46 protein-coding genes, 4 tRNA genes and 1 riboswitch (1 of these 51 only partly in view) are annotated in these 57,671 nt (G+C 40.5%); of the genes, 41 read left to right on the top strand and 9 right to left on the bottom strand.

Going from position 1 to position 57,671, the window contains the following annotated elements:
• From dnaN to pepT, 3 genes are all read left to right on the top strand, one after another.
• Positions 1-1,002, top strand: the 3' portion of a protein-coding gene (dnaN, locus tag C5N92_RS09625; RefSeq protein ID WP_111750636.1) for a DNA polymerase III subunit beta. 102 nt of this gene lie to the left of the window's left edge; the window shows 1,002 of its 1,104 coding nt (coding positions 103-1,104); its start codon lies beyond the left edge, outside the window; the stop codon is at positions 1,000-1,002.
• A 72-nt stretch (positions 1,003-1,074) separates the two neighbouring features.
• Positions 1,075-2,154 (top strand): DNA replication/repair protein RecF, encoded by a 1,080-nt coding sequence (recF, locus tag C5N92_RS09620; protein WP_111750635.1) that lies wholly within the window; start codon positions 1,075-1,077, stop codon positions 2,152-2,154.
• A gap of 34 nt (positions 2,155-2,188) precedes the next feature.
• Positions 2,189-3,433: a peptidase T gene (pepT, locus tag C5N92_RS09615; protein ID WP_111750634.1), complete on the top strand. Its 1,245-nt coding sequence runs from the start codon at positions 2,189-2,191 to the stop codon at positions 3,431-3,433.
• Positions 3,434-3,617: 184 nt separating this feature from the next.
• Here pepT and C5N92_RS09610 read toward each other — a convergent pair whose 3' ends face one another.
• On the bottom strand, positions 3,618-4,688 hold the full coding sequence (locus C5N92_RS09610; protein WP_111750633.1) for an MFS transporter: 1,071 nt from the start codon (positions 4,686-4,688) through the stop codon (positions 3,618-3,620).
• Positions 4,689-4,755: 67 nt separating this feature from the next.
• Between C5N92_RS09610 and C5N92_RS09605 the strand changes: the two genes are divergently transcribed.
• From C5N92_RS09605 to C5N92_RS09540, 14 genes are all read left to right on the top strand, one after another.
• A complete protein-coding gene (locus tag C5N92_RS09605) occupies positions 4,756-5,220 on the top strand; it encodes a nuclear transport factor 2 family protein (protein ID WP_111750632.1) in 465 nt (154 codons plus the stop codon).
• A 104-nt stretch (positions 5,221-5,324) separates the two neighbouring features.
• On the top strand, positions 5,325-8,780 hold the full coding sequence (mfd, locus tag C5N92_RS09600; protein WP_111750631.1) for a transcription-repair coupling factor: 3,456 nt from the start codon (positions 5,325-5,327) through the stop codon (positions 8,778-8,780).
• Positions 8,781-8,960: 180 nt separating this feature from the next.
• Positions 8,961-9,036 (top strand) — tRNA-Gly (locus C5N92_RS09595).
• A gap of 15 nt (positions 9,037-9,051) precedes the next feature.
• Positions 9,052-9,138 (top strand) — tRNA-Leu (locus C5N92_RS09590).
• A gap of 28 nt (positions 9,139-9,166) precedes the next feature.
• A tRNA-Gly gene (locus C5N92_RS09585) sits at positions 9,167-9,242 on the top strand.
• A 580-nt stretch (positions 9,243-9,822) separates the two neighbouring features.
• Entirely contained in the window at positions 9,823-10,275 is a 453-nt protein-coding gene (locus C5N92_RS09580) for a hypothetical protein (protein ID WP_133254062.1), read from the top strand.
• Between the two features lie 4 nt (positions 10,276-10,279).
• Positions 10,280-11,068, top strand: coding sequence for a hypothetical protein (locus C5N92_RS09575; RefSeq protein ID WP_111750629.1), 789 nt, complete (start codon positions 10,280-10,282; stop codon positions 11,066-11,068).
• A gap of 203 nt (positions 11,069-11,271) precedes the next feature.
• Positions 11,272-11,358: transfer RNA gene (locus tag C5N92_RS09570), tRNA-Leu, on the top strand.
• 219 nt (positions 11,359-11,577) lie between these two features.
• Positions 11,578-13,035 carry an ammonia-forming nitrite reductase cytochrome c552 subunit gene (gene nrfA, locus C5N92_RS09565; RefSeq protein ID WP_111750628.1) on the top strand — a complete coding sequence of 486 codons (1,458 nt, stop codon included), beginning with the start codon at positions 11,578-11,580 and terminating at the stop codon, positions 13,033-13,035.
• A gap of 20 nt (positions 13,036-13,055) precedes the next feature.
• Positions 13,056-13,691, top strand: coding sequence for a cytochrome c nitrite reductase pentaheme subunit (gene nrfB / locus C5N92_RS09560; RefSeq protein WP_111750627.1), 636 nt, complete (start codon positions 13,056-13,058; stop codon positions 13,689-13,691).
• Complete coding sequence (nrfC, locus tag C5N92_RS09555) at positions 13,688-14,368, top strand: cytochrome c nitrite reductase Fe-S protein (protein WP_111750626.1); 681 nt, start codon at positions 13,688-13,690, stop codon at positions 14,366-14,368. The genes nrfB and nrfC overlap by 4 nt, the downstream gene beginning before the upstream one ends.
• The gene (nrfD, locus tag C5N92_RS09550) at positions 14,365-15,318 is read left to right on the top strand and encodes a cytochrome c nitrite reductase subunit NrfD (protein WP_111750625.1); all 954 of its coding nucleotides are present in this window, start codon (positions 14,365-14,367) and stop codon (positions 15,316-15,318) included. Before nrfC ends, nrfD begins: the two co-directional genes overlap by 4 nt.
• A gap of 196 nt (positions 15,319-15,514) precedes the next feature.
• Positions 15,515-17,311, top strand: coding sequence for an LTA synthase family protein (locus C5N92_RS09545; protein WP_245898313.1), 1,797 nt, complete (start codon positions 15,515-15,517; stop codon positions 17,309-17,311).
• Positions 17,312-17,427: 116 nt separating this feature from the next.
• The gene (locus tag C5N92_RS09540; RefSeq protein ID WP_111750623.1) at positions 17,428-18,285 is read left to right on the top strand and encodes a phosphoribosylaminoimidazolesuccinocarboxamide synthase; all 858 of its coding nucleotides are present in this window, start codon (positions 17,428-17,430) and stop codon (positions 18,283-18,285) included.
• A gap of 54 nt (positions 18,286-18,339) precedes the next feature.
• Here C5N92_RS09540 and C5N92_RS09535 read toward each other — a convergent pair whose 3' ends face one another.
• Positions 18,340-19,029, bottom strand: a complete 690-nt coding sequence (locus tag C5N92_RS09535; RefSeq protein WP_111750622.1) for a pirin family protein — start codon at positions 19,027-19,029, stop codon at positions 18,340-18,342.
• Between the two features lie 205 nt (positions 19,030-19,234).
• On the opposite strand from C5N92_RS09535, the gene C5N92_RS09530 reads away from it, so the two are divergent.
• Positions 19,235-19,909 (top strand): 7-cyano-7-deazaguanine/7-aminomethyl-7-deazaguanine transporter, encoded by a 675-nt coding sequence (locus C5N92_RS09530; protein WP_111750621.1) that lies wholly within the window; start codon positions 19,235-19,237, stop codon positions 19,907-19,909.
• A 135-nt stretch (positions 19,910-20,044) separates the two neighbouring features.
• The gene (map, locus tag C5N92_RS09525; RefSeq protein WP_111750620.1) at positions 20,045-20,851 is read left to right on the top strand and encodes a type I methionyl aminopeptidase; all 807 of its coding nucleotides are present in this window, start codon (positions 20,045-20,047) and stop codon (positions 20,849-20,851) included.
• A 94-nt stretch (positions 20,852-20,945) separates the two neighbouring features.
• Here the strand turns inward: map and C5N92_RS09520 are convergent, their stop codons facing one another.
• On the bottom strand, positions 20,946-22,328 hold the full coding sequence (locus tag C5N92_RS09520) for a Do family serine endopeptidase (protein ID WP_111750619.1): 1,383 nt from the start codon (positions 22,326-22,328) through the stop codon (positions 20,946-20,948).
• Between the two features lie 311 nt (positions 22,329-22,639).
• On the opposite strand from C5N92_RS09520, the gene C5N92_RS09515 reads away from it, so the two are divergent.
• The 5 genes from C5N92_RS09515 to C5N92_RS09490 all read left to right on the top strand — a co-directional run bounded on the left by C5N92_RS09515 (position 22,640) and on the right by C5N92_RS09490 (position 29,391).
• Positions 22,640-23,983: a cytochrome ubiquinol oxidase subunit I gene (locus C5N92_RS09515; protein ID WP_111750618.1), complete on the top strand. Its 1,344-nt coding sequence runs from the start codon at positions 22,640-22,642 to the stop codon at positions 23,981-23,983.
• 1 nt (position 23,984) lies between these two features.
• Positions 23,985-24,989 carry a cytochrome d ubiquinol oxidase subunit II gene (gene cydB / locus C5N92_RS09510; RefSeq protein ID WP_111750617.1) on the top strand — a complete coding sequence of 335 codons (1,005 nt, stop codon included), beginning with the start codon at positions 23,985-23,987 and terminating at the stop codon, positions 24,987-24,989.
• Positions 24,990-25,355: 366 nt separating this feature from the next.
• Positions 25,356-26,753, top strand: coding sequence for an aminotransferase-like domain-containing protein (locus tag C5N92_RS09500; protein WP_111750616.1), 1,398 nt, complete (start codon positions 25,356-25,358; stop codon positions 26,751-26,753).
• 185 nt (positions 26,754-26,938) lie between these two features.
• A complete protein-coding gene (locus C5N92_RS09495) occupies positions 26,939-28,531 on the top strand; it encodes a carbon starvation CstA family protein (RefSeq protein WP_111750615.1) in 1,593 nt (530 codons plus the stop codon).
• 53 nt (positions 28,532-28,584) lie between these two features.
• Positions 28,585-29,391: a TatD family hydrolase gene (locus C5N92_RS09490; protein ID WP_111750614.1), complete on the top strand. Its 807-nt coding sequence runs from the start codon at positions 28,585-28,587 to the stop codon at positions 29,389-29,391.
• Positions 29,392-29,503: 112 nt separating this feature from the next.
• Here the strand turns inward: C5N92_RS09490 and C5N92_RS09485 are convergent, their stop codons facing one another.
• Complete coding sequence (locus tag C5N92_RS09485) at positions 29,504-30,181, bottom strand: phosphoribosyltransferase family protein (RefSeq protein ID WP_111750613.1); 678 nt, start codon at positions 30,179-30,181, stop codon at positions 29,504-29,506.
• A 194-nt stretch (positions 30,182-30,375) separates the two neighbouring features.
• On the opposite strand from C5N92_RS09485, the gene C5N92_RS09480 reads away from it, so the two are divergent.
• The 5 genes from C5N92_RS09480 (at position 30,376) to C5N92_RS09460 (ending at position 35,391) form a co-directional block, all read left to right on the top strand.
• Positions 30,376-31,185: a Cof-type HAD-IIB family hydrolase gene (locus tag C5N92_RS09480; RefSeq protein WP_111750612.1), complete on the top strand. Its 810-nt coding sequence runs from the start codon at positions 30,376-30,378 to the stop codon at positions 31,183-31,185.
• 144 nt (positions 31,186-31,329) lie between these two features.
• Positions 31,330-31,623 (top strand): LexA regulated protein, encoded by a 294-nt coding sequence (gene ybfE / locus C5N92_RS09475; RefSeq protein WP_111750611.1) that lies wholly within the window; start codon positions 31,330-31,332, stop codon positions 31,621-31,623.
• A gap of 9 nt (positions 31,624-31,632) precedes the next feature.
• A complete protein-coding gene (gene fldA / locus C5N92_RS09470) occupies positions 31,633-32,157 on the top strand; it encodes a flavodoxin FldA (RefSeq protein WP_111750610.1) in 525 nt (174 codons plus the stop codon).
• Between the two features lie 19 nt (positions 32,158-32,176).
• Complete coding sequence (fur, locus tag C5N92_RS09465; protein WP_111750609.1) at positions 32,177-32,623, top strand: ferric iron uptake transcriptional regulator; 447 nt, start codon at positions 32,177-32,179, stop codon at positions 32,621-32,623.
• Between the two features lie 98 nt (positions 32,624-32,721).
• The gene (locus C5N92_RS09460; RefSeq protein WP_111750608.1) at positions 32,722-35,391 is read left to right on the top strand and encodes a PqiB family protein; all 2,670 of its coding nucleotides are present in this window, start codon (positions 32,722-32,724) and stop codon (positions 35,389-35,391) included.
• Positions 35,392-35,475: 84 nt separating this feature from the next.
• On the opposite strand, the gene C5N92_RS09455 is transcribed toward C5N92_RS09460, so the two are convergent.
• Positions 35,476-36,522: a Gfo/Idh/MocA family oxidoreductase gene (locus C5N92_RS09455; RefSeq protein WP_111750607.1), complete on the bottom strand. Its 1,047-nt coding sequence runs from the start codon at positions 36,520-36,522 to the stop codon at positions 35,476-35,478.
• Positions 36,519-37,586 (bottom strand): PhoH family protein, encoded by a 1,068-nt coding sequence (locus C5N92_RS09450; RefSeq protein ID WP_111750706.1) that lies wholly within the window; start codon positions 37,584-37,586, stop codon positions 36,519-36,521. Before C5N92_RS09450 ends, C5N92_RS09455 begins: the two co-directional genes overlap by 4 nt.
• Before the next feature lie 101 nt (positions 37,587-37,687).
• Positions 37,688-37,793, top strand: a riboswitch (TPP riboswitch).
• Between the two features lie 49 nt (positions 37,794-37,842).
• Here C5N92_RS09450 and thiB point away from each other — a divergent pair.
• The gene (gene thiB, locus C5N92_RS09445) at positions 37,843-38,823 is read left to right on the top strand and encodes a thiamine ABC transporter substrate binding subunit (RefSeq protein ID WP_111750606.1); all 981 of its coding nucleotides are present in this window, start codon (positions 37,843-37,845) and stop codon (positions 38,821-38,823) included.
• 59 nt (positions 38,824-38,882) lie between these two features.
• On the opposite strand, the gene C5N92_RS09440 is transcribed toward thiB, so the two are convergent.
• Together C5N92_RS09440 and C5N92_RS09435 are read right to left on the bottom strand one after the other, a co-directional pair.
• Positions 38,883-39,731, bottom strand: coding sequence for a DMT family transporter (locus tag C5N92_RS09440; RefSeq protein WP_111750605.1), 849 nt, complete (start codon positions 39,729-39,731; stop codon positions 38,883-38,885).
• Positions 39,731-40,195 carry an FxsA family protein gene (locus C5N92_RS09435; protein WP_111750604.1) on the bottom strand — a complete coding sequence of 155 codons (465 nt, stop codon included), beginning with the start codon at positions 40,193-40,195 and terminating at the stop codon, positions 39,731-39,733. The genes C5N92_RS09440 and C5N92_RS09435 overlap by 1 nt, the downstream gene beginning before the upstream one ends.
• 360 nt (positions 40,196-40,555) lie before the next feature.
• Here C5N92_RS09435 and ilvG point away from each other — a divergent pair, with 360 nt between their 5' ends.
• Complete coding sequence (gene ilvG, locus C5N92_RS09430) at positions 40,556-42,214, top strand: acetolactate synthase 2 catalytic subunit (RefSeq protein WP_111750603.1); 1,659 nt, start codon at positions 40,556-40,558, stop codon at positions 42,212-42,214.
• A gap of 8 nt (positions 42,215-42,222) precedes the next feature.
• Positions 42,223-42,441 (top strand): acetolactate synthase 2 small subunit, encoded by a 219-nt coding sequence (ilvM, locus tag C5N92_RS09425; protein ID WP_111750602.1) that lies wholly within the window; start codon positions 42,223-42,225, stop codon positions 42,439-42,441.
• 76 nt (positions 42,442-42,517) lie between these two features.
• Here the strand turns inward: ilvM and recB are convergent, their stop codons facing one another.
• Positions 42,518-46,084 (bottom strand): exodeoxyribonuclease V subunit beta, encoded by a 3,567-nt coding sequence (recB, locus tag C5N92_RS09420; RefSeq protein ID WP_111750601.1) that lies wholly within the window; start codon positions 46,082-46,084, stop codon positions 42,518-42,520.
• 120 nt (positions 46,085-46,204) lie between these two features.
• Between recB and rep the strand changes: the two genes are divergently transcribed.
• From rep to treC, 9 genes are all read left to right on the top strand, one after another.
• The gene (rep, locus tag C5N92_RS09415; RefSeq protein ID WP_111750600.1) at positions 46,205-48,229 is read left to right on the top strand and encodes a DNA helicase Rep; all 2,025 of its coding nucleotides are present in this window, start codon (positions 46,205-46,207) and stop codon (positions 48,227-48,229) included.
• A 2-nt stretch (positions 48,230-48,231) separates the two neighbouring features.
• Positions 48,232-49,449, top strand: coding sequence for a hypothetical protein (locus tag C5N92_RS09410; RefSeq protein WP_111750599.1), 1,218 nt, complete (start codon positions 48,232-48,234; stop codon positions 49,447-49,449).
• Positions 49,450-49,510: 61 nt separating this feature from the next.
• Positions 49,511-51,346, top strand: a complete 1,836-nt coding sequence (ilvD, locus tag C5N92_RS09405; protein WP_111750598.1) for a dihydroxy-acid dehydratase — start codon at positions 49,511-49,513, stop codon at positions 51,344-51,346.
• A gap of 68 nt (positions 51,347-51,414) precedes the next feature.
• Positions 51,415-52,410 (top strand): RsiV family protein, encoded by a 996-nt coding sequence (locus C5N92_RS09400; protein ID WP_111750597.1) that lies wholly within the window; start codon positions 51,415-51,417, stop codon positions 52,408-52,410.
• Between the two features lie 14 nt (positions 52,411-52,424).
• Positions 52,425-53,252, top strand: coding sequence for a ZIP family metal transporter (locus tag C5N92_RS09395; RefSeq protein WP_111750705.1), 828 nt, complete (start codon positions 52,425-52,427; stop codon positions 53,250-53,252).
• 94 nt (positions 53,253-53,346) lie between these two features.
• Positions 53,347-53,676 (top strand): YbaB/EbfC family nucleoid-associated protein, encoded by a 330-nt coding sequence (locus C5N92_RS09390; RefSeq protein WP_005712069.1) that lies wholly within the window; start codon positions 53,347-53,349, stop codon positions 53,674-53,676.
• Between the two features lie 72 nt (positions 53,677-53,748).
• Entirely contained in the window at positions 53,749-54,354 is a 606-nt protein-coding gene (gene recR / locus C5N92_RS09385; protein WP_111750596.1) for a recombination mediator RecR, read from the top strand.
• Between the two features lie 146 nt (positions 54,355-54,500).
• Positions 54,501-55,925 carry a PTS trehalose transporter subunit IIBC gene (gene treB / locus C5N92_RS09380; RefSeq protein WP_111750595.1) on the top strand — a complete coding sequence of 475 codons (1,425 nt, stop codon included), beginning with the start codon at positions 54,501-54,503 and terminating at the stop codon, positions 55,923-55,925.
• Positions 55,926-55,999: 74 nt separating this feature from the next.
• Positions 56,000-57,625, top strand: coding sequence for an alpha,alpha-phosphotrehalase (treC, locus tag C5N92_RS09375; protein ID WP_111750594.1), 1,626 nt, complete (start codon positions 56,000-56,002; stop codon positions 57,623-57,625).
• Positions 57,626-57,671: the final 46 nt, after the last annotated feature.

Here is a 57,671-nt window from a genome sequence, read left to right as displayed (position 1 = left end):
TTAGACATCGAAGGAAACCGTTTATCTTTAACGGGAACTGATTTAGAAGTAGAACTCACTACTCAAGCTGAACTATTTGAAGCGGTCAGTTTTTCTGGCAAATTTACTATTCCTGCGAAAAAGTTTTTAGATATTTGCCGTAGCTTACCTGATGATAGTGTGATTTCGGTACAGTTTGACGAAGATCGTGTTTTTATCCGTGCAGATCGCAGTAAATTCAATCTTGCCACCTTGCCAGCGTCTGACTATCCAAGTTTAATGGACTGGAAGCCTGAAGTCGATTTCACCATTGAGCAAGCCACCCTTGCCCGTTTGATTGATGCAACACAGTTCTCAATGGCAAACCAAGATGCACGTTACTTCTTAAATGGTATGAAGTTTGAGACAGAAGGTAATTTATTACGAACAGTTGCGACAGATGGACATCGTCTTGCCGTTTGTACAATGGCGTTAAATCAAGAACTCTTAACCCATTCCGTCATTGTGCCACGCAAAGCGGTATTGGAATTAGCCCGCTTGGTAAGCCACAATAGCGAAAATGTGCGTTTAGAAATCGGTACAAGCAATTTGCGTGTGTCAATGAATGGCATTGTTTTCACATCAAAATTGATTGACGGACGTTTCCCTGATTACCGCCGTGTCTTGCCACGCAATGCAGATCGTATTTTAGAAGCCGATGCGGAAGTGTTAAAACGTGCTTTAGTGCGTGCGGCGATTTTATCTAACGAACGTTTCCGTGGCGTGCGTTTGGCTCTCAATCAAAATCTATTAAAAATCACCGCCAACAACCCAGAGCAAGAAGAAGCGGAAGAGATCATTGATGTCTCTTACCAAAGTGCTGAAATGGAAGTGGGCTTTAACGTGAGCTATCTGTTAGATGTGTTAAACACCTTGAAGTGCCAACGTGTGCGAATTAGCCTTGTGGACTCAAGCTCAAGCTGTTTGATTGAAGATTGTGATAATGCAACGGCAGAATATGTGATTATGCCGATGAGATTATAATTTTCAGATAGTCGGACACACTGCGTGTGTCCGCAAAAACCATAAAAAATTTAACCGCTTGTAAACGTTAAAATGCCCCTATCCCGTTTAATTATCAACAACTTCCGAAATCTCACTGCCGTGGATCTTGAATTAAGCCACGGCTTTAACTTTTTGGTGGGCGAAAACGGCAGCGGCAAAACGAGCCTACTTGAAGCGATTTTCTATCTCGGACACGGCAGATCTTTCAAAAGCCACATCAGCAACCGCATTATTCACTACGATCAAGATCAATTTACGCTCTTTGGCAAAGTTGAAGAAGCAAAACATCAATGGTCGGTCGGGCTACAAAAAAACCGCCAGGGCGATACCGCACTTAAAATCAACGGCGAAGACGGCAAAAAAATTTCCGATCTTGCTCACTTGTTGCCAATGCAAGTGATCACCCCAGAAGGCTTGACCCTACTCAACGGCGGACCAACTTACCGCCGAGCCTTTTTGGACTGGGGGCTGTTTCACCAATATCCCGAATTTTATCAACATTGGGCGAACCTAAAACGCCTGCTCAAACAACGTAATTCCGCCCTAAGCCAAGTGCGACACTACGGCGAACTTAAACCGTGGGATATTGAACTGGCGAAACTGGCTCAAATTGTCAGTCAACTGCGAGCCAACTACGCCGAAGCGTTACGCCCTGAAATTGAGCGGACTTGCCAATTTTTCCTGCCTGAATTAACCATTAGCGTTAGTTTTCATCAAGGTTGGGAAAAAGAGAGCGATTATGCGGAGATTTTGGCACAAGGCTTTGAGCGAGATCGTGCGGTGGGCTACACAATGGTTGGCCCGCAAAAAGCCGATTTCCGCTTTCGAGCCAACGGCTTACCTGTGGAAGATGTGCTGTCTCGTGGACAGCTCAAACTGCTGATGTGTGCCTTACGCCTTGCTCAAGGGGAATACTTAATCGCCCAAAAAAACCGACAATGTCTGTTTTTGATAGACGATTTCGCTTCCGAACTTGACCCCACCAAACGAGAACTTCTCGCCCACCGCCTACGCCAAAGCGGTTCACAAGTGTTCGTTACTGCGATTACAAAAGATCAGTTACAACAGATGCAATGGCAAGAACAGAGCGATGATCGGTTGTTTGTGGTAAAGAAAGGGGAAATCGCATAACGACCTTTAACCATTTTCTCATTAAGGAGTATCTATGATTCCATTCAAATCCGCCCTACTCGAACGCCTATTATGCTACGTTCAAATCCATACCGCGTCCGACCCTAAAAGCACTACCGTACCAAGTTCACCGCAACAGTGGGACTTACTTCATCTGTTAAAAAACGAAATGGAAACAATGGGTTTGACCGAGATTGAAGTCGATCCAAACGGCTATCTGTTTGCCACCTTACCAGCCAATACGGACAAAGCGGTTCCTGTATTGGGGTTATTGGCTCACGTTGATACTTCACCCGATTTCAACGGCGAGAACGTTAAACCTCAGGTAATTGAACATTATGCAGGGGGCGATATTCTGCTTAAAGGCAGTGAAGATTATCTTTCGCCGAAAGATTTTCCGAATTTAAACGGCTTGGTTGGACACACTCTCGTCACCACTGATGGTACAACCTTACTTGGTGCAGACGATAAATCAGGTATTGCGATTATTCTCTCAGCGGTGGAGTATTTGCTCGCTCACCCTGAAATCAAACACGGGAAGATCCGTATCGGCTTTACGACTGACGAAGAGATCGGACGTGGGGCGGATCATTTTGATGTAAAATCTTTTGGTGCTGATGTCGCTTATACCTTAGACGGAGGACCTTTAGGTGAATTACAGTATGAAAACTTCAATGCTGACGCAGCAACCGTGACTTTCTACGGACGTAGTGTTCACCCTGGCACAGCAAAAGGCAAAATGATTAACGCCTTAGAGCGAGCTTGTGAGTTCCAAAATAGTCTACCACCACACTTAACCCCAGCCACGAGCGAAGGACGGGAAGGCTTTATTATGTTGCACGGCATTGAAGGGGATTTAAGCGAATGCCACATTCACTATATCTTACGCAGTTTTGAGCGTGAAGAATTGGCAAAATTCGGCGGCTATCTCACCGCTTGTATGGCTCAAATGCAACAAAAATATGGCGAATATTGCGGAAAAGTCGAGATTGTCGAACAATATCGAAATATGTATGAAGTGGTGAAAGATTACCGCTATTTGATCGACATTGCCGAAAGCGTAATGAAAGCACAAGGCATTACACCAAATCTAGAGCCAATTCGTGGCGGTACTGACGGCTCACGCCTCTCTTATATGGGCTTACCAACGCCAAATCTTTTCACTGGGGGCGAAAATTTCCACGGACGCTTTGAGTTTATTTCAGTCGATGTAATGGAACAGGCGACGAATGTGGTGGTTGGAATTGCCAAAGCCTTTGGAGAACATGAATTTAATTGATCGAATGTTGACAAGCGGTCTGTTTTCCACGATTTTTTCGGTTTTATGTAGCAGTTGCACAAAACTCAAAAAAACTTGTAGGGGCGGGGATAACCCCCTACTCTGTATTTGTGCAACTACCACATAAAACAAGATTTTTTGCAAGAAAATCAGACAAACAGACCGCTTGTTATGGCTTTTCAGACTAGATCAAAAATACAAACGGCAACGCATTCATTATCACGGCAGTTGTTATCGCTAAAATCATTTTTGACATACCAAACATCAGCCCTTGATTTTCGCCTTTATCCAATTTCACCAACACATTTGCCAACGCTGTATTGGTAAATAAAATCACCACCGCAAAAATCGCTAAATAAGCAAATGCCGAAATTACAGAGAGCGATTGCAACGTATAGAACCACGGCAAGAGCAGCAACATAATCAAAATCGGGCTGATATAGACCAATTTTGCGATACCGAGATTGAGCTTGCGGGAAAAACGGGATTGCAACAACACCGCAATCAAGTTATTTACAAAGAAAACAATGGAAACTAACTCTTGTCGGTCGAGCAAATTGGTGAAAATATAAGGGAAAATCACATAAAACGCACTGCCCAAGCCTAACGGAATAAAGAGCAGTAAATGAACAAAAATAAAGCGTCTAGTTAAAACCGCTTTCACTTCGCTAAATTTAAAACGCCCGCCTTTTACCGCTTTACACTCATCTTTCGGCATTGTTTTTAGCATAAACAGCAACATTGCAATTTCAATAAAACAGCTCAGCCAAATTAACCATTCCGCTTTACGATAGAAAATAAAGGGTAATGAAAGCAATGGTGCAACCATTGACGCAAGGCTAGAGATTTTAAGAAATTTGCCTTGTGCTTTTGCTTTTGATGCATAATTATCGGCAGTATTGGTGAGCAGAAACGCTCTCGCATTCGTACCAAATAAGGTGCTACCAAAACCAAAGCAGAATGTTGCTAATAGTAGAAATACATATTGATTGGTCAGCAACAATAACAGATAAGCAAAGGTGTCCAACAAACAGCCGAGCAACATAATGTAAGAACGCCCAAAGCGGTCGCCCCACGACCCCGCAAATAACGAAAAAGCTTGGCTAGAAAAAACAAGTAACGAAAAGGCGGTCGCAATTTGACTTGCTTCAAAGCCCTTATAGTATTGCAAATAGATAAAAAACACACTTTGCATTGCAGTGTAAGCCAGCCCTGAAAAGAACTTACGCCACAAGATCATATTTTGTACATTCATCGCATAATCCGAGTATGACAAAGGGAAAATTTGCGTATAATATACCCAAAATATCGGAGAGATTGAAATGAAAAAAGTAAAATTTTGGCAGCCAATTTTGGCTATTTTTCTCGGGTTAAGTGCTTCTGTCGCAGGCAGTTATCCTGCAATTAAATCGATCAAAGCAGAACGTGAAATCACACAGACAGAGATTATTGAATTAACTCAACAATTACATGATGCCTTGTTACATCGGGATTTTCCCCAATTACAAGCATTATTGGCGGACGATTTTGAAGTTCACGTCGGGTCAGAACTTGTTCTTTCCAAACAGGAATGGATCAAAAACATTCAACGAAAAAATGTAAATTACGGTGAAATTGAAACGTTACGCAATTTTGATTTTCAGGGCAATCAATTTACCAATTTATCAAATGTCTCGGGCGAATTTTGCGGCGTAGAATCAGAATCTTTAGTTGAAGCCACTATTACCACAGTTGAACGTAAAGATAAACGACAAATTAAGCGGTTGATTATTAAAAAGCTGGCGTAGGGACTTGATACAAGCGGTCTGATTTCTTCCACTTTTTGCAACTCCCCGCTATTGCGAGTACAATCCCCTTATTTGCAAAATTTCAGATAAATCAAACCGCTTGTATGTCATTTGAACTTCAATTTCGGCTGCCGAAAACGGACAGCACTCATCAAGATCATCAAACTTTAGGCAATTTAATCGGGCATTCGGACACCCTTGCGATTGTGCAGGCAAGCCAGCAATTTCAAGGCTTGACGGTGGTGGTAACGCCCGATACTCGCACGGCGTTGCGGTTGGAGAAAAGTTTGCCGACCTTTACTCATTTGCCTGTGCAACTTTTTCCCGATTGGGAAACCTTGCCTTACGATAATTTTTCGCCACATCAAGATATTATTTCCGCACGGCTGTCGGCTCTGTTTCAGTTGCAACAAGGGCAGAAGCAAATTTTTCTGTTGCCAATCAATACCTTATTGCAAAAAGTCTGTCCGCCGAGCTATTTGGCGAACAATGTGTTGCTGATTAAAAAAGGCGACCGTTTTTCTATTGAGAAATTGCGGTTGCAGCTTGAAAATGCAGGCTATCGAGCGGTAGAGCAGGTGTTGGAATATGGCGAATATGCGGTGCGTGGGGCGTTGCTTGATCTCTATCCAATGGGGGCAAGTTCGCCGTACCGTTTGGATTTTTTTGATGATGAAATCGACACCATTCGCACCTTTGATGTGGATAATCAACGCACCATTGAGCAGATTGACGAAATCAATTTACTGCCAGCCCACGAGTTCCCGACAGATAGCAACGGGATCGAGTATTTTCGTGGCAAATTCCGTGAACAATTCGGAGAAATCCGCCGTGAGCCTGAGCATATTTATCAACAAGTGAGCAAAGGCGTACTGAACGCTGGGATTGAATACTGGCAGCCGCTCTTTTTCGAGCAAATGGCGAGCCTGTTTGATTATCTGCCTGAACAAACGCTGTTTATTACCTTTGCCGATATTCAACAAAAAGCCGAGCAATTTCAACAAGATATCGCAACACGCTACGAAAGTCGCCGTGTCGATCCAATGCGTCCGTTGCTGCCCCCTGAACAGCTTTGGTTCCCGATTGATTACATTAATCAACAGCTCAAACATTATCCACGTTTAACGCTAACGCAGGAAAAAATCCGTAGTTCCGCCGCTAAACAAAATGCCAACCTTGAGCCGTTGCCAGATCTGGCGATCCAATCGGGGCAGAAAGAGCCGTTTGCGGCGTTTTTGCAGTTCCAACAAAAATTTAAAGGGCAGTTGCTCTTTTCGGTGGAAACCGAAGGCAGACGGGAAACCTTGCTCGAGCTACTCGCACCGCTCAATATCAAGCCGAAGCAGGTGAAAACTTTAGACGAGATAAATTCGCAAATTTCGCTCTTAATCTCACCGCTTGATCAAGGGTTTATTCTTGATGCAAGCGGTCAAAAACTGGCGATTATTTGCGAAACGGATCTGTTGGGTGAAAAGGTACAACAAAGTCGCCGCCAAGAGCGAAACCGCAAAACTGTCAATCCTGATACGCTGATCCGAAACCTTGCCGAACTGAAAATCGGGCAGGCGGTGGTGCATTTGGAAAATGGAGTAGGGCGGTATGCCGGTTTAACCACCCTTGACGCTGGCGGCATTAAGGCGGAGTACCTTGTGTTGCAGTATGCCAATGATGCCAAACTTTATGTGCCAGTGGCTTCGTTACATTTGATTAGCCGTTATATCGGCGGTAGTGATGAAAATGCTCCGTTGCACAAGCTCGGCTCGGAAGCGTGGGCGAAAACCCGTCAAAAAGCAGCGGAGAAAATTCGTGATGTGGCGGCGGAATTGCTTGATGTATATGCTAAACGTGAGTCGCAAAAAGGCTTTGCGTTCGAGTATGATCGTGATGCGTTCGTGCAATTTAGCAACACATTCCCGTTTGAAGAAACGGAAGATCAGAAAACCGCAATCAATGCGGTCATCAGCGATATGTGCTTGCCAAAAGCAATGGATCGCCTTGTGTGTGGCGATGTGGGCTTCGGCAAAACCGAAGTGGCAATGCGAGCGACCTTTTTGGCGGTGATGAACCATAAACAAGTGGCGATCCTTGCCCCGACAACGCTGTTGGCTCAACAACATTTTGAGAATTTCAAAGATCGTTTTGCCAATTATCCGATCAACGTGGAAGTGCTTTCTCGTTTCAAAACCGCCAAAGAGCAGAAAGAGATTTTGGCAAAAGTGGCGGAAGGTAAGGTTGATATTTTGGTCGGTACGCATAAATTGTTGCAGGAAGATGTGCAGTTTCGGGATTTGGGCTTGTTGGTAATTGACGAAGAACACCGTTTCGGCGTGCGACAAAAAGAGCGGATCAAGCAGTTGCGAGCCAATATCGATATCTTGACCTTGACCGCAACGCCGATCCCGAGAACGCTGAATATGGCGTTGAACGGAATGCGAGATCTGTCGATTATCGCTAGTCCGCCAGCTCGCCGTTTGTCGATCAAAACCTTTGTGCGACAGAGCGATGACACGGTGATTAAAGAAGCGATTTTGCGTGAAATTCTGCGTGGCGGACAGGTTTATTATCTGCATAACGATGTGGCAACCATTGAAAATACCGCTCAAGAGCTGGCAAAACTCGTGCCTGAAGCACGGATTGTGATCGGACACGGGCAAATGCGTGAACGTGAGCTAGAGCGAGTGATGTCCGATTTTTATCATCAACGTTTTAACCTGTTGGTCTGCTCAACCATTATCGAAACAGGGATTGACGTACCAACGGCGAACACGATCATCATTGAACGAGCGGATAAATTCGGCTTGGCACAGCTTCACCAACTGCGTGGGCGTGTTGGGCGTTCCCATCATCAAGCCTACGCCTATATGCTGACCCCACCGCCAAAAACGCTCACCAAAGACGCACAGCAACGACTTGAAGCGATGAGTACTATCGACAATCTTGGGGCTGGTTTTGTGTTGGCGACCCACGATCTTGAAATTCGCGGGGCAGGCGAATTGCTAGGGAGCGAACAGAGCGGACAGATTGAGAGCTTGGGCTTTTCGCTTTATATGGAACTGCTTGAAAATGCGGTCAAAGCCTTGCAGGAAGGACGTGAGCCAACCCTTGATGAAATTACGCAGCAGCAAGTTGAGATTGAACTGCGTGTGCCTGCGTTACTGCCTGACGATTATCTGCCTGATGTGAATATGCGTTTGTCGTTCTACAAACGCATTGCCAGTGCCGAAAGTGATGAAGCACTTAAAGACTTGAAAATCGAGCTGATCGACCGTTTCGGTTTGTTGCCAGAAGCGACCAAAAACCTGTTCCAAATCACCCAGTTACGCCATTTGGCAAAAGGGTTACAGCTGAAAAAAGTCGATGCAGGTATTCACGGCGGTTATCTCGAGTTCAAACCAACGGCAACGCCTGATCCGATGAAGTTTTTAAAACTGATTCAAGCAGATAAAAACGTCTATAAATTTGACGGACCATTGAAGTTTAGATTTACCAAACCGATGGAACGGGCGGAAGAAAGGTTGAAGTTTGTGGCGGAGTTGATTGAAGGTTTGGTAAAAGAGTAGGATTGCAAGCGGGTAGATTTGTACGATTTTCTGCAAAAAGTGCATTCTGCCCGAAATTTTCTCAAGAATTTTCTAATTTTTAGCCGAATAAATAAATTTTTGAGATTTGTATTTGACAAAAGTTTAAAAATCTCTAAAATGCGCCACACAAATTCGCTACGACATCGTAGCGTTTTTATTGCGGGAATAGCTCAGTTGGTAGAGCACGACCTTGCCAAGGTCGGGGTCGCGAGTTCGAGCCTCGTTTCCCGCTCCATTTTTTATGCGTTGTGCCCGAGTGGCGGAATCGGTAGACGCAAGGGATTTAAAATCCCTCGCCTTTCGGGGCGTGCCAGTTCAAGTCTGGCCTCGGGCACCATTTATAAAAAATTAGTTACCAAATCAATGCGGGAATAGCTCAGTTGGTAGAGCACGACCTTGCCAAGGTCGGGGTCGCGAGTTCGAGTCTCGTTTCCCGCTCCATTTTTTATACTCTTCTCTATTTCTGTCAAAACTAGTTTAGTATTTAATTCTATTTATTCCTAGTTTATTTTTCTTGTTTACTTAGGGCTTATAATTTCATTAAGCTTTTCTGAGCTTTGTGCAACTACTACATAATATCGAAATTTTCTATTTAGGATAATATAGCCTATAACTACACTAATATGAAATGAGTAAGTAGCTATCTCAACTAGATGCTAAACTAACATCGCTTGCTACGGGTGAACAGAATAGACAGGAGTTTGTTTTAGCTAAACTATTAGAAATTCATTTTTTTTAGCTTTTTTCCTAAGTTTGGAAAGACAAAGGATTGGTTAGACCTTGAAGAAAAACAGTATAAAAATGAATACTGTTATGCTGAAATTTTTAATGTATATAGATAAAAAACTCACCACCCTGCTTGACAATCCCCCCCCTTTATAATTTTGACAATTTTATTGATGCTTTTTTAATGTGATTTATAAATAGGTATGTGTCTATCTATTTATTGAATGGCATTTTTAAGAGCGGTATTTGGTGCTTTTATCATTGTGTAAATGTACCAAATTTGATCATGGAGAATATGATGCCAGAAATAAAGTTTATTAAAAGTAAAGAATATCTAGTTTTAAAAGATATGAAATTTGAAGCTAAGAAGTTGAAGAATAGTAGCTCTTCCATCTATTTTTATGTAGGGAGAGCGTATTCAAGACCTGAGTATGCCATATCAATATGTGGTAATGATGATATAGGAGCTTTTTCGTCTGTATGGATTACCTTTTCTGAAATAAAAGAATTTCTAAAGCATTTGATAGGAACACAGTTTGGTACAGATGAATTTAATGAGCTATACCAATCAGGGAATAACAATAATGCGGGTTTTATTGCTGCTGTATTGTTAAGTGAAAAATTTGGCGTTATCCGTAAAGAACCTAATGAGTTTAAGTATACAGTAGTTGAAGACTACATGAATAAATTGAAGTCATTTGAACAGGAATTGCAGACTTATTTTACTACATATGATGAGAAGGAGTAATGAAATGAAAAAATTAGGACTTGCGTTATTACTAGGGAGTTTGTCATTCTCCGCTTTTGCTAATAATAGCAATGTGATTGATGGTTCCTCAGATCCTATCGTGTTAGTAGGGGAAAGTGCGGCTAAACCTATCTATATCAACGATGAGTATAATAACTTAGAGTTTGATGAGATTATTCGTGGGTATTCAACTTATTTAGAAAATGATCGTGAGTTGAATGAAGAAGTGATTAACAGTTGGATTAGTAACGACTTACTTAAGCCTCTAGCGAATAAATTTGAAGAAAAACGGAATCCTACCTACTATTTGGACAATGCTAAAGTATTAGAGCCTATACTGAATAAGTTCATGACGTCTAATTTTCTTATTGCGAATCAAGAACTTAATATGTCAGTTAAGTTCACAGATTATGATATGGATAAAGAGCTTTTATTGTTAAAGCCTTGGTCAATAGCAAAACCTTGGCATTCTGAAGTTAAAAATTGTAATCAGATAGCTCTTGTTCCTGGTAAAGACATTGATGATGACATTTCTGCATATATCCAATTAGATATTGACGAATGCCCTTATGTAAAAATGTCTCTTAGTGTGGCTGAAAAATTATGGGGTAGTAATCCAAATGGAAAATACCCTTTTAGGTTAGTAGTATATGGGCAAGGGAATGGAACAGAAGATGATTGTTCTTTCCATAAATGCATGAAGCTTATTCCTAAGCAAGCTAAGTTTATATTACATAATGATGGCGTAGAAATTTGGGAAACGAAAGATGTTATTTTCAAAGTAAATGACTAGCATTCTAGGCCAGCTAATAAAATGTAGGGAGTCTTGTGTTAGCCTCCCTTTTTTTGACTGGTTTATATTCAAGATGTCTAAATTTTATTTACTTAATTCAAACCACTCAAAAAAGTTCTTGCAGAATTCTATCAGAACAAATATCATATTTCCTGTCATTCAGTGCTACTGAATGACAATGAACAATTCAATTTTATATTGATGCCCGAGTGGCGGAATCGGTAGACGCAAGGGATTTAAAATCCCTCGCCTTTCGGGGCGTGCCAGTTCAAGTCTGGCCTCGGGCACCATATGCAATCTAAGATAGCACCTAAAGGTGCTTTTTTTATATCTAAAATTTCTGTTTCTCCTAAATTTGATTTAGTTCAAAGTTTTGTAACTTTTTTTATGAATTTCCTAGTAAATCTATCAGGTTTTTAATATTCTCAATCCCAAATATTTTCACTATCTTATTGTTTTTAAATAAGAAATATTATCATTTGTAGTACTATCAATTGTGGGAGTCTCGTATGAAACGAGTAAGCAAAATGCTGAAAAATAGCCTTGTTGCGACAATGGCGATGTTGGGGTGTATCCATTCTGCTGTAGCAGGGGAAGCGAAAGAATTTGAACCTGCTAAACCTGAAGTGAAAATTGAGTCTGCAAACCATAAATTTGCAGAACTTTATCCGCTTCAGTATCAATCTTGGGCTGCGACAGGGGAGTCAAAAGAGATCACCAGTGCGTTGGAAGAAGATCCACGCTTAGTCATTCTTTGGACTGGATATGCTTTCTCTAAAGACTATAACAAGCCACGTGGTCACTTCTATGCGGTGACTGATGTGCGTAATATTTTACGTACAGGCGCACCTATGGAGCCAGATGCAGGTCCTCAACCAATGGCGTGTTGGGCGTGTAAAAGTCCTGATGTACCGCGTATGATCGCTGAAAAAGGCGAAGTTGGCTATTTTGACGCAAAATGGGCGAAATATGGCTCAGAAATCGTCAATCCTATCGGTTGTGCAGACTGTCACGATACCACTTCTCAAGAATTTAAAGACGGTAAGGCGGCATTAAATATCGCTCGTCCACACGTTTTGCGTGCGTTAGATGTCATCGGTTGGAAATTTGACGGCTTAGATAAACACGGCAAACGTGCGGCGGTTTGTTCAAACTGTCACGTTGAATACTACTTTGCGGGTAAAGAGAAAGCGGTAACTTTCCCGTGGGATAAAGGCGTTGATGTGGATAGCATTGAGAAATACTTTGATGAAATCAAATTCACCGACTGGGTTCACGGTTTGTCAAAAGCACCAATGCTCAAAGCACAACACCCTGACTTTGAGACTTGGGCGTTAGGTACTCACGGTAAAAATGGCGTGACTTGTATCGACTGCCATATGCCGAAAGTGGAAACCAAAGACGGCAAAGTTTATACCGATCACAAAATCGGCAATCCGTTTGATAACTTTGAACACACTTGTAAAACCTGTCACGAACAGAGCAAAGAGAGTTTACAAGCTCGTGTGAAAGAGCATAAAAAACAAATTAAAGACGTAATGGGGCGTTTAGAAGATCAACTTGTGAAAGCACACTTTGAAGCGAAAAAAGCGTGGGAAGTCGGTGCAACTGAAGAAGAAATGAAAGATGCATTACAAGCAATTCGTCACGCTCAATGGCGTTGGGACTACTCTGCAGCGGGTCACGGCGGTCATATGCACGCACCTGATGTGATTCTTCACGTTCTTGGCACGGGCTTAGATCGTGCGGCAGATGCACGTACTAAACTTGCGGTTATCTTAACCAAACACGGTGTACAAACTCCAATTGAGTTCCCTGATATTTCAACAAAAGAGAAAGCACAAAAAGTCGTCGGCATTGACTTTGACAAAGAAAAAGCAGCGAAAGAAGAATTCTTACGTACTGTAGTACCACAATGGGAAAAAGAAGCGAAAGAGAAAGGCTTATTACCTGCGGATGCAAAATAATTTGCTAAGTTGAGGCGACTATGAAACATATTTTCTCAAAAGTTGGGCGAATGATCGCTCTACAAGCGGTCACTTTAGTGAGTTTTTTTGCAATTTCTTCAAATGCGTTGGCAGAAATGCCAGCGCAGCCACAGCCGATTTGGACAAATCCATTGGATAATGTGGATGGAGCGACCATTGCGAAAGACTCTCGCCGTGATCCAAATACTTACTGTGTGAACTGTCACGGTCACCTTTCCCGTTTTAAACATGAAGGTAAACACTTCCAGAAAGATACCGTTAGCCCAAACAATGGCAAACCGCTCAACTGTGTTAGTTGTCACGGCAACATTTCTGAAAACCACCGTAAAGGCGTGAAAGATGTGATGCGTTTCAATGCTCACGGTAAAGCAAGAAATCCAGCCTTAGAGCGTTCTGTTGATGAGCAAAATCAAGTCTGTTTTGCTTGTCATAGCCCTGAGAAGCTGCGTGAAAAATTCTGGGCGCACGACACCCATGCAAATAAAATTGCTTGTGTGAACTGCCACAAACTTCACCCAGAAATAGAGCCGATGAAAGCGACCGAATCTAAACAACGTGTCAAACTCTGTGTGGATTGCCATACGGAAGTACACAAAGGTACCTTCAAAAAAGCAGAAGCTAAGGAGCAAAAATGAGTTGTTCCCGTCGAGATTTTATCTCAGGGGCGGGGGCAGTAATCGCTGTGGCAGGTACAACAGGGCTTGCCACAAGCTCGCTCTCTCTTGCAACTGAGAAAGAAAGTAAAACCATTCGCTATGCGATGCTACACGATGAACAAGCCTGTATCGGCTGTACAGCCTGTATGGACGCTTGCCGTGAAACGAATAAGGTTCCCGAAGGCGTTTCTCGTTTGGAGATCATCCGTAGCCAACCGTATGGCGAATTTCCTAACGTCAAATATGAGTTTTTCCGTCAATCGTGCCAGCATTGTAGCAACGCCCCTTGTGTGAGTGTTTGCCCAACAGGTGCATCGTTTATCGACAAAGCGACTGGTATTGTAGATGTGAATCCTAATTTATGTGTAGGATGTTCTTACTGTATTGCCGTTTGTCCATATCGTGTACGTTATATTGAGCCAGTCAAGAAAACGGCTGATAAATGTAACTTCTGTCGTGATACCAATTTAGCACAAGGCAAGCAGCCTGCTTGCGTAGAAAGTTGCCCGACGAAAGCATTAACCTTTGGCGATCTCAATGATCCAAATAGCGATATTTCTCGTTTACTCAAAGAGAAACCGACTTATCGAACTAAAGTGGAATTAGGCACAGATCCACAGCTTTATCATATTAAAAGAGAAGGGGTGACATCATGAATGAATATGTACCATTCCAAACCCCGAATTTAGTATGGGATTCAACCATTGCGATCTATCTCTTTTTATTAGGGATCTCCGCAGGTTCAACTTTACTTGCCGTATTGTATAAACGCCAAGCCAAATTAGCCGATCCAAGCCAAAGTTGGATGATTCGTACAATGGCGATTTTATCACCTGTTGCCACTATCATTGGCTTGACCTTGCTGATCTTCCACTTGGCTCGTCCGTGGACATTCTGGTATTTGATGTTCAATTATCAGTTTGACTCAGTAATGTCTATGGGGGTAATGCTGTTCCAAGTATTTATGGCGGTATTGGTTGTTTGGTTGGCGATTATCTTTAAAAACTGGTTAAGCGGTTTTGGCTTTATCCCAAAATTTGTGTTTGGCTTAATTGATATTGCTGCAAAATTTACTTCGTTAATTGAAATCTTCTTAATCTTCCTATCTCTTGCGTTAGGGGCTTATACAGGTTTCTTATTATCGGAGTTAATTAGCTACCCAATGCTCAACAACCCTGTGCTACCTGTATTGTTCTTAGCTTCAGGGACATCGTCAGGTATTGCCGCATTACTGGTTGCGATTTTAATCGTTGGTAAAGTTGCCGTAGAGAGCCACGAAGTGCATTTTTTACACAAGTTTGAAAAGCCAGTGGCGATCATTGAAATGTTACTCTTAGCAGGCTTCTTTGCTTACCTTTATTCCAAAGGCGGACAAAGTGCTGTCGCAGCAGATAATGCCTTAACCTTATCAGGCTACTGGGGCAAAATGTTCTGGTTTGGCGTTGTTGCTATTGGTTTGGTGATCCCAATGATTTTGAATCTTGTATCACCAGCGAAGCTTAAACACCAAAAAGGCTTTATTCTATTCCTTGCAACCTTAGGGTTAATCGGCGTACTCTGTTTACGTTACTTTGTACTCTATGCAGGACAGATGACAATCGCTTAATATGCCTTATGACAAGCGGTACGATCTTGCAAATTTTTTGCAAAATCGTACCGCTTGCTTTTTTTACTTGTTGATCAGTTTTATAATACCCCGAATTTAGTTGCGGGATTATGTTATGACATTTATTGCTTTACCTTTAAAGATTATCTTTTTTTCTCTCTTTTCTTTCTTTTTATGTCGTTTTGCACTTTATTTTATGTACCCGAGCTACTTTTTACCACTTAGTGCAAGTGAAGTAGTACAAGGCTTCGTTAAAGGTGTGCAATTTGACAGCGCGACAACCATGCTATTTTTATCTCCAGTATTGGTTCTATTAAGCTTACCGTTAAGTTGGATTCAGAAATCAACCGTAAGAATAATGCTATCTTGTGTTGCTGGGTTTATATTACTAGGGATGCTGATTTACTGTTTGAGTGATTTGGCTTATTTTGGTGAAGTACAGCGTCATATTGGTTCTGAAGTATTAAACATTTCTGCAGATAAAGCTGCTTTAGTTGAAATTGCATTTAGCTCCCGTTTAGAACATACCATTTATGCATTCGTCTTTTTGACGATGTTAGCTCTTCTTTGGTATGTGATCATTATTCGCCCATTAAAGAAATCAATAAATTTATCTTCATCTTGGGTGATTAAAATCTTTGCATGGCTAGGATTAGCACTTTTATACTTCATTTTATTCAGAGGGTTCATTTTAACGAGCCGTCCAATTAATTTGAGTGATGCATTTTCTGGTAGCAAGTTACAACAAGCTAATCTATCGTTAAATCCTGTCTATATGAGCTATAGAGAGATTAAAAATCGTCTAAACCAAAAACCTTTGAATTATGTATCTTCGCAAGAGTTGCAATCTTTTGCAAAAAATAATCCGCTTGTTTTTCAATGGCACCATCCACTTAATCAACCAACGAAGAAAAATCTTGTACTCATTTTGTTAGAAAGTTGGAGCTATAAATATATTGATGGGTTAAGTGGTAGCCAACATAAAGTAACTCCATTTATGGATAGCCTTATTTCAAAATCTCAGGTTTGGGATAATTATTATGCCGCAGGGCAACGCAGTATTATCGGTATTCAGGCGATTTTATCTTCATTACCAGCATTACCAAATCAACCTACTTTAGGTTTTGGTTTAGAGCTGAAACAGATGAGCAAAATTGCTGATATTGCAAACCAGTATGACTATCGCACAATTATGATGCAATCATCTGCAAGACGCTCTTTTCATATGGACAGCATTGCCAATGCATTAGGATTTCAGGAATATTACGGAAAAGAAGATGTTCCCCTACTTAGAGAATATCCCCAAGAGCAGCCAAGATTTGGGTGGGATTACGATGCGTTGCAGTTTTTTAGTCAGGTAATTAACAAAAAGAACCAACAACCATTTTTTGCATTTATGTTTACAGGAACAACGCATGAACCTTTTCCTAATATTGGAAAAGAATTTGAGTTATATCCACATGATGCTAAAAATGAGTATGGTTTCTTAAATACATTAAAATATAGCGATTGGGCTTTAGAACAATTTATGAAGGAAGCAGAAAAACAAGAATGGTATAAAAATACGATTTTTATTTTTACCGCAGATCATACATTGAATGCAGAAAGTGATGAGTCATTGCCTGAAAAATTCCATATTCCTTTAGTCATTTATACACCAGATGGTTCTCTAACGCCAAAAAGAGAACAACGATTAGCATCGCAATATGACCTATTTCCTTCTATTATGGATTTATTAGGTTTTAACCAACCTATCTACACTTATGGGAAGTCACTGTTTTCTGAAGAACATAATGAGCAAATTATGTTAAATCAAGGTGATGTAATGGGCATGGTTACATCCCGAAATTGGTTGGGTTTCACGGAACAAGGTATTCAAATAAAAGCAAAAGCATTAACAGCAGAAGATAACCAATCTTATGAGAATTTGAAGCTCAAAATGCAGTTTGCTGATCAGCTATTGAGAGAAAATCGTTGGGATAAATCTCATTAATTGTAGAAGAGTATAATGTACGGTTATCAACGATAAATTATTTTAATGATAAATAGCAAACGTTTGCGTAAGTTGCTATAATTTGCTCGTTTTAATTACTCTACAGGAATACCGCCATGCAAATCAGCCTAAAAAAAATCTATTCAGGTAAAGTTCGTGATCTTTATGAAATTGATGACAAACGTATGTTAATGGTTGCAACTGATCGCTTGTCTGCTTTCGATGTGATTTTGGATGATCCGATTCCACGCAAAGGTGAAATTTTGACTCAAATTTCAAATTTCTGGTTCAATAAATTGGCTGATATTATGCCGAATCATTTTACAGGTGATTCTGTGTTTGATGTATTGCCAAAAGAAGAAGCTGAAGCAATTCAGTATAGAGCCGTTGTGTGTAAGCGTTTAACGCCAGTTAAAATTGAGTCTATTGTGCGGGGATATTTAACGGGAAGTGGTTTAAAAGATTATCAAAAAACAGGCACGATTTGTGGGTTAACATTGCCAGAAGGTTTAATTGAAGCAAGTAAGTTACCTGAGCCAATTTTTACGCCGTCGAGTAAGGCTGAAGTAGGTGATCATGATATTAATATCAGCTACGCCGAGTGCGAGCGTCAAATAGGTGCTGAACTTGCAGCAAAAGTACGTGATGTTGCAATTAGGTTATACAAAGAAGCTGCAGATTATGCTTTAACTAAAGGGATTATTATCTGCGACACGAAATTTGAATTCGGTTTAGATGAAAATGGCGTATTGACTTTAATGGATGAAGTGTTAACCCCTGATTCTAGCCGTTTTTGGTCAGTAGAAACCTATCAAGAAGGTACAAATCCGCCGTCGTTTGATAAACAATTTATTCGTGATTGGTTAGAAAATAGCGGTTGGAATAAACAAGCACCAGCCCCTCGTGTTCCTGTTGATATAATTGAAAAGACGGTAGCAAAATATCAAGAAGCGTTAGATTTATTAACGAAGTAATAGACAAGCGGTAAGATCTTTGCAAAATTTTGCAAGGATCTTACCGCTATATTGTTAGACTAAATCAAAAAGCAAAAATTCTACATCACTTTGTGTGGTCACGTTTAGTAAATCTTCATGCTGAATACCTAGAGCATCGCTTGTATTTAAGTTTACGCCATTTACCGTTAAACTGCCTTTAACAACTTGTAGCCAATAGCGTCGTTCAGGATTTAGCACAAGACTTTCTGATTTCTTTTCGCTATATTGATAGCGCCAAAGTTTCATGTCTTGATAGACTTTGAATGAACCTTCATCAGCAGTTGGCGATAAAATTAAGGTTTTCCCTTCTTTATCTTCGAATTTCCCTTGAGCATAACGAGGTTGGATATTTTTTTCATTCGGAATAATCCAAATTTGGTACAGATGTAATGTTTCATCAATACTTGGATTGATTTCAGAATGATAAATACCAGAACCTGCAGACATAATTTGAAATTCGCCCGCTTTCACTTCTGTTTGGTTTCCCATACTGTCTTTGTGTGCAACACGTCCATTTAATACATAAGTTAATATTTCCATATCTTTATGTGGATGCATGCCAAATCCATTATTCGCAGCAATGAAATCTTCATTAATGACTCGTAGGTGTGAAAAATGGATATATTTTGGATCGTAATAATTAGCAAAAGAGAAGGTATGGTAGCTTTCTAACCAATCGAAAGATCCGTCGCCTCGCTCATTTGCTTTGCGTAGTTGTAACATCATTTTCTCCTTGTTTATTCTTTCTAGACAGTTTACGTGAATGGTGTATAAGATAAAGTGACTAATTGTAGATAAATTATTTACTTAAAAGAGATAATGTTAAATTTACTTGACCTTTATATATTGTTCAGTATCATTTCGCCCCCTATTATCATTTTGGGTTCCCTCACCCCAACTAACCAAACTTTAAATAAAAAGGAATCGTATGAACGTTATTGACTATTTTTCTGACGCTCAGAAGCGTCGCTCATTGCTATTACTTTCCCTGTTCCATATTTTTATTATTACGATCAGTAATTATTTGGTACAAATTGCTTTTGAAATTCCAATTCCATTTACTGAAAGTAACATTCCAACAACATGGGGAACTTTTACCTTTCCATTTATCTTTTTAGCTACAGATTTAACGGTGAGAGTTTTTGGCGCAAACCTTGCTCGTAAAATTATTTTAGCTGTGATGCTTCCTGCATTAATTGTCAGCTATGTTATTTCTGTTATTTTCTTTGAAGGACAATTTCAAGGATTTGCAACGCTGAGCGAATTTAATAGCTTTGTTTTTCGTATTGCATTAGCAAGTTTTGCAGGCTATGTGGTTGGACAGCTGATGGATATTTTCGTCTTTAACCGTTTACGTCAGGGTAAAACTTGGTGGCTTGCACCAGCATGTTCAACCATTTTTGGTAGTCTCATTGATACTTTTGTCTTTTTTGCTGTAGCGTTCTATCGTAGTAGCGATGAATATATGGCAGAACACTGGTTTACTATTGGTACGGTTGACTATGCTTTTAAACTCTTTGTGAGTTTGCTACTTTTCCTTCCACTTTATGGATTATTACTTAATTTCTTGATTAAAAAGTTTAATTTATCTGTCGTTAAGTAATCATTTACAAGCGGTAGTATCTTGCGGATATTTTAACAAATATTACATACCAACTAACCGCTTGTGTAATAGCGATGAATTATCGATATAAAGAGAGTATAATCTTTTTGATATTAACTTTGATGAGATGTAAAAATGAAAAATATTCCTATCCGAACTGAAGCTGAAATTGAAAAGTTACGTGTTGCTTGTAAGCTTGCTTCTGATATTTTAGTCATGATTGAGCCTTACGTAAAAGAAGGTGTTACTACAGGGGAGCTAGATCGTATTTGTCATGAATATATTGAGAAAGAGCAACAGGCAATCCCCGCTTGTTTAGGATATCATGGATACCCAAATGCAACCTGTATCTCTTTAAATGAAGTAGTTTGTCACGGTATCCCTCACCCTGATAAAAAACTTAAAAAAGGTGATATCTTGAATATTGATGTGACAGTCATTAAAGATGGCTATTTTGGTGATAACTCAAAAATGTATGTTGTGGGTGAACCAAGTATCAAAGATAAACGCTTGTTAGAAGTGACATTAGAATCTCTTTATATTGCTTTACGTACAGTCAAACCTGGCATTCGCTTAAATCAAATTGGTAAAGTTATTCAGCAATATGCTGAAAAAGAAGGGTTTTCTGTTGTTCGTGAATATTGCGGACATGGTATTGGCGATCAATTCCACAGTGATCCACAGGTATTACATTACTATGCCGATGATGAAGGTGTAATTTTACAAGAAGGCATGGTATTTACTATTGAGCCAATGATTAATGCGGGTAAGAAAGAGATTCGCTTAATGGGAGATGGCTGGACCGTGAAAACGAAAGACCGTAGTCATTCTGCACAATATGAACACCAAATTGTGATCACCAAAGATGGCTGTGAAGTGATGACAATCCGTGATGAAGAAATTGCATCAGGTCGAATTCAACGTTTTATGAAAAACGTGTAATAGCAGAGAGTTCTACATATAAATCAAAAGGGTTGGCAGTAATTATTAATGCCAACCCTTTTATCTATTTCTAGAATTACTACATAATATCGAATTACTGAATAATCACGTAGAAGTTAGAACCGTCACGCAGAATGTTTAGGGCAATCGCTGATGGTTTTGAATCTAGAATTTTACGTAGCTCGCCTAAATTCTCGACGGCTTGACGGTTTACACCGACAATCACATCACCTTTTTTAAACCCTCTAGATTCTGCCATAGAACCTTTTTCTACCTTGGCAATTTCAACACCTTTGATGCCTTTTTCATCATAGTTAGCTAATTCAGCGCCATTTAAGGTTGGTAATAGACTTTTGGCACTTGTTTTACTTTGCTCATCTGATTGTAATGTGACTTTTACATTACTTTCTTTACCGTCACGTAAATAGGTTAGCTCAATTTCTTTACCTGCACCGGTAGTCGCTACTTTCGCTCTTAATTCAGAGAAACTACGAACTTTTTGTCCATTTAATACGGTAATTACATCGCCTGCTTTTAAGCCCGCTTTCGCTGCGGCAGATTCAGGCATTACTTCACTTACAAAAGCCCCTTGTTGTGCATTAACATCAAAGGCTTTAGCTAGGTCAGCATTTAATTCACCGCCTTTAATGCCAAGCAATCCACGTTTTACTTCACCAAATTCAATAATTTGTTGAACAAGGTTATTTGCCATATTGCTTGGAATCGCAAAGGCAATACCTGCATTACCACCACTTGGAGAAATAATCGCAGTATTAATACCGATCAACTCACCATTTAAATTAATTAACGGACCACCTGAGTTCCCGCGGTTTACAGCAGCATCAGTTTGGATATAGCTTTCATAGCCTTCATCCGTATTACCTGTTGAACGACCGAGTGCCGAAACAATCCCTGAAGTGACCGTTTGACCTAATCCAAATGGGTTACCAATTGCAACGGTGAAGTCACCAACACGTAATTTATCTGAATCAGCGATTTTAATTTCGGTTAAATCTTTTGGGTTTTCTACTTGAATAAGTGCAACATCAGACATTGGATCTGCACCAACTAATTTTGCTTTAAACTCACGCCCATCTTCAAGTTTTACGGTAATTTTATCTGCATTATCAATGACGTGGTTATTTGTAACAACATAACCTTTACTTGCGTTAATAATTACGCCTGAACCTTCTCCCTTAAACTGGCGTGGTGCACCACCATCTCTAAACATTTCAGGTCCGAAGAAAAATTCAAATTCTTCTGGCATATTTGGTCTTGTTTCTGATGCCTTTGTTTTTCCTTCAACTGCAATACTGACAACAGCAGGGCGCACTTTTTCTAACATAGGGGCAAGGCTTGGTACAGCTTGACCATCTACAACATTAGGTAAATTTGCTTGCGCTAACATTGGTGTTGCAAATACGCTTAATCCGAGAACTAAAGAAGTTAAAAGTGATTTTTTCATCATAATTTTCATTGATATTTCCTTTATTAATCATTTGTATTTATACGAGTTAGCTGTGTTGTAACTCGTGTAATTTAAGACAGAAAAACTTTTTTTCAGTTCCTAAAGGGAAGATTGAAAGTTCATAATTTAAACAAATCGAATTGTTATATATTGATTTGTAAAATTTTATCGATAACTGACCGCTTGTAATTATAACAGATTTTCTTATTTAGGTTTATTTATGACATCTGTTATAGTTTTTGTGCCAAAATGTGTATCTTATCCTTTTAAGTGAATTTTCATAGAATGCCCACCTATTTTTCTACAAAGGGTTGATTTCTATGGATCTCGGACTTACGGCGTTAATGTTAGCTCGTATTCAGTTTGCATTTACCGTCTCTTTTCATATTATTTTTCCAGCCACTTCCATTGGCTTGGCAAGTTTTTTGGCGTTTTTGGAGTGGCGTTGGCTTAGAACAAGCGATCCGATTTATAAGGATTTATACAAATTTTGGTTAAAAATCTTTGGGATTGCCTTTGGTATGGGCGTGGTGTCGGGCATTGTGATGAGCTACCAGTTTGGTACGAACTGGAGTGAATTTTCACGCATTGCAGGCAGTGTTACAGGGCCTTTGCTGACCTATGAAGTCTTAACCGCATTTTTCTTGGAAGCGGGTTTTTTAGGCATTATGTTGTTTGGTTGGGGACGTGTTAGCCCGAAAGCACATTTTGGGGCAACCTTGATGGTGGCGATTGGTACCTGTATTTCGATGTTTTGGATTTTATCGTCAAACAGCTGGATGCAAACGCCACAAGGGTTCCGTATTGAAAATGGCATTGTCGTACCTGAAGATTGGTGGGCAATTGTGTTTAACCCGTCTTTCCCTTATCGCTTTGCTCATATGGCAGTAGCGGCGTTTTTAGTGTCGGCGTTATTGGTGGTTGGCACAGCAGGCTGGCATTTGTTGCGTGGTCGCCGAGATCAACTGATTAAAAAATCCTTTTCTTATGGTTTGTGGATGGTGTTAGTCACTTCGGTTGCTCAAGTGTTTGTTGGGGATATGCACGGCTTAAATACCTTAAAACATCAGCCAGCTAAACTAGCGGCGATTGAAGGGCATTGGAACACAAACCACGATCACGCTATGCCATTGTTGCTTTTCGCTGTTCCGGATATGGAACAAGAAAAAAATCACTTTGAAATTGGCGTACCGAATTTAGGCAGTATCATTTTGACCCACAGTTTAGATGGTAAAGTCACGGGATTGAAAGAGTTCGCCCCTGAAGATCGCCCAAATGTGCCAATTGTGTTCTGGAGCTTTCGAGTGATGGTTGGCTTGGGTATGTTGATGGTGTTGATGTCTTTAACGGCACTTTATTTAAGAAAACGCAGCCGCCTTTATGAAACAAAATGGTTCCACCGCTTCACCTTTTTGATGACCCCGTCAGGCTACATTGCGTTATTAGCCGGTTGGGTAACCACTGAAGTCGGTCGCCAGCCGTGGTTGATTTACGGTTTAATGCGAACCAAAGATGGCTTATCGCATACGGTTTCTGCTGATCAGGTCGGTTTAACACTGATTATTTTTGTGATTACCTATACGATTATTTTCGGCTGTGGCATTTTCTATATGCTCAGAATGTTATGGAAAGGCCCTGAAATGATTTACTCAAAGGAGCAATAAGATGATAGATACCGCACTGATTTGGTTTTTAATTATTGGGCTGGGCTTGCTGATTTATGTGGTGTTAGACGGCTTTGATTTAGGCATTGGCATTCTCTTTCCATTTGTGAAAAAAGAGCAAGAACGCGATGTGATGATGAATACCGTTGCCCCTGTTTGGGACGGCAATGAAACGTGGATGGTTCTTGGCGGAGCAGGGCTTTATGCGGCATTTCCTGTGGTTTATGCCACCGTGTTATCGGCCCTCTATATTCCGATTAGCTTAATGGCGATCACGCTGATTTTTCGTGGCGTGACCTTTAAATTTCGCTCGAAATCGGTCAATAACAAAAAGTGGTGGGATTACTCTTTTATCTTCGGCTCAACGTGCTCAAGTTTTTTGCAAGGGGTGATTTTAGGGGCGATTATTCAAGGCATTGAAACCACAAACGGTATCTATTCAGGCGGAACCTTTGACTGGCTCACGCCGTTTACGCTCTTTACTGGCGTTGGTGTGGTGGTGATGTATGCCACACTCGGCTGTGCGTGGCTGATTTTTAAAACCGAAGGCGATTTACAGCAGACAATGTTCCGCATTATGCCAAAAGTTACGGCTCTCTTATTTGCGGTTTTTGTGGTCGTGTTGATTGTCTCGCCGATAATTGAACCTAATTTTGCACAACGTTGGTTTGAACAGCCGAATGTGATTTACTTTGCGATGATGTTGATTGCAACATTGGCAATTTTTTGGCTACTTCTGACCGCTTGTAAACAACGCCACGACAAAAAGCCGTTTATCTACACCTTTTTGTTACTGCTCTTGGCTTTTATCGGTTTTGTGTTAAGTCTCTTTCCTTACATTATTCCGCCAACGGTGGATATTTGGCAAGCTTCTGCACCACGTTCAAGTCAGATGTTTGCCTTGGTTGGTGCAGGGATTTTTATTCCGATTATTTTGGGCTATACGATTTTATCTTACTGGGTCTTTAGGGATAAAGTACGTATTGGCGATGAAGGCTATCATTGATGGAGAAAACGATGAAACTGAGCTCAACACAATGGTTTATTCTACTTTGGCTAACCGGTTTTGTAGGATTGGGCGTGATTGCCGGTTTGTTTAAAATGATGATGAAGTTGGCGTATTAGGAATATTAAAAATAGGGGGCATTTGATTGATTTGCCCCTTTTTGTTTATTTGTGATATGGTGAGCGACTACAATTACGATATTATGTAGTAGTTGCATAAAACTCAGAAAAGCTTGTAGGGGCGGGGTTTATCCCCGCCCGAAATAACCTCAATATTTAACGGGCGGGGATAAACCCCGCCCCTACGTAGTCTTTGTGCAACTGCTACATAATGCCGTACAATTAAATGAATACCCCTTGTCGTTAAATGTATAAATACAGCAAACTTACTCAACATCTTAAACAGCTTATTGAACGTGGCGAATTAAAGCCACACGACAAACTGCCGTCTTTGCGCGATCAAGTGGCGCGTTCGGGCTTAAGTTTAATGACAGTGCTGAATGCTTATCAAGAGCTGGAAGCCCAAGGGCTGATCTATTCCGTGCAGAAAAGCGGTTACTTTGTTGCTCCGTTTTACCAAAGCCGTACGCAACCTAAAATCCCCCGTGAAATCACGGTTACTCAGCAGATCGAAATCAATTCCCTTGTTTTTCAGTATTTAAAATCGATCCAATCCCCCGAGATCGTACCGCTTGGTTCGCCCTTTCCTAGCCACGAATATCTCAATCCGCCTAAATTGTTACAAATTCTCAGTCGTTTAAGCCGAGATCAACAGATGTTTGAACCACAAACCGCGCTCACGGCTAACTTGGCATTGCGAAAACTAATCGCTCAGCGTTACACCCTGCAAGGCATTCCAACATTGGCGGATGAAATTGTCATTACTTCAGGTTGTATGGACGCACTCAATTTAACCTTACAAGCCTTTACCCAACAAGGCGACTACATTTTGCTACAACAAACGGTGTTTTATGGGGCGTGGCAAATTGCGGAAAAACTCGGCTTGAATGTGGTAACCTTGCCCGATCACCCAAACGGCATTGATGTTGCCGCCTTTGAACAAGCCCTACAACGTTATCCAATCAAAGTCTGTTGGCTTATGCTCAATTGCCATAATCCGCTTGGGTTTACTGTTTCAACTGAAATCAAACAGCAAATCGGCGACTTGTTGGAACAGTATCAAGTTCACCTGATTGAAGACGATGTTTATCAAGAACTCTATTATCGGGGCGAAAAACCGCTACCGATGAAAGCCTTTGACCGCCAAAATTGGGTGTTACACTGTTCGTCTTTTTCCAAAATTTTAGGGGCAAATTTCCGTATAGGTTGGGTTCATGCAGGGCAATTTGCCGATAAAATTGAACATCTGCAACTGATGAGTACCATTTCAGCGAACACACTGCTTCAGCAAGCGTTGGTGGAATTTATTTCAAATCACCATTATGAAAAACACCTTCGCATGCTCAGACGACAGCTAGAAAAAAATAAAAAGCAATTTCTTAGCTATTTACAACAGCATTTACCAAAAGATTGCCAAATCGACTATCACCCAAGCGGTTATTTTCTTTGGATTTCGCTACCAGAGCGGTTAGATAGTATGCAAATTTACCGGGCATTGCTGGAAGAAAAAGTGAGTATTAGCCCGAGTGAACTCTTTACACTATCGTCTACCTATACTAAGGGATTGAGAGTGAATTGCTCTTTTTTATGGACAGAAGATCTCAAAAATGCATTGCAAAAATTGGTGAAAATTATACGAATATAGTGGTTATAAATAAGTGTCGTTTTGTGTAACTGCTACATAATATCGAATAAGTGTGTAAGTGAATTGTGACTATTGTCACATTTTCTATAAGTGCTTTAACAATCCGATTTACTTCATTTACATAAATAATTAGAATACATCGCCATTTGGCATGATTAGCAAATTATAGATTATAGGATTCCATTATGTTGTGGTTTTTATTCTGTGTCGCCGTCTTAGTTCTAGGGTACTTTGTTTACGGCAAGATCATTGAAAAGATCTTCGTTATTAACCCGAAAAAAGCAACGCCTGCTTATACCATGCAAGATGGTGTTGACTATGTGCCAATGTCGAAAAAGCGTATTTGGCTTATTCAGTTATTAAACATTGCGGGTACAGGTCCAATCTTTGGTCCGATCCTTGGTGCGTTATACGGACCAGTGGCAATGCTTTGGATTGTATTAGGTTGTATTTTCGCTGGTGCAGTACACGACTACTTCTGTGGTATGTTAAGTGTGCGTAATGGCGGTGCATCAATGCCTAACTTGGCGGGTAAATATTTAGGTCGTCCTGTTAAAGCATTTATCAACCTTTTAGCGGTTGTATTACTCCTTCTTGTTGGTGTGGTATTCGTTGCAAGTCCAGCTCAATTATTAAGTACAATTACTGTTGATGTATTTGGCTCTTCTGGCGGTACGTTGTCTTTAAACAATGCGGAAGAAATTGCACAAACTGCAACTGCAGCGGCAAGTAATATCACTGTATGGGGTATGGATAAACCAACAGTTATTGCGGTTTGGACAGCAATCATCTTTGGTTACTACATTCTTGCAACTTTACTTCCTGTTGACAAAATTATCGGTCGTATTTATCCGTTCTTCGGTGCACTACTTTTATTTATGTCAATCGGTATGGTATATGGTTTAGTGACAAGCCATTTCAGCGTGACTGATCCAGTCGATTTCTTCCGTACAGTAGATGGCATGAGCTTCGAGAAGTTCTTTGAAAACTTCCAAGTGAAAGGTGATGTACCAATTTGGCCTTTATTATTCTTAACAATCTCTTGTGGCGCATTATCAGGCTTCCACGCAACACAAACTCCGTTAATGGCTCGTTGTGCTGAAAATGAAAGCGAAGGTCGTTTTATTTTCTACGGTGCGATGATTGCTGAAGGTGTGATTGCGTTAATCTGGTGTATGGTTGGTTTAGCATTCTATGAAAACCCACAAGCGTTACAAGATGCGATTGCAGCAGGTTCACCATCTAAAGTTGTTTACGACTCATCACTCTACTTCTTAGGCTTTGTGGGTGGTATCTTTGCGGTATTAGGTGTGGTTGTATTACCAATCACTTCTGGTGATACAGCATTCCGTGCAGCACGTTTAATCATTGCTGAATTCTTTAAAATTGAGCAGAAAAGTTTTGCTAAACGTTTAATGATCTGTCTTCCATTGTTTGTCATTGGTTTTATTGTGTCAAAAATCGACTTCAGTATCTTATGGCGTTACTTCACTTGGGCAAACCAAACGACAGCAATGGTCATGTTATGGACAGCAGCTGCGTACTTATATCGCTATAATAAATTCCACTGGGTATGTACTATTCCAGCGGCATTTATCAGTACTGTTTCATTCACTTTCCTTGCATACAACAAAATCGGCTTCGGCTTAGATTATGAATTATCTGTATGGATTGGTTTAGGTCTAACAGCTGCATGTTTAGTGGCATTCTTCACCATGTTAAAACCATTAGGTAAAGAAGACCCAGATATTTATGTTGATGATACAACAAAAGCATAATCTAAATGAATGTTGTGAGGGGCGAGTTTTCGCCCCTTATTTTTAGGAATAAAATGCGTTTCTTTGATACCCATACCCATCTAGACTATCTTGCTCAAGATCTTAATCTTTCGGTTTCACAATTGGTTATTAATGCCAAAGCAGAAAAGGTAGAACGTATTCTTATTGTTGCGATTTCTGCAAACAATTTCGCAGATGTAACCGCTTGTAGTCAGGCTGAACCAAACCATATTGCCTATGGCTTAGGGCTTCATCCCCTTTATATTGCAGAGCACCAGCGAGAAGATTTGGATTTGCTAGAGAGTTGCCTTAATCGTCGAGATCCCCATTGTACCGCTATTGCCGAAATCGGTTTAGAACGTGCCGTTGAAGCGGTTTGTACCCCTGAATTGTGGCAGAAGCAGTGCGAGTTTCTCGAAGCTCAACTGGCATTTGCCAAGCGGTACGATTTACCGGTCAATTTACATTCTCGCAAAAGCCACGATCAACTTTTTGTCTTTCTCAAAAAAGCCAAACTCGCTCGAACAGGCGTGGTACACGGATTTGCAGGCAGTTATGAACAGGCTAAACGTTTTGTTGATCTCGGTTATAAAATCGGCGTAGGAGGTACAATCACTTATGCAAGGGCAAACAAAACTCGTGAAGCAATTCGCAAATTACCGCTAGAAAGTCTACTGCTTGAAACCGATGCCCCTGATATGCCTGTGTTTGGCTATCAAGGACAACCCAACCGCCCCGAGCGTTTAGCGGTCAGTTTTCAAGCTTTATGTGAATTACGGGCAGAAAGCCCTGAGCTAATCGCTGAAACGATTTGGGGGACGAGTGAGAGGTTGTTTTGGCTAAGGGAAACAAGAACGTAAAATCAATGTAGGGACACACTGCGTGTGTCCGCCTAATTTAACTTTGGCGTAAAGGGAATTTTCAGTGGACACACGCAGTGTGTCCCTACATCTTTTTTTATTGACTTGTCCCCTAAGCTCTCGCCAACGTCCAAACCTGAATCTCTTTCACCCCTTGCTTCAGCAATTCAGCACAAATAGCGTTAATCGTAGAACCTGTAGTGACCACATCATCAACAAGGGCAACTCGTTGGTAAGGTTGTTTAGGTTGATATACAAAAGCATTACGCAAATTTCGTCGCCGTTCTTGTTCAGTTAATTCTCGTTGTGGCGATGTGGCACGAATACGTTGTAAACTGTGGAGATCTAACGGTAAATTGAGCCATTTTGCTAAATATTGAGCCAAAAGACCCGCTTGATTGTATCCCCGTTGCCATTCTCGTTGCCAATATAACGGCACGGGAAAAATCACGTCTGGCAAGATCAGTTGATGCGTTCTCCTTGCTTGATAAATTGCCAGTAATAGCAGCCTTGCTAATGGCTGATCGAGCCAATACTGTTGCTGAAATTTAAAGCGGTGGATCCATTCCGTAAGCGGTGGTTTATAGTCTGCAATTTGCACAATATGATGCCATTTTGGTTCATCTTTCAAACAATTGCCACAGTAATTGTGATCGCTCAACAATAAACTACCACAACTACCACAGTAGCTGTGGCGGGCTAACAAGGCATTACAACGGCTACAAATACCGTGTGATGCTATTGCCAGTTTTCGTTGGCAGTGGATGCATCGAAAATCTCCTAGGTTCATTTTTCCCCCTTTATTTTCTTTGAACTCTATCAAGTTTTTCGAGAGAAAATAGAGGAATTTTTGTGACATAGATCGAAAAAAGAGTAGAATTTATTTATGATTGTTGATAATTCAGTTGTAGGGACACACTGAGTGTGTCCGTATATATTTTTTATTAATAAAAACAGGACATTGCAACAATAAAAGGAGATGTTATGCAAAAGCCCAATGCCCCAATCAAAATTGTCTTTTTTGATATTGATGAAACTTTATACTACAAAAAAGAGACCCGTATTCCCCTTTCCATTTCTGAACAAGTATTGCCACGTTTAAGAGCCAAAGGGATTATCCCAGCAATTGCCACAGGTAGAACTTATGGTGCTTTTCCGAAAGAATTAAAACCTCTGATGAATGAGCAAGGTTTTGATCTGTTTGTGACAACTAATGGGCAATACAATTTGTATCAAGATCAGGTCATCAGTGAATATCCGCTTTCGACTGAACGTATTGAACGAATGTTGGAAAAACTCAAAGCGCTGAGCATTGAATATGCTTTTGTGACTGCAGAGCAGATCGCTGTGTCTAAAAATACCGCCGAAGTGGAAGAGTCACTTCGCCCGATTAAAGACGATTATATTGTCGATCCGAATTTCTATTTGGACCACGCTGTGATTCAACTGTTGGCATTTTTCCCCCAAGAAAGAACCGATGAAGTGGTGCGCTCAGGGATTTTAGAAGATGATCTAAAAGAAGTCCGTTGGCATAAACATTCAGTCGATCTGCTTAATAAAAACAACTCAAAGGCGGTAGGGATTCAAGATGTGCTCAACCATTTTGGCTTTGGGATTGAAAATGCAATGGCGTTTGGAGACGGTTTAAATGATCTTGAAATGATTTCGACTGTTGGCTTTGGTGTCGCAATGGGAAATGCCGAAGAAGAGCTGAAAGCCGTTGCAGACTATGTGACTTTACCGATAGAGCAAGATGGGATTTTAGATGCGTTGGAGAAACTGGATATTATTTAGTTTGAGTGCTGATTTTTAGATATCTTTGTACAAATATGGTTATCCCGTTTTCAATAATGTTTGATTATGGTATAGTTACAACTTTAATAATTAGCGTCTCATTCTCATTCAGAATGATAATAATGTAGCCCAAGAATTGTAGTAATGGCAAAGCAAGATTCAGATTGTATAACGTTAGATCTGTTCGAAAATATGCCAAAAGTTGGGCGGCCACGCACAAATCCTCTAAGCCGAGAGCAACAGCTTCGTATAAATAAGCGAAATCAACTCAGACGAGATAAATTTTCTGGGTTAAGACGTGTCGAGTTAAAGCTACATTCGGATTTAGTGGAGGCATTGGAACAAGAAGCAGCGTTAAAAGGATTGCCCAGGGGGCAATTAATTGAACTCATTTTAAACGATTATCTTAATGGCAATGCTATTAAGTTGAACAAATAGGTATTTCAAATGGCAGTTGTTGGTTTATTTTACGGTAGTGACACCGGAAACACAGAAAATATTTCTAAAATGATTCAAAAACATCTAGGTGCAAACTTAGTGGATATTCGTGATATTGCAAAAAGCACGAAAGAAGATATTGAAGCATATGATTTTATCTTAATTGGTATTCCAACTTGGTATTACGGCGAGTCTCAAGCAGATTGGGATGATTTTATGCCAACCTTAAAAGAGATTGACTTTACTGGAAAAATTGTAGGTATTTTTGGCTGTGGAGATCAAGAAGACTACGCAGAATATTTCTGTGATGCAATGGGAACTGTACGTGATATCGTTGAACCGAATGGCGCAACAATCGTCGGTCACTGGTCCACAGAAGGCTATACTTTTGAAGCTTCTCAGGCATTAATTGATGACGAAACTTTTGTTGGTTTATGCATTGATGAAGATCGTCAACCTGAACTGACAGAAGAACGTGTAAATCGTTGGTGTAAACAAATTTTTGATGAAATGTATTTAGCCGAATTAGCTTAATATGTCGACTGGAGGATATATGCCTGAAGAAAATATAAAATTATTAAAGAAAGTGGGCTTGAAAGTCACGGAGCCACGCTTAACAATCCTTGAGTTAATGCAACAAACTCGTGATCAAATGCAACACTTTGCTGCGGAAGACATTTACAAGTTGCTCTTAGAGAAACAGTCTGAAATTGGCTTGGCTACGGTTTATCGTGTATTAAATCAATTCGAAGAAGTCGGTATTCTAACCCGTCATAATTTTGATGCGAATAAAGCAGTATATGAATTAAATATGAATCATCAACACGATCACATTATCTGTATGGATTGTGGAAAAGTGTTTGAATTTAAAGATTCAGAAATTGAGCGTCGTCAGCGTGAAATTAGCCAACAGCATGGTATTGAGCTAGCTAACCATAGTCTCTATTTATATGGCAAATGTAGCAATATTCAAAAATGCGATGAAAAAGAGAAAAAATAGTTTTATTTTTTCGATGTATTAATGATGACAAGCGGTGAGATCTTACAAAAATTTTGTGAGATCTCGCCGCTTGTAGCTATTTAAATAACTGAAAATTTATGAGTGAAAATATCCCGAATAGCGTTCCCGCAAAGGTTCGACAACCCCGAAAAATCTCTCCTTTTTGGCTATTGCCAATAGTCGCTTTTGTTATTGGTTGCTTATTGTTCTTTCAAATTTTAAAGGAACAAGGGGAAAGTATTACGATCCGTTTCCATGAAGGCGATGGGATTACTGCAGGGAAAACGATGATCCGCTATCAAGGCTTACAAATTGGGCAAGTAAAAAAAGTCTATTTTGTCGATAATTTAAGTGGTGTTCAAGTTGATGCAGAAATTAACCCAGAAGCAAAATCCGTCTTACGTGAAGGAACAAAATTTTGGCTAGTCAAACCAAGTGCTTCTTTAGCGGGGGTTTCTGGATTAGATGCCCTTGTTTCAGGTAACTACATTACATTACAACCGAGTGAAGATACTGAAGCAAAAAGCCGATATGAATTTACTGCGGAAGATGAACCCCCAACAGTAAGTGTTACTGACGGTGATCTATTAGTTAAGCTCATTTCATCCGATTTAGGCTCTATTACCGTTGGAGCCAGTGTCTATTTTCGTAAAGTACCTGTAGGTAATATTGCCGATTATCGATTTACTGCTGATCAGAAAAAAGTCGAAATTGATATTGTGATTGATAAAAAATATGCCAATTTAGTGAAAAAAGATAGTCACTTTTGGAATATCAGTGGCATTAACTTAAATGCTAATTTATCAGGCATTAACGTAAATGTAGATAGCCTTGCATCAATCGTTCAAGGTGCTGTCGCCTTTGACTCACCAGATGATTCGGATATTGCAGAGCAGGGGCGTAAATTCAACTTATATGATAGTTTGAAATCTGCTCAACGTGGTACAGAAGTAACTATTAGCTTACCAATGATGCCAAATTTAAAAGTGAATGAAACACCTGTTTATTATCAAAATATTCAAGTGGGGGTTTTATCTCGCTTAGATATGCAGTTAGAAGAAAAAAAATTGACTGAAGAAAACCAAAAAGCTTCATCTGACAAGATACAAGGAACACTTTTAATCGATCCTAATCACGCTGATTTATTAAAGTCAGGGTCTCAGATTTTAATTAAAGAACCTAAATTTAGTCTGAATAAAGAGCAAATCAGTAAAATTGGTGAGCTATTTAGAGGGGCTTACTTTGAGATAGAAAAAGGAGAAGGTGAGCCTAAATTTGATTTTGAAGTATTAAAAGAATCAGATTATCTTTTAAGTCGTCCAAATATACTTGCATTTCAATTAGTGGCGCCACAAGCGTATGGTGTTGAGCAAGGGCAAGGTATCTATTATAACGATATACAAATTGGTGAAATCTTAAAACGTCAACTCTCTTTAGACGGTGTTAATTTCCAAGCTATCATTTATCCGCCTTATCGACATTTGGTCGCAGGAAATAGTAAGTTTGTTGCAATTTCAAATATTGATATGTCCGTCGGTTTAGATGGCTTAAGAGTCCATGCGGGTTCGCCTTCCGATTGGATTAAAGGCGGCATTCGTATTTTACCTGCGAAAGCAGAAGGTGAAGTGAAAAAACAGTATCCCCTTTATAAAGATATTGATAGTGCAGAAGCAGGTATTACAAGTGTCGATAAAAAAACAACATTAACACTTTCAGCAGATGAGCTTACGAATATTGATAAAGGCTCTGTGGTGCTATATCGTCAGTTCCCTATTGGTGAAGTATTGAATATTCGTCCGCTTAAAAAGAGCTTTGATGTTGATCTCTTTATTGAGCCAAAATATCGTCATCTTGTCACAGAAAATAGTCGTTTTTGGATTGAGCCTGCCACAGAAGTAGATATTTCAGCTTCTGGCGTGAATGTCAAAATGGGTTCTTTAATGCGAACGTTAAAAGGTGCCATCAGTTTTGATAATCAAGGAGCAAAAGGAAATAAAACGCTTTATAGTAGCTACGATAAAGCCACTTCAGGCAATACTTATATTACCTTAATTGCGCAAGATGGTTCGAAACTTAGCAAAGGTATGCCAATCAAATATATGGGATTAACCATTGGTAAAGTAGAAGCATTACAGCTAGATAATGCAAAAAAACAGGTGAAAGCAACCGCTTACATAGAAGGTCAATACTACCCAATCATTGCAAAATCAGGCAGTAAGTTCAGTGCAATTTCACCTGAAATTGACACATCGGGTTTTAAAAATTTAGATGCGGTGATCCAAAACTATATCAATGTTGATGCAGGAACAGGGGAACGTAAAACACAGTTCCAATTAGGCGATACGGATACTATAAAAACCCAATATGGCAATGGCTTCCCTATTATTGTTGAAACGACGGATGCCAACGGAATTACCCCACAAGCGCCAGTGATGTATCGTGGTATGCAAGTAGGTGTTATTCAACGTCTAAGTTTAAGCGAATTAGGCGATCGAGTGCTTATTCACTTAAGTATTGCCAATAAATATAAACATCTTGTGCGTAAAAACAGTGAGTTCTGGGCATCATCAGGCTACACAATGGATATTAGTTTAGCCGGTGTGAGTATGAACTCAGGCACATTATCACAATTATTCAATGGCGGTATTAGTTTTTCTACTCCATCAGGGAAAATTGTAAAACCACAAGCCGAACCAAATCGAAGATTCTTATTACAGCGTAAATTACCTGAAGAAGCATTAGGCTGGGATCAGGGAGTAGCTGAATAATAAGATAGGGAAAAGTTCGTAAAGGATTAAAACTAATCTGTCAGTTTACATTTAGTATAATGCATACTGTCAGATTAGTTTAAATTATAGTATGTTCACTTTTTTTCCTGATACTGCACTTTCAAACGCTTTTTCAATAATATAAAGTACCTTTGCTGCTTGTTCGGCTGTCACAGCAAGAGATTCATTTTCAGTAATGGCAAGATAAAGATTGTCGTATAATGCTTGATAACTTGTATCAGCGTTGTTAAACGGCTGACGAACTACTTCGCCGTTCATTTCTGTATGTAAAATTCCCCAATCCTGTTCGCTTTCTAAATTGTAATTTTTTTGCGGAATCATACCGCTTGTTAGTAAGCTCTCTTGGCAATCGACATTCTGTTTTACATAAGAACCGAGTTTACCGTGTAGAACAAAATGTTTCCCTGCTTCACGGGCATATTTTGTTGCATATAAAGCCACTTTTAAGCCTGAATCGTAGTAAAGGTGAATCGTAAAGTTATCATCGCTCAATGCGCCTTTATGTTGATAACGAATATCGGCGAATACGGCATTTGGCATACCGAATAAATAAAGGCTAGCATCAATCAGATGAACGCCTAAATCATAAACCAAGCCTGTACCTTTTTCGCCAGTTTCTTTCCATGCCTTCGCATTTTTACCTTTGGCATAACGCTCAAAACGGATTTCACAATCTACCGCTTCGCCGATTAAGCCTTGAGCTAAAATTTGCTTGGCAGTAGCGGTGGCATGATCCCAACGGCGATTTTGGTAAACCGACAGAATGACATTGTGCTGTTTTGCCAACGCATCAAGTTCAAGTGCTTGCTCCGCAGTGATAACCAACGGTTTTTCCACCAGCACATGTTTACCCGCTAAAATGGCTTGCTTTGCTAGGCTATAATGCGTTTGATTTGGTGTGGTGATAATGATTAAATCAATTTCGTCGCTGAGTAAGCCATCAAATTCACGCACGATCTCTACATTTGGTAATACTGCTAACGCATTGCTGGTTGAGCGTTCATACACTTTCACAATGTTAAAACGAGTATCTTGCACTAAAAAGGGGACGTGAAAAACTTTACTGGAATAGCCAAAACCAGCAATGCCAACCTTTAAAATTTGATTCATAGTTGCTCCGCCTGTTCTAAAATTTTTTGTTGCTCTAAGGCTAATTTTTCCAATTTACGTTGTTCACGGCGAGCTTCATCTTCCGCTTCCCACACATCATAGGCTTGGACAATTTTAGCAACCACAGGGTGACGAACAATATCTTGGCTGTCAAAGAAATTAAAACTCAAATCTGGCACATCTTTCAGTACTTCCATAGCGTGTTTTAGCCCTGATTTTTGACTACGTGGCAAGTCGATTTGTGTTACATCACCTGTAATCACTGCTTTAGAATTAAAGCCGATACGGGTTAAGAACATTTTCATCTGCTCTGTGGTGGTGTTTTGGCTTTCATCTAAAATAATAAAAGCATCGTTGAGCGTACGCCCACGCATATAAGCAAGCGGTGCGATTTCAATGACATTTCGCTCCATCAGCTTTTGTGCTTTTTCAAAGCCAAGCATTTCAAATAAGGCATCGTAAAGCGGGCGTAAATAAGGCTCAATTTTTTGTCCTAAATCACCTGGTAAAAAGCCGAGTTTTTCCCCTGCTTCCACCGCAGGACGTGTAAGTAAAATTCGACGAATCTCTTGGCGTTCAAGGGATTCCACTGCGGCTGCAACTGCTAAGAAGGTTTTCCCTGTGCCTGCAGGTCCAATTCCAAAACTAATATCATGGGTTAAAATATTGCGTAAATAGGCTTGTTGGTGTTCGCCACGGGGTTTAATTACGCCACGTTTCGTTTTAATCGCAATCTCATGGCTTGAACTTGTCCACTGATTTTGTAACAACATTCGGCTCTCTTGAATCGCCAGATGAACATCTTCTAAATCCAGCTCTTTCACTTTGCCTTTGATTGGTGCAGTTTCATTGTAAAGTTGCTGAATCAGCTTGGCGGAATTTTTCAATAAAGTGGCTGAATAGTGATTTTCTTCGGCGGGTTGAAGGGTAAAGCTGAACGCTTGACGAGCGATGATTAAATTAAAGCTTTTTTCAATTAAGGCTAAATGTTCATCAAAAGGTCCACAAAGGGATTGTAAGCGTGCGTTATCTTGGGGTTCAAGGGTAAAAATGAGTTCGTTCAAGAGTTTTTCCTTTGCAAAATTTTGCGTAAAACTGACCGCTTGTTGATGGTCGGATTTCGCCATTTTAAGCGATTTTTTGTTTAAATTATAGTAAAATACCGCCGTTCTCATTGGGGTGCATTGCAAAGTCCATATTGCAAGGCTGAGAAATACCCATAGAACCTGATCTGACTAATATCAGCGTAGGGATTTGAGACAGACAATCGACATCGCCTGTTTTAGATCCTTCTATTTTCATCTTTAGAAGGAGTATTCAATGAAATTCAATCTTTTCCCCCTTTCCGCTTTAGCCCTTGCGACAACCGCTTTTGCCCAACAACCAACATTGACAGTTTATACCTATGATTCCTTTGCGTCTGAATGGGGGCCAGGTCAACAACTTGAACAACGTTTTGAGCAACAATGTCAATGTGATTTGAAGTTTATGCCCTTTGAAGACGGCGTGACGATGTTTAACCGTATTCGTTTGGAAGGTAATAAAACCAAAGCAGATGTAATGCTTGGAATCGACCATTTTTTAATGCCTGAAGCGGAAAAATCAGGGCTATTTGTTGAGCATCATTTGCAAAATTCTGCCAATAACTTACCGCTTGCATGGCAAAGTAAAACCTTTTTGCCTTATGACTTTGGTGAATATGCCTTTATCTACAATAAAGAGAAAGTGGTCAATCCGCCAAAAAGTTTAAAAGAATTGGTTGAACGCCAAGATCTGAAAGTAATTTATCAAGATCCACGCACCAGCACGGTCGGTCGTGGTTTACTGTATTGGGTAAATCAAGTGTATGGCGACCAAGCCGAATCCGCATGGCAAACCTTGGCAAAACATACGGTGACTGTTGGAAAAGGCTGGTCTGAAACTTACGGCGCTTTTTTAAAAGGGGAGTCGGATTTAGTTTTAAGCTATACCACATCTCCGTTATATCACCAATGGCATGAGCAGACAGACAAATATGTGGCAGCAGATTTTAGCGAAGGGCATTTAGTGCAAGTAGAAGTTGCGGCGATCACCAGAACAAGTAAACAAACGGAATTGGCTCGTCAGTTCTTAACCTTCTTACAGCAACCTGAAGCGCAGAAACTCATCTCTTATCACAACGTGATGAAGCCTGTGAACAATAGCAATGTCGATCCGCTTTTTAATCAGCTACCGACTTATCAAATTCTTGAGTTTTACCAACCTGAAACAGAAAAAGTGAGAGCTTGGTTAAACAGTTGGCAAAAAGCGGTAAGCCAATAAATACAAGCGGTCAGTTTGGGACAATATTTGCAAATATTTTGTCTCAGCTGACCGCTTGTTTATTTTTTCAAATTTGCCCACGCCACTGAGCCAATAATTAAAGCGCCGCCAATGACCATAGATAAGGTTGGTACATCTCCAAACCAAATCCACGCAACAATAATGGCATAAACAGGCTCAAGAGAAATAATCATCGCAGCGGTACGGGCGTTGATAACACTGAGGCTTGAGACATAAAGTGTATAGGCAAATGTGGTGCAAAATAAGCCAATAAAGCCAATCCAAACCCAGTCCATTGCACTAACAGAAGGCAATGATGTCGCTGAAAATGGCAGTAACACAAGGATAACGGCAACATATTGCCACCAGCTCGATTCAATGCCTGAAAGTTTTGTCGCGTTTCGTCGATTGAGAACCGCCAAAACAGCGTAGCTTGCTGCTGAAAATACGCCCCATAGCAAGCCTTGGGTTGCCTGATTACCAAAATGAAATTCGGGCGTAATCAGTATGAGCCCAACGGAAATCGCCATTAACAAAATATACTCTCTAAAGTGCAGTTTCTCTTTAAATGCGATCATTTCAAATAGTGCAACAAATGCGGGAAAGCTTGCAAAACCTAATGTGCCAACGGCAACCCCGCCAATTTTCACGCCTAAATAGAAGCTGACCCAATGCAATGCAAGTAAGCTACCTGAGATCAGTTGTGAGCATTTTTCTTTGAAAGAAAGTGCTGTTAAAGGCTGTTTTTTCCATAAGAAAAACAAGGAGATACATGCAAAAGCAATCATTGCTCTGCCAAGTACTAATACATCAGACGAACTTTCAATTAAAACACCAAAAACGCCTGATAATCCGAAAAAAATCGCCGTGCCATGAACTTTTAAGAGTGCAAGTTGATATGGGTTCATTATTTCAACCACTTATCTTCATCGTGCTTACGTTCAAACTCCGCATCGAAAGTTGTATTATCTTGAGAATAGCGGTTAGCTGAGCCAAAAGACATAAATTTCACACGACTTGAAAAATATTTCATAAACAGCGCTTGAAATAACTGGCGAGTGACAGGCAAAAGTAACAATAACGCTAAAATATCGCTTAAAAAACCGGGAACAATCAACAATACGCCCGCTATTGCAAAAAAGATTGACGAAGTGACCGCTTGTGCAGGAATTTTACCTTGAGCGATTTCACTGCGAATTTGCATAATCGCCATAATTCCACGCAATTTGACTAACCATAATCCTGCAACAGAAATCGCAATCATCAATAAAATTAAAGGTAAAACACCAATTGCAGAACCTACACTGACTAATAGTGAGATTTCAATATAGATGTAAAGAAAGATTCCAGCTAACAAAATAAGTAGAGGCATAATGGTTCCTTATGGTGATGAATGGCGATTAAATAGGGTTCATTCTTGTTTTTTTCAAGGTTGGGGATTATTGATGATGTAGAAAATATTTTTTCTCTCCACCACAAAAAAACATTTGTTTTATACAAAAAATATGCTATTTATATAGTAGTTTTACTTTTTAAATGAATCAAAATGAAATTACATTCTGTTGCTAGTCTCATTATTATTAACCTCGCGGTGATTATTATCACCGCGAGGGTTAGGTTAGCTCGCAGTTAGTCAATGTAATGCTTCCATAAACCCTCGCTAGTTTTAGTGGGGGTTTTTTATTATAAAAAAAATCGTAACTAAACGGCGACACAACATAAAAGGAAACGTATGAACGGTGCAAATTTAGTGGTTGAGTGTTTAAAAGCTCACGGCGTAACATCGCTATTTGGCTACCCTGGCGGAGCGATTATGCCTGTCTATGATGCAATCTATGATTCGGGCTTAGATCATTTACTTTGCCGTAACGAACAAGGGGCGGCAATGGCGGCAATCGGCTATGCTAGATCGACAGGCAAAACAGGAGTCTGTATTGCAACATCAGGGCCGGGGGCAACCAACCTTGTTACAGGTTTAGGCGATGCTTTAATGGACTCCATTCCTGTGGTGGCAATTACAGGGCAGGTGGCTTCGGCATTTATCGGAACTGACGCTTTCCAAGAGGCTGATGTGTTGGGCTTATCGTTGGCTTGTACTAAACATAGTTTTATTGTGCAAAATATCGATGAATTGCCTGAAATTATCGCAAAAGCCTTCCAAATTGCCCAAAGTGGTCGTCCAGGTCCAGTGCTGGTGGATATTCCAAAAGATGTGCAATTTGCCCCAACTTCACTTTCGCCAATCGTCTATGAAAAAGTTGCTCCAGAAGCTCAAAATCCAACCGCACTTTCGCAAGCCAAAGCCTTATTAGCCCAAGCCAAACGCCCTGTACTTTATGTTGGTGGCGGCGTGGGAATGTCAGGCGGTGTGCAAGCGGTAAGATCTTTCCTAGAAATTGCAAATATTCCATCTGTTTCAACCTTAAAAGGCTTAGGCTCGATTCCACCGCAACATCCGCTCTATATGGGAATGATCGGAATGCACGGCACAAAAGCGGCGAATTATGCGGTGCAAGAGTGCGATTTGTTGTTAGCGTGTGGAGCAAGATTTGACGACCGAGTTACCGGCAAACTCGATACCTTTGCCCCGAATGCGAAAGTGATCCATATTGACATTGATGTGGCTGAAATCAATAAGTTACGCAAAGCAGACGTGGCGTTAAGAGACGATTTGATCGAAGCGATCACCGCTTTAACACAGCCCCTTGAGATTGACGCTTGGCGAGAAGATGTGCAGAAATTGAAAGCGGAATTTGATTTCAGTTATCAAGAAAATGCAGGCGATGGCGAGATCGATCCTTGGGCGTTGTTACATACGCTTTCGGTTCGCAAACCACAAAATGCCGTTGTCACCACAGACGTAGGGCAACATCAAATGTGGTCGGCTCAACATATGCAACATTATGCCCCTGAAAATTACATCACTTCCGCAGGCTTTGGCACAATGGGCTTTGGCTTGCCAGCGGCAGTAGGGGCGGCAAAAGCTCGTCCGACTGATCCTGTGATTGTGGTAACAGGTGACGGCTCTTTTATGATGAATGTGCAAGAGCTGGGTTCGATTAAACGTGGCAAATTGCCTGTGAAAATTTTGTTGTTGGATAACCAACGTTTAGGTATGGTGCGTCAATGGCAGTCATTATTCTTTCACGGTCGCCACAGCCAAACGATTTTAGACGACAACCCTGATTTTGTGATGTTGGCAAATGCCTTTGATATTCCAGCGGAGCGGATTGAAAAAGCGTGCGAAGTTTCTGACGCATTAGACCGCTTGTTAAACAGCGAGGGGGCTTATTTGTTACACGTTTGTATTCCAAATGAAGAAAACGTGTGGCCGCTTGTGCCGCCAAATGCCTGTAATAATGATATGTTAGATGAAGACATCGGAGTGTAGGGGGAAATATGCAACAATATCAACTTGTTATCAAAGCCAACAAACGCCCAGAAACCCTTGAGCGTTTATTACGAGTAATCCGTCATCGTGGATTTGAAGTGTTATCCCTTAACGCCGAAAATCACGGCACAGCGTTCAGCTTAAGCATCAAAGTGCAAAGCGAAAGAGCGATTGAGTTACTGCTTAATCAGTTGGTGAAATTACCAGATGTTATTGAGCTTCATTAAAATAGGATAAAAAACCAAATCTAATCTGACAGTTTTTAGCTTAAGTGTGTGTCCTGTCAGATTAGGTTAAACGCTTTTACTGAAACAACTCGTCCATCTCTTTAATTAGTTCTTCGGTCGGTTTATCGAAATAAACCCCACTGTCATTCTCGCCATTCATTCCTCGTAGAAATAAATAAGCCACGCCACCAAAATCACGCTCATAATCGTAATCTTCCCCTAAACGTGACATCAGATAACGGTGCAGAGCAAGGGTATAGAGCAAGTATTGCAAGTCGTAGCGGAATTGCCCCATCGTTTTGGCTAATTTTTCGGCTCGGTAATCTTGTGGAAGAGAGCCTAAGAAATTGGATTTGTAGTCGATCACATAGAATTTGCCATTGACTTGAGCGATACAATCCACAAAGCCTCGCACAAAGCCGTTGAGTTGGTAGAGCGTTAAGTCGGGTAAATTTTTTGCCAGTGGGCTGTGTCGTTTGAGCAGAGCGTTGAGCTGTGGCAAGGCTTTTTCGTTGCTTAAACGTAGGTAAAATTGCCATTCGTTTAAACGCTTATGGGTAAACATTTGGCGTAAACTGACCGCTTGTTCGCCAAATGTGGTCTGTACGATCTGTTCAAACCACCTTTGCAGTGGCGTGAGCCATTCTTCCGACAGCTCAAGTTGATCGCAAAGTGCTTGTAATGCAGTTGGATCGACAGGCTGTTGGAAATCCCAATCTTCAAAGAATTTATGCAATAAGTTACCCACTTTAGTGCTATGTGGAAAACGATAAGGGCTGAACTGTTCCGTCTCGCTACTTTCTGTCACAACACTGACTGTCGTGCGATCATAATCTTGAGCTTCATCGCCAAAAGTCGCAAGCGGTAGGTTTTGTGCTTTATTTTGCAAACGATCGTGTTGGGCTTGTAAAGCGGTGAAACTGGTGATTTGTCCGATAGAACGGATTCTGCCCGTGAAGATTTTAGCGGAAATCTCCCCGTGCTGAGTTGCTGTCGGTTGCCATAAGTCTTCTTCAACCTGTTGTGGCAAGTAGCGAATACTCTCTTGCATACCTTTTTGCGTAAGATAATACTCACTCGTTTGAGCTGGTTCTTTGCCACCTAACTCAATTTCGCCGTTAGAGAGTAAATAGCTTAACGCATTCCAGTGTTTATCAAATTTTGTTGGTAATACAAGGTTAAGCTGATATTTAGCACGGGTGACTGCCACATAGAGTAAGCGTAGATCTTCGGCAAATTCGGCTTTATTGATCGCATTTTTGATCTCGTCAGATTGAGAACCAAAGCTCCAGCGAGTCTCGCCTTGCTCATCTTGATAAATTGCCATTGCTTTACTTTCGGCTCTCGTGCTGGCTTTTGCCACAAATGGCAACCACACAACAGGGTATTCCAAGCCTTTAGAACCGTGGATAGTGATGACTTTAACTAAACTCTCTTCACTTTCCAGACGCTGTTTTTGCTCTTCTGAATGTTCACTTGGGTTGGCTAATTGTTGCTCATACCAACGAAGTAACGCAGATTCGTTTTCTAAACTTGGCATCGCTTCTTGTAACAATTCAGCCAAGTGTAGTAAATCCGTGATACGACGCTCGGCATTTGGTAACGCATTGATACGCTGAATAATCTCTTCTTTCATCAAAATTTGATGCAACATCGGTAAAATGCCTTGATGTAGCCAAATTTGTTGATAGTGAATAAATTTATCAATCCAGCTATCTAACAAGTGTTCATCTTGCTTAAGTTGAAAAATATCATTCGCCGTGAGTCCCCAAAGCTGTGTACCTAACGCAGCAAGTAAGCTTGCTTGGCGATAAGGATTCAAGCAGGCTTGTAGCACAAAACGTAGATCTTGTGCTTCTTGAGTTTCATAAACACTGTTTCGTTCGGAGAAAAACACCGATGGAATATGACGTTTAAGCAGTTCAGCACGAATAAGTGCCGCTTGTTTATGGCTACGCACTAAAATCGCAATATCTTTCGCCACAAGCGGTTCGATTTGCTCATCTTTTTGCAAAAAGAATTGCCCCTGCTCACTTTTTTTCAGCTGTTGCTGAATTTGATAGGCACAATGTTCTGCCGCACGTTTTTCATTAAATGATTCGTCCAATAAAAAACATTGTGTCGAATTTTCACCAATAAACTGTTTGTGACCTGAATCAGATTCAACGGCTTGGAAATGTATATCTTCGTATAAAAATGGATTGCTCTTTTCAGGGAAATGAAATAGACGATTACAGTTTTCGACAACCGAAGGTAAAGAACGCCAGTTTTTATTTAGGGTTGTTTTGTTATTAACCTTTTTTGACGCACTCAGATAGGTGAAAATATCAGCACCACGAAATTTATAGATCGACTGTTTTGGATCGCCGATCATAATAAAACCTTGCTCGGTTAGCGAAGGGTCCATAAAGAGAATACGGAAAATATCGTATTGCTGTTGATTGGTATCTTGGAACTCGTCAATCATCGCAAACGGAAAAAGTGAACGAATTTGTTGTGCTAATTCTGCTCCCTGTTCTGAATGCAACGCGGCGAGTAGGAAATTCACCATATCGCTAAAACTTTTCTCTTTGTGCGTCTGTTTATACGTTTGGAGTTTTTGGCGTAAACGCATCAAAAATTGGTAACGCACAGTGGCTTTTAGTAAAGCGTATTTAGGCTGAAAGTCGCTTTGGTAAGCGGTGAGATATGCCTGATTTTTTTCAAAAATCGAATGATGTAAAGGCTCAAAGCCTTTGTTCGTTTTAGAAATCAAATAGTCTTGGCAAAAACGACTAAAATTGTCGTGTGGGAAATTCAAGGTTGAACTTGTAGCCCATTTATTCAATACAAAAAAATGGTTATTGACCAATGTTTGCTTATAAACCGTGCCATTTAACGCTTTTTTAGGTAACTCATCTGAAATTAAGCGATAAGCTTCTTCAGTTACTTGTTGCCAATGTTTTTTCACTTCGTGGAGAAAATCTTGGTATTTGGCAAGAAATGCGGAAAAATCGTCATTCAGCCAGTGTTGTGTTTCATCTAACTGAATATGATCTTTATAGAGATAAGATTTGATTGATTTAAGCGTATCTTCAGGTGTTTTAAGCTCTTGTGAGACAATTTGAGTTTCTGCAAAACCCATCGGATAAAACAGTTCTCTCCACGTCTCTTCACTTAGGCGAGTCAGTAATTCATCTTCGTTTGCTAGTAAATCAATATCAAAACGAATGCCCGAATCAAAGGCAAATTGGAACAGCATTTTTTGGCAAAAGCTATCGATGGTAAAAATACTGGCTAAATCAATTTCACGTTCAGCAATTTTTAGGCGTAATAACGCTTGGTTTAACTGCGGTTTCACGGCGTCATAAAGTTCAGCTAAAAAGGGTTCCTTAAACGCTTTTTTCGCATCATCTGTACTTGGATCTTGAAACCATTTAGCGACGTTTGCCAATTTCTCACGAATCCTATCCCGAAGCTCTTGAGTGGCTGCTTTGGTAAAGGTTACCACTAAAATCTGCTCTACATTCAATGGGTTACAGCCAACACCTAAAATTAAACGCAAATACAAATTTGCCATTGTGTAGGTTTTGCCTGTCCCTGCAGAAGCTTCAATAAGACTTGATTGATTTAAAGGTAAACGTAAAGGATCTAAAGTTTTCATCATTGCAAGAAGTGAGTGAAGAATGAGATTATTTTAACATTCAAAAGGCAAGCGGTCAGTTTTATTCGACAATTTGCAAAAAATCTCTAAAATCACACCGCTTACATCAAAGGAAATATCATGAAACTCAATGCTCAACAACAACAAGCGGTGGAATATGTGAATGGGGCTTGCCTTGTGCTGGCGGGGGCTGGTTCGGGCAAAACACGGGTGATCATCAACAAAATTGCTCACCTGATCGCCCGTTGTGGTTATTCGCCAAAGCAGATTGCCGCCGTGACTTTTACCAACAAAGCCGCCCGTGAAATGCGTGAGCGTGTGGCACATTCGATTGGCAAAGAGAGCAGTCGGGGATTGACCATTTCCACTTTCCATACGCTCGGTTTTGAGATTTTAAAGCGTGAGCATAAACTGCTCAGCTACAAATCGGGTATGACGCTGTTTGATGAACACGATCAACTTGCCCTGCTCAAACATCTGTTACCTGAAAATGTGGCGGAAGATAAAGATCTGTTGAAGTTGCTGATTTCGACCATTTCCAACTGGAAGAACGATCTGCTTTCGCCGGAACAGACCATAGCACTTGCCAAAACCGATCGAGAACGGGTGTTTAGCCATTTTTACGATCAATATCAAAACCAGCTCAAAGCCTATAATGCGTTGGATTTTGACGATCTGATTATGTTGCCTACTTTGCTGTTCAAGCGTTTTCCCGAAGCAAAAGCACGTTGGCAGCAGAAAATTCGCTATCTGTTGGTGGACGAATATCAAGACACCAACACCAGCCAGTACGAGTTGATTAAACTGTTGGTCGGTGCGGATGGTAATTTTACGGTGGTTGGCGATGACGACCAGTCGATCTACTCGTGGCGAGGAGCGAAGCCTGAAAATATGGGGCGGTTGCAGAGCGATTTTCCGCAGTTGAAAGTGATTAAACTTGAGCAAAATTACCGCTCAAGCCAACGGATTTTGCACTGTGCCAACATTTTGATCGATAACAACGATCACCTGTTTGACAAACGTTTGTTCTCGCAATTAAGCGAGGGCGAAAAGCTCAATGTGATTGAAGCCAAAAATGAGGAACACGAAGCGGAGCGGATTGTTGGCGAGTTAATTGCACACCGTTTTTCACGCAAAACCAAGTACAAAGATTATGCGATTTTGTATCGTGGCAATCACCAGTCTCGTCTGTTGGAAAAATTGCTGATCCAAAACCGCATTCCCTACAAAATTTCGGGCGGTACGTCCTTTTTTGCCAAGTCGGAAATTAAGGATATGTTGGCGTACTTGCGGTTGTTGGTCAATCAAGACGATGATGCCGCCTTTTTACGCATTGTGAACACGCCAAAACGGGAAATCGGCGCGGCAACGCTGGAAAAGTTGGGGCAACTGGCGAATGAAAAACAGGTAAGTTTGTTTGAAGCGATTTTTGATTTCGAGCTGATCCAACGGCTCACCCCAAAACCGTATCAAGCCTTGCAGGACTTTGCTCGTTGGGTGGTGGAATTGTCTGATCAAGCGGTCAGATCCGAGCCAAAATCTGCAATTCAAGAGATGTTAGCGAAAATTCAGTATGAAGCCTATCTCTATGAAACGGCGGCGACACCGAAATCGGCAGAAATGCAGAGCCGTAATGTGCAAACGCTGTTTGAGTGGGTGGAAAAAATGCTGGAGGGCGATGAAATCAGCGAGCCGATGAATTTAAATCAGGTCGTCACCAATTTGACTCTACGGGATATGATGGAACGCAGCGAAGACGATGACGAAAGCGATCAAGTGCAACTGATGACGCTTCACGCATCCAAAGGGCTAGAATTTCCGCACGTCTTTTTAATCGGTATGGAAGAGGGCATTTTGCCCCACCAAACCAGCATTGATGAAGATAATGTGGAAGAAGAACGCCGTCTTGCCTATGTGGGCATTACCCGCGCGCAACAGACGCTGACTTTTTCGCTCTGTAAAGAACGTCGTCAATATGGTGAGATAATTAAGCCTGAAATTAGCCGTTTTTTACTTGAATTGCCACAAGATGACTTGCAGTGGGAGCGAGATAAACCTAAACTGAGCGAACAAGAACGTCAACAGAAAGTGTCGGCAGGATTAAGTGGCTTAATGGCAATGGTACAGGCGAATAGGAAATCATAAGAATGAATAAAGAAGAATATCAAAAAGTTGAAATCTATTTAGATTTTGCCACAATTCCTACATTGAATTATTTTTTTCACTTTATTGAGAATTATCAGGATAAAGATACAATTAGATTATTTGGCTTAGGGCGTTTTAAAATTCCAGATTCAGTAATTGAACAATATCCTGCAGGAAAAATCTATTTTGCTAAATCAGAAATAGATGCACAACATGAATTTAAACAGTTATGCTTTGGAGTATTGAAAAATATAGATCAGAAGATGGTTTTAAACTTACATGTTAATTTGACACACTCATTTGTCATTTTAGCATCGTTATTAGATATATTATTTTCTCTAGAAGAAAGAAAATGTCATTCTATATGTTTACATCTTTATGATGATGGAGCAGAAGGACCAAGACAACTTTATACATTATCTCAACGTTCTGATTTGGAAGAACTTGTTGCTTTTCATAAGAATCAGATGGCAAATTTATTGCATGCAGGTAAAGCAACTATTTCTGTTTTAGGTGTATTTCGATACTTGTGGCAAGAAATATTCACTACACATTATCATCTTTTAGATACAAAAGTTTTAGATCTAGCTTCTCTTGCTCCGTTAAAATCAGAGATGATTAATTACCATAAAATGTCATTTAACCATTTTCATAAGTTTAATCAAGAGCAAAAGAGATTATTTCTTACCTTGTTAGATCTTGATACTAAATATGAAAATCAAATAATTGATTTGTTCAAAAACAATAAAACCTTTGTTTTTACAGGAACAACAATGTTTGATTGTGATAGTAATCTTTTAAATTTTTTAGAAAATGCACATACTCAAATTATAGAGAATATGATATATCCTGAAGGTAAGTATTATCACCAATATGATGATTATATTTTTCTATATAAAGGGCATCCACACGCAAAAGAGTTAAATAAACGTATTTTGGAAAAATTTAATAAACTAATTAATATACCTGAGCATTTACCTTTTGAAGTACTCTATTTATTAGGATTAAATCCAACAAAGATAGGAGGTTTTTTTAGTACTAGCTATTTTCAGGTAGAGTCAGATCGAATTGCTGATGTCTTTTTCTTAAGTTCATCAGATCCTGAAAAAAATAAAAAATATTATGTTTTTTCAGAACAATATGACTTAATGAAAGTATTATTAGCATTAGATTATGTTAAGGAAGAACAGTGTCATTTGATTAATTTCAATATAAAGTAGTTTATATAGTAACTTCATTAAACAATTTTAAATTAACACAACATCAAAACTTGGAGAGATTATGCCTAAATTACGTTCAGCGACTAGTACGCAAGGTCGCAATATGGCGGGTGCACGTGCCTTATGGCGTGCAACAGGAATGAAAGAAAACGACTTCGGTAAGCCGATTATTGCGGTGGTGAACTCATTTACGCAGTTTGTACCGGGACATGTTCATTTAAAAGATATGGGACAGTTGGTTGCCGAGCAGATCGAAAAAGCGGGCGGTGTGGCGAAAGAGTTTAATACTATTGCAGTTGATGACGGTATCGCAATGGGTCACGGCGGGATGCTTTATTCATTGCCTAGCCGTGATTTGATTGCCGACAGCGTGGAATATATGGTGAATGCTCACTGTGCCGATGCGATGGTCTGTATTTCCAACTGCGATAAAATCACGCCAGGAATGTTAATGGCAGCGTTGCGTTTGAACATTCCGACCATTTTCGTTTCAGGCGGCCCAATGGAAGCCGGGAAAACCAAATTATCCGATCAAATCATTAAATTAGATTTGGTTGATGCGATGATCCAAGGTGCAAACCCGAATGTATCCGATGAAGTCAGCGATCAAATTGAGCGTTCAGCTTGCCCAACCTGTGGCTCTTGCTCAGGAATGTTTACCGCCAACTCAATGAACTGCTTAACGGAAGCTTTAGGCTTGAGCTTACCGGGCAACGGTTCTTGCCTTGCGACCCACGCCGACCGCAAACAGCTCTTTTTAGACGCAGGTACACAAATTGTGGAACTATGCAAAAAGTATTATGAACAAGATGATGACTCGGTTTTACCACGTTCTATCGCCACCAAAGAAGCTTTTGACAACGCAATGAGCTTAGATATTGCGATGGGCGGTTCAACCAATACGGTTTTACACTTATTAGCAGCAGCACAAGAAGCGGAAGTCGATTTCACAATGGCGGATATTGACCGTCTTTCTCGCCAAGTGCCTTGTTTAAGTAAAGTCGCTCCGAACACACAAAAATACCATATGGAAGATGTTCACCGTGCCGGCGGCATTATGGCGATTTTAGGTGAATTAGACCGTGCAGGCTTGCTTAATAACCAAACTCGCACGGTGTTAGGTTTAAGCCTTGCGGAACAAATCGCTAAATACGATATTGTGTTAACCAAAGATGAAGCCGTACATAAATTCTTCCGTGCAGGACCAGCGGGCATTCGTACCACGAAAGCATTTTCGCAAGACACCCGTTGGGATAGCGTTGATGACGACCGTCAAAATGGTTGTATCCGTAGCAAAGAATTTGCGTATAGCCAAGATGGTGGTTTGGCAATGTTATCGGGCAATATCGCCCTTGACGGCTGTATCGTCAAAACCGCTGGCGTGGATGAATCAATCTTAAAATTCAAAGGCGAAGCCATCGTATTTGAAAGCCAAGAAGATGCCGTTGCAGGTATTTTAGGCGGTAAAGTGCGCGCAGGACACGTGGTGGTGATCCGCTACGAAGGCCCTAAAGGCGGACCGGGTATGCAAGAAATGCTCTACCCAACCAGCTATTTAAAATCAATGGGCTTAGGTAAGGCTTGTGCGTTATTAACTGATGGACGTTTCTCAGGCGGTACATCGGGCTTGTCTATCGGACACTGTTCACCAGAAGCAGCAGCAGGCGGTTTAATCGGCTTAGTGAAAGACGGCGATACCATTGACATTGATATTCCAAACCGCTCTATTCAGTTGGTTGTGCCTGAGACTGAACTGGCTCAACGCCGTGCAGAGCAAGATGCGAAAGGCTGGAAACCTGCTAACCGCCAACGTGAAGTGTCATTTGCATTGAAAGTCTATGGACATTTTGCAACCTCAGCAGATAAAGGCGCGGTTCGCGATAAAACTAAAATTTAATGGATACAAGCGGTAAGATTTTGTCTGAATCTTACCGCTTGTTTTAATACTCGTTGATAGGAGTTTTTATGAAAAAATCACTCATTGCATTACTGGTGTCATCTGTTTTTTTACTCTCAGCCTGTGATGATAAAGAAAAAAATGCGTTAATGGCTCAAGTGCAGCAATCGACACAAGAAGTTACTCAATTAAAATCGGATGTAGAAAAAGCTAAAACTGAGTTAGCTGATGCCAATAAATCTATTGCGGAACTTACCGTACAAGTAGAAAAGGCAAAATCAGTTTTTCCTGCTTTAAAAGTTGAAATAGAGACGATTTTTGATAAAAAAGAGATTGTTAAGCATAAAAAAGATCCGAATGAAGAGAATGATTTTTTCCGTGAAGAGACGCCAGTACAATTAGGTGTGACAATGCCTAAAACCAATGTGGAATGGATAAATGAGTTAATTTATGCTGAATTTATTCAAAATTGGGGAAGAAGTTTTGATGCTCAAGGGAATAAGGTTCCACCTGCTAAAGCGGATAAAGGGAAAGAAAAAGAAATGGCTTTGACTATTTTGCAAAAGCAACTAAATGAAATGATTGCTTCTGCGAAAGAAGATTCTGCTATTGCTTTGACTGAAGTCCTTGAGAGTAATTATTTATGGCAGCGTAATAATTTAGTTCTTTTTTCTCAAGTACATCAAAGCTATACCGGCGGTGCACACGGAATGCATTGGGTAAGATATCTGAATATTGATGTTGATAAGCGTATTATTCTAACCATTTCCGATCTTTTTTCAGAAAAAAATCAAAACGCTATTCAAGAAAAACTTTGGAATCGTTATGTTGAACAGTGGTATGAAATGACGGGTGAAAAAGAAACTTTTACTGCAAAAGCTGATTTTGAATTATCTGGTGAATTTTATTTTTCAGAAGAGGGACTTACTTTTGCTTATCCACCTTATTCACTAGGACCTTATGCTATGGGGGATATTTATTTAACGCTATATTGGGATGAAATTAATCCATATTTGGCGAAAGAATATCAGCAAACTAGCAGCCGAATTAATGCTGAATTTTAAAAGTAGATAATATGATGCTCGATTATTTTTTATCTTTACATCCAGCTATGCAAGCACTACTTGCAGGATTATTTACTTGGTTTTGTACTATTTTTGGTTCTGCTTTTGTTTTTTTCTTTAAAACGGTGAATCGTAAAATTCTCGACTCAATGATGGGGTTTGCGGGTGGTGTCATGATTGCAGCATCCTTTTGGTCTTTACTCGCACCATCTTTAGAGTATGCAGAACCAACTTATGGTAGCTTGAGCTGGATTCCTGCCGCAGTGGGCTTTTTAGCCGGTGGCTTTTTTATTCGAGCTGTTGACTATATTGTGCCACATTTGCATTTAAGTAAGCCGATAGAAGAAGCGGAAGGGATTGAATTAAAACGTAAATTACCAAAGTCGGCATTGCTGTTTTTAGCGATCACCATTCATAACATTCCTGAGGGCTTGGCTATTGGCGTAGCTTTTGGTGCAGTGGCAACTAATGTCGCTGGGGTGGATGCTTCTCTTATGGGGGCAATTGGTTTGGCTATCGGTATTGGTTTGCAAAATATCCCTGAGGGGTCTTCCCTTGCTTTACCGATTCGTGGTGAAGGGAATAGCCGAATGAAAGCCTTTACCTACGGCTCACTTTCTGCCATTGTCGAACCTATCGCTGCTGTACTTGGCGCAGTCTTTGTGATCTCAATGACATCTATTTTACCTTATGCCTTGGCATTTGCTGCGGGTGCAATGATTTTCGTGGTGGTTGAAGAGCTGATACCCGAATCCCAAAGCAACGGTAACACTGATATTGCAACACTCAGTTTAATGCTTGGCTTTGTGATTATGATGACATTAGATGTGGCATTAGGCTAATTGCAAAAAATTCCTTAAATCTTACCGCTTGCACCGACTGGCTTGGTTCAGTAGAATGCGAGCGTTTTTTATTAATTCATAACGAGGTTATCAAATGTTTGGAAAAGGTGGCTTAGGCGGCTTAATGAAACAGGCTCAGCAAATGCAAGAGCGTATGCAAAAAATGCAAGAAGAGATTGCGCAGTTAGAAGTGACGGGAGAGTCTGGTGCAGGGCTAGTCAAAGTAACGATTAATGGTGCGCATAACTGTCGCCGTATCGAAATCGATCCATCATTAATGGAAGATGATAAAGAGATGGTAGAAGATTTAGTTGCGGCAGCTTTTAATGACGCTGTGCGTCGTGCCGATGAAATGCAAAAAGAGAAAATGGCAAGCGTCACTGCAGGTATGCAGTTACCACCAGGAATGAAATTCCCATTCTAATTTTATAAATGAAGATATTTGTAGGGGCAAATCGTATTTGCCCCTCTCACTTTTAAGCGGTTTAACTGAATTATGCAAAGTAGTCCTTTACTTGAAAATCTTATGGAAGCCCTACGAGTTCTACCAGGCGTAGGACCAAAATCCGCTCAACGTATGGCATACCATCTCCTACAACGTAATCGTTCGGGTGGTGTTAATTTAGCCAAGGCCTTAAGCGAAGCAATGACTCACATCGGACATTGCAAATCGTGTCGCACTTTTACTGAAGAAGGTGAATGTGCTATTTGTCAAAACTATCGCCGTCAAATGAGTGGGCAACTTTGTGTTGTTGAAATGCCTGCAGATATTCAGGCGATTGAACAAACTGGGCAATTTTCAGGACGCTATTTTGTCTTGATGGGACATTTATCACCTTTGGATGGCATAGGTCCGCGTGAAATTGGTTTAGACTTATTACAACAACGTTTAGAAAACGAATCCTTCCACGAAGTTATTTTGGCCACAAACCCTACGATTGAAGGCGATGCTACCGCAAATTACATTGCAGAAATGTGTTCTGTACATAATATCAAGGTAACACGTATTGCTCATGGTATCCCAGTTGGTAGTGAACTTGAAATGGTAGATGGTACAAGCCTTTCTCACTCTTTTGTCGGTCGACGAGATATTTCACTCTAATCTTCAATAAGGACGCTTAGCCGTCCTTTATTTTTCTATTCCGTTTAATTTTTGTGATCTTGATCACATATTGGGAACGTTCCCATTGATAATTTTTTAGCTAAATTTATAATTTGTACAATTTTTCACTCCTTTTAGGATTCATTATGGCTAAACAAAAAATTGACCCACAAAATATCGATAAACTTGTGGAATATATTGGTGGTCGTGACAACATTGCGACCGTCACTCACTGTATTACTCGCTTACGTTTTGTATTAAATGATGAAAGCAAAATTGATGCGAAAGCAATCGAAGAGCTATCAATGGTAAAAGCGAACTTCTCAACGGGTGGTCAGTATCAAGTGGTGATCGGGCAAGAAGTAGGCGATTATTACAAATTGCTCCTTGAAAAAACCGGCTTGGCAAGTGTGGATAAAGAGCAAGTCAAAGCGGCGGCACGCCAAAACCAAAAATGGTACGAAAGTGCGATTTCGCATATGGCGGATATTTTTATTCCATTGTTGCCAGCACTTATCAGTGGAGGTTTGATTTTAGGCTTCCGCAACGTGATCGGCGACATCAAAATGTTTGAAGATGGCACCAAAACATTAGTCGAAATCAGCGCATTTTGGGCGAGTATGCACTCATTCTTATGGCTGATTGGCGAAGCGATCTTCTTCTTCCTACCGGTCGGTATCTGTTGGTCAATCGCACGTAAAATGGGGACTTCACCAATTTTAGGCATTGTGCTTGGTGTAACCTTGGTTTCATCACAATTGATGAACTCTTACGCACTCGGTTCACAAATTCCAGAAGTGTGGGATTTTGGCTTCTTCTCGATTGATAAAGTCGGCTATCAAGCGCAAGTAATCCCAGCGATTATGGCAGGTTTAACCCTTTCTTATATCGAGCGTTTCTTAACGAAAATCGTGCCGGATTTCTTAAATTTAATTATCGTACCAGTCACATCAATCATTTTAGCGGTGTTCTTAGCTCACGCAATTATCGGTCCTATCGGTCGTGAAATTGGTAACGGCGTAGCGTATGTGGTGAAAGCAGCAATGACGGGTGAGTTTGCCCCAATCGGTGCAGCGCTATTTGGTTTCTTATATGCGCCGTTAGTAGTAACTGGTGTTCACCAAACCTCGCTAGCAATTGATATGCAGATGATCCAAAGCATTGGCGGTACACCAGTTTGGCCGTTAATTGCCCTTTCAAATATTGCGCAAGCGTCTGCAGTTGTAGCAGTGTTAATTATGGCGAAAAAAGCGAGCGTGCGTGAAGTGGCAGTACCTGCAGCATTATCTGCTTACTTAGGTGTAACCGAGCCTGCAATGTATGGTATCAACTTAAAATACCGCTTCCCAATGCTCTGTGCGATGATCGGTTCTGCTTGTGCGGCATTAGTCTGTGGTTTTGCTGGTGTGTTGGCAAGTAGTATCGGTGTGGGTGGTCTACCTGGCATTCTTTCTATTCAACATCAATACTGGGGAACCTTTGCGATTGCGATGTTAGTGGCGATTGTCGTGCCGATTTTATTAACTATGATGGTATATAAACGCAAAGCAATGAAAGGCGAAATTGAATAATGAGACGCGGTCAGATTTGCAAAGTTTTTGCAAAATCTGACCGCTTGTCATCAATCTTATTGAGAGAAATATAGATGAATAACAAAAACTGGTGGAAAAACGGCGTTATTTACCAAATCTACCCGAAATCTTTCCAAGATACGACAGGTTCAGGCACAGGCGATATTCAAGGGATTATTAAACGCCTTGATTATCTTCAAACCCTTGGCATTGACGGCATTTGGATTACGCCAATGTACGTTTCGCCACAAATCGACAACGGCTACGACATTGCTGATTACCGCAATATCGATCCAAGTTACGGCACGATGGCGGATTTTGAACAACTGATCGCCGAGGCACACAAACGCAACATTCGCATTGTGATGGATATGGTGTTTAATCACAGCTCGACTTTCCACGAGTGGTTTAAACAAGGCGAAGATCCGAACAGCGAATACCACGACTACTATATTTGGAAAGAAGAGCCGACCAACTGGAAATCGAAATTTGGCGGTTCTGCGTGGAAATGGTCGGACAAAGCGCAAAAATACTACTTACACCTGTTCGCCCCTGAACAAGCGGATTTGAACTGGGAAAACCCAAAATTACGTGCAGAACTCTTTGACATCTGCAAATTCTGGGCAGAAAAAGGCATTGACGGCTTACGTTTAGACGTGGTGAATTTGATTTCTAAACCTGAAAAATTTGAAGACGATTTTGAAGGCGATGGTCGCCGTTTTTATACGGACGGCCCTAAAATTCATCAATATCTACAAATGTTAAATCAAAACGCTTTAACGCCATTTGGGTTAATGACCGTGGGCGAAATGTCTTCAACTAAATTGGAACATTGTCAGCAATACGCCAATTTAAACGGCTCAGAATTGTCGATGACCTTCAATTTCCACCATTTAAAAGTAGATTATCCAAACGGCGAAAAATGGACATACGCACAGCCTGATTATGTGGAATTGAAGTCGATCTTCAACTATTGGCAACAAGGTATGCACAACAAAGCGTGGAATGCGTTGTTTTGGTGCAACCACGACCAACCACGCATTGTGTCGCGCTTTGGGGACGAAGGCGAACTTCGCACCACTTCGGCAAAAATGCTTGCGATGTTGCTCCACGGCATGCAAGGCACGCCGTATATTTATCAAGGGGAAGAAATCGGAATGACCAACCCGAATTTCTCAACCATTGAAGAATATCGTGATGTAGAAAGCCTGAATGCCTATGCAGAATTGAAAGAAAAAAGTGTGGACGAGGCGTTGATTATCAAAATTCTCGCACAAAAATCCCGTGATAACGCCCGCACCCCAGTGCAATGGGACGGCTCAAAAAACGCTGGTTTTTCCACTGGTACACCGTGGATTGATGCCGCTCGCAACTATACTAAAATCAACGTGGAGCAAGCTTTGGCGGATAAAAATTCGGTGTTCTATACTTATCAAGCGTTAATTCAACTACGCAAAAAGTTAGCTGTGCTGACGGACGGAGATTATCAGGACTTACTCCCTGGACATCCATCGGTTTGGGCTTATCAACGTACTACTACAGCTGAAAAATTAACCGTCGTATCAAATCTGAGTAATCAAAGTCAAACTGTGAAAATTCAGGTTCAAGGCAAAGTTCTTATGAATAACTACGATGATGTAGAGATGAATGCAGAACAAATAATATTGAAGCCTTATCAGGCAGTATTTTTGCTAATCTAATAGATGTTGAATACTAAAATGGCGAAGAGTCATAATGTCTCTTCGC

It is taken from the genome of Glaesserella australis (assembly GCF_003260095.1).
In the GTDB taxonomy this organism is placed as follows: domain Bacteria; phylum Pseudomonadota; class Gammaproteobacteria; order Enterobacterales; family Pasteurellaceae; genus Glaesserella; species Glaesserella australis.
Note: the sequence above shows the minus strand (reverse complement) of the source record. Positions and strands in the feature narration are given on the sequence as shown.

Excerpts from the sequence above, each read along its gene's own strand:
- C5N92_RS09610 (WP_111750633.1), bottom strand. The coding sequence starts at position 4,688 with ATGAATGTACAAAATATGATCTTGTGGCGTAAGTTCTTTTCAGGGCTG.
- pepT (WP_111750634.1), top strand. The coding sequence starts at position 2,189 with ATGATTCCATTCAAATCCGCCCTACTCGAACGCCTATTATGCTACGTT.
- recB (WP_111750601.1), bottom strand. The coding sequence starts at position 46,084 with ATGAAAACTTTAGATCCTTTACGTTTACCTTTAAATCAATCAAGTCTT.
- nrfB (WP_111750627.1), top strand. The coding sequence starts at position 13,056 with ATGAAACATATTTTCTCAAAAGTTGGGCGAATGATCGCTCTACAAGCG.
- C5N92_RS09435 (WP_111750604.1), bottom strand. The coding sequence starts at position 40,195 with ATGCCTCTACTTATTTTGTTAGCTGGAATCTTTCTTTACATCTATATT.
- treC (WP_111750594.1), top strand. The coding sequence starts at position 56,000 with ATGAATAACAAAAACTGGTGGAAAAACGGCGTTATTTACCAAATCTAC.
- mfd (WP_111750631.1), top strand. The coding sequence starts at position 5,325 with ATGTCATTTGAACTTCAATTTCGGCTGCCGAAAACGGACAGCACTCAT.
- C5N92_RS09605 (WP_111750632.1), top strand. The coding sequence starts at position 4,756 with ATGAAAAAAGTAAAATTTTGGCAGCCAATTTTGGCTATTTTTCTCGGG.
- C5N92_RS09520 (WP_111750619.1), bottom strand. The coding sequence starts at position 22,328 with ATGAAAATTATGATGAAAAAATCACTTTTAACTTCTTTAGTTCTCGGA.
- nrfA (WP_111750628.1), top strand. The coding sequence starts at position 11,578 with ATGAAACGAGTAAGCAAAATGCTGAAAAATAGCCTTGTTGCGACAATG.
- C5N92_RS09395 (WP_111750705.1), top strand. The coding sequence starts at position 52,425 with ATGCTCGATTATTTTTTATCTTTACATCCAGCTATGCAAGCACTACTT.
- C5N92_RS09535 (WP_111750622.1), bottom strand. The coding sequence starts at position 19,029 with ATGTTACAACTACGCAAAGCAAATGAGCGAGGCGACGGATCTTTCGAT.
- C5N92_RS09530 (WP_111750621.1), top strand. The coding sequence starts at position 19,235 with ATGAACGTTATTGACTATTTTTCTGACGCTCAGAAGCGTCGCTCATTG.
- C5N92_RS09480 (WP_111750612.1), top strand. The coding sequence starts at position 30,376 with ATGCAAAAGCCCAATGCCCCAATCAAAATTGTCTTTTTTGATATTGAT.
- C5N92_RS09575 (WP_111750629.1), top strand. The coding sequence starts at position 10,280 with ATGAAAAAATTAGGACTTGCGTTATTACTAGGGAGTTTGTCATTCTCC.
- C5N92_RS09485 (WP_111750613.1), bottom strand. The coding sequence starts at position 30,181 with ATGAACCTAGGAGATTTTCGATGCATCCACTGCCAACGAAAACTGGCA.
- thiB (WP_111750606.1), top strand. The coding sequence starts at position 37,843 with ATGAAATTCAATCTTTTCCCCCTTTCCGCTTTAGCCCTTGCGACAACC.
- C5N92_RS09390 (WP_005712069.1), top strand. The coding sequence starts at position 53,347 with ATGTTTGGAAAAGGTGGCTTAGGCGGCTTAATGAAACAGGCTCAGCAA.
- C5N92_RS09455 (WP_111750607.1), bottom strand. The coding sequence starts at position 36,522 with ATGAATCAAATTTTAAAGGTTGGCATTGCTGGTTTTGGCTATTCCAGT.
- C5N92_RS09580 (WP_133254062.1), top strand. The coding sequence starts at position 9,823 with ATGATGCCAGAAATAAAGTTTATTAAAAGTAAAGAATATCTAGTTTTA.
- C5N92_RS09500 (WP_111750616.1), top strand. The coding sequence starts at position 25,356 with ATGTATAAATACAGCAAACTTACTCAACATCTTAAACAGCTTATTGAA.
- nrfD (WP_111750625.1), top strand. The coding sequence starts at position 14,365 with ATGAATGAATATGTACCATTCCAAACCCCGAATTTAGTATGGGATTCA.
- C5N92_RS09400 (WP_111750597.1), top strand. The coding sequence starts at position 51,415 with ATGAAAAAATCACTCATTGCATTACTGGTGTCATCTGTTTTTTTACTC.
- C5N92_RS09410 (WP_111750599.1), top strand. The coding sequence starts at position 48,232 with ATGAATAAAGAAGAATATCAAAAAGTTGAAATCTATTTAGATTTTGCC.
- C5N92_RS09490 (WP_111750614.1), top strand. The coding sequence starts at position 28,585 with ATGCGTTTCTTTGATACCCATACCCATCTAGACTATCTTGCTCAAGAT.
- C5N92_RS09515 (WP_111750618.1), top strand. The coding sequence starts at position 22,640 with ATGGATCTCGGACTTACGGCGTTAATGTTAGCTCGTATTCAGTTTGCA.
- recF (WP_111750635.1), top strand. The coding sequence starts at position 1,075 with ATGCCCCTATCCCGTTTAATTATCAACAACTTCCGAAATCTCACTGCC.
- ilvD (WP_111750598.1), top strand. The coding sequence starts at position 49,511 with ATGCCTAAATTACGTTCAGCGACTAGTACGCAAGGTCGCAATATGGCG.
- rep (WP_111750600.1), top strand. The coding sequence starts at position 46,205 with ATGAAACTCAATGCTCAACAACAACAAGCGGTGGAATATGTGAATGGG.
- C5N92_RS09440 (WP_111750605.1), bottom strand. The coding sequence starts at position 39,731 with ATGAACCCATATCAACTTGCACTCTTAAAAGTTCATGGCACGGCGATT.
- map (WP_111750620.1), top strand. The coding sequence starts at position 20,045 with ATGAAAAATATTCCTATCCGAACTGAAGCTGAAATTGAAAAGTTACGT.
- treB (WP_111750595.1), top strand. The coding sequence starts at position 54,501 with ATGGCTAAACAAAAAATTGACCCACAAAATATCGATAAACTTGTGGAA.
- C5N92_RS09495 (WP_111750615.1), top strand. The coding sequence starts at position 26,939 with ATGTTGTGGTTTTTATTCTGTGTCGCCGTCTTAGTTCTAGGGTACTTT.
- ilvM (WP_111750602.1), top strand. The coding sequence starts at position 42,223 with ATGCAACAATATCAACTTGTTATCAAAGCCAACAAACGCCCAGAAACC.
- fldA (WP_111750610.1), top strand. The coding sequence starts at position 31,633 with ATGGCAGTTGTTGGTTTATTTTACGGTAGTGACACCGGAAACACAGAA.
- nrfC (WP_111750626.1), top strand. The coding sequence starts at position 13,688 with ATGAGTTGTTCCCGTCGAGATTTTATCTCAGGGGCGGGGGCAGTAATC.
- recR (WP_111750596.1), top strand. The coding sequence starts at position 53,749 with ATGCAAAGTAGTCCTTTACTTGAAAATCTTATGGAAGCCCTACGAGTT.
- ilvG (WP_111750603.1), top strand. The coding sequence starts at position 40,556 with ATGAACGGTGCAAATTTAGTGGTTGAGTGTTTAAAAGCTCACGGCGTA.
- C5N92_RS09540 (WP_111750623.1), top strand. The coding sequence starts at position 17,428 with ATGCAAATCAGCCTAAAAAAAATCTATTCAGGTAAAGTTCGTGATCTT.
- ybfE (WP_111750611.1), top strand. The coding sequence starts at position 31,330 with ATGGCAAAGCAAGATTCAGATTGTATAACGTTAGATCTGTTCGAAAAT.
- cydB (WP_111750617.1), top strand. The coding sequence starts at position 23,985 with ATGATAGATACCGCACTGATTTGGTTTTTAATTATTGGGCTGGGCTTG.
- C5N92_RS09460 (WP_111750608.1), top strand. The coding sequence starts at position 32,722 with ATGAGTGAAAATATCCCGAATAGCGTTCCCGCAAAGGTTCGACAACCC.
- fur (WP_111750609.1), top strand. The coding sequence starts at position 32,177 with ATGCCTGAAGAAAATATAAAATTATTAAAGAAAGTGGGCTTGAAAGTC.
- C5N92_RS09545 (WP_245898313.1), top strand. The coding sequence starts at position 15,515 with ATGTACCCGAGCTACTTTTTACCACTTAGTGCAAGTGAAGTAGTACAA.